58 protein-coding genes (1 of these 58 running past the window's edge) are annotated in these 56,042 nt (G+C 69.9%); 31 read left to right on the forward strand and 27 right to left on the reverse strand.

The features are described 5' to 3' along the window. The 5 genes from FJ091_18030 to FJ091_18050 form a co-directional block, all read left to right on the forward strand. Positions 1–122: IS5/IS1182 family transposase (locus tag FJ091_18030; protein MBM4385254.1), on the forward strand; the 122-nt coding region annotated here is incomplete at its 5' end. A 68-nt stretch (positions 123–190) separates the two neighbouring features. Beyond that, positions 191–2,455 carry a xanthine dehydrogenase family protein molybdopterin-binding subunit gene (locus FJ091_18035; GenBank protein ID MBM4385255.1) on the forward strand — a complete coding sequence of 755 codons (2,265 nt, stop codon included), beginning with the start codon at positions 191–193 and terminating at the stop codon, positions 2,453–2,455. Between the two features lie 10 nt (positions 2,456–2,465). Next, positions 2,466–2,708 (forward strand): MoaD/ThiS family protein, encoded by a 243-nt coding sequence (locus FJ091_18040; GenBank protein ID MBM4385256.1) that lies wholly within the window; start codon positions 2,466–2,468, stop codon positions 2,706–2,708. Between the two features lie 43 nt (positions 2,709–2,751). Next, entirely contained in the window at positions 2,752–3,621 is an 870-nt protein-coding gene (locus FJ091_18045) for an FAD binding domain-containing protein (GenBank protein MBM4385257.1), read from the forward strand. A 28-nt stretch (positions 3,622–3,649) separates the two neighbouring features. Beyond that, positions 3,650–4,123, forward strand: a complete 474-nt coding sequence (locus FJ091_18050) for a (2Fe-2S)-binding protein (GenBank protein MBM4385258.1) — start codon at positions 3,650–3,652, stop codon at positions 4,121–4,123. A 147-nt stretch (positions 4,124–4,270) separates the two neighbouring features. Here the strand turns inward: FJ091_18050 and FJ091_18055 are convergent, their stop codons facing one another. Together FJ091_18055 and FJ091_18060 are read right to left on the reverse strand one after the other, a co-directional pair. Further along, entirely contained in the window at positions 4,271–4,780 is a 510-nt protein-coding gene (locus tag FJ091_18055; protein MBM4385259.1) for a hypothetical protein, read from the reverse strand. A gap of 68 nt (positions 4,781–4,848) precedes the next feature. Further along, on the reverse strand, positions 4,849–5,790 hold the full coding sequence (locus FJ091_18060; protein ID MBM4385260.1) for an LLM class F420-dependent oxidoreductase: 942 nt from the start codon (positions 5,788–5,790) through the stop codon (positions 4,849–4,851). A 113-nt stretch (positions 5,791–5,903) separates the two neighbouring features. On the opposite strand from FJ091_18060, the gene FJ091_18065 reads away from it, so the two are divergent. Continuing rightward, entirely contained in the window at positions 5,904–6,617 is a 714-nt protein-coding gene (locus FJ091_18065) for an SIMPL domain-containing protein (GenBank protein ID MBM4385261.1), read from the forward strand. Between the two features lie 21 nt (positions 6,618–6,638). On the opposite strand, the gene FJ091_18070 is transcribed toward FJ091_18065, so the two are convergent. Continuing rightward, positions 6,639–7,496: an alpha/beta hydrolase gene (locus FJ091_18070; GenBank protein MBM4385262.1), complete on the reverse strand. Its 858-nt coding sequence runs from the start codon at positions 7,494–7,496 to the stop codon at positions 6,639–6,641. A gap of 112 nt (positions 7,497–7,608) precedes the next feature. Here FJ091_18070 and FJ091_18075 point away from each other — a divergent pair, with 112 nt between their 5' ends. Continuing rightward, a complete protein-coding gene (locus tag FJ091_18075) occupies positions 7,609–8,286 on the forward strand; it encodes a hypothetical protein (protein ID MBM4385263.1) in 678 nt (225 codons plus the stop codon). Between the two features lie 29 nt (positions 8,287–8,315). After that, positions 8,316–8,630, forward strand: a complete 315-nt coding sequence (locus tag FJ091_18080; protein MBM4385264.1) for a hypothetical protein — start codon at positions 8,316–8,318, stop codon at positions 8,628–8,630. A 3-nt stretch (positions 8,631–8,633) separates the two neighbouring features. Here the strand turns inward: FJ091_18080 and FJ091_18085 are convergent, their stop codons facing one another. The 4 genes from FJ091_18085 to FJ091_18100 all read right to left on the reverse strand — a co-directional run bounded on the left by FJ091_18085 (position 8,634) and on the right by FJ091_18100 (position 12,042). After that, on the reverse strand, positions 8,634–9,044 hold the full coding sequence (locus FJ091_18085; GenBank protein ID MBM4385265.1) for a hypothetical protein: 411 nt from the start codon (positions 9,042–9,044) through the stop codon (positions 8,634–8,636). Beyond that, entirely contained in the window at positions 9,026–9,319 is a 294-nt protein-coding gene (locus FJ091_18090) for a type II toxin-antitoxin system death-on-curing family toxin (GenBank protein MBM4385266.1), read from the reverse strand. Before FJ091_18090 ends, FJ091_18085 begins: the two co-directional genes overlap by 19 nt. A 408-nt stretch (positions 9,320–9,727) precedes the next feature. Next, positions 9,728–10,930, reverse strand: coding sequence for a threonine ammonia-lyase (locus FJ091_18095; GenBank protein ID MBM4385267.1), 1,203 nt, complete (start codon positions 10,928–10,930; stop codon positions 9,728–9,730). After that, positions 10,927–12,042 carry a DUF1214 domain-containing protein gene (locus FJ091_18100; protein ID MBM4385268.1) on the reverse strand — a complete coding sequence of 372 codons (1,116 nt, stop codon included), beginning with the start codon at positions 12,040–12,042 and terminating at the stop codon, positions 10,927–10,929. Before FJ091_18100 ends, FJ091_18095 begins: the two co-directional genes overlap by 4 nt. Positions 12,043–12,094: 52 nt before the next feature. Between FJ091_18100 and FJ091_18105 the strand changes: the two genes are divergently transcribed. The 5 genes from FJ091_18105 to FJ091_18125 all read left to right on the forward strand — a co-directional run bounded on the left by FJ091_18105 (position 12,095) and on the right by FJ091_18125 (position 16,746). Beyond that, a complete protein-coding gene (locus FJ091_18105) occupies positions 12,095–13,423 on the forward strand; it encodes an acetyl-CoA hydrolase/transferase family protein (protein MBM4385269.1) in 1,329 nt (442 codons plus the stop codon). A 123-nt stretch (positions 13,424–13,546) separates the two neighbouring features. Further along, complete coding sequence (locus FJ091_18110; protein MBM4385270.1) at positions 13,547–14,032, forward strand: Hsp20/alpha crystallin family protein; 486 nt, start codon at positions 13,547–13,549, stop codon at positions 14,030–14,032. Positions 14,033–14,139: 107 nt separating this feature from the next. Beyond that, positions 14,140–15,036, forward strand: a complete 897-nt coding sequence (locus tag FJ091_18115; protein MBM4385271.1) for a sterol desaturase family protein — start codon at positions 14,140–14,142, stop codon at positions 15,034–15,036. A gap of 25 nt (positions 15,037–15,061) precedes the next feature. Then, the gene (locus tag FJ091_18120) at positions 15,062–15,892 is read left to right on the forward strand and encodes a hypothetical protein (GenBank protein MBM4385272.1); all 831 of its coding nucleotides are present in this window, start codon (positions 15,062–15,064) and stop codon (positions 15,890–15,892) included. Then, positions 15,889–16,746: an alpha/beta hydrolase gene (locus tag FJ091_18125; GenBank protein MBM4385273.1), complete on the forward strand. Its 858-nt coding sequence runs from the start codon at positions 15,889–15,891 to the stop codon at positions 16,744–16,746. The genes FJ091_18120 and FJ091_18125 overlap by 4 nt, the downstream gene beginning before the upstream one ends. A gap of 47 nt (positions 16,747–16,793) precedes the next feature. Here the strand turns inward: FJ091_18125 and FJ091_18130 are convergent, their stop codons facing one another. From FJ091_18130 to FJ091_18140, 3 genes are read right to left on the reverse strand one after another with little or no spacing between them, the layout of a single operon-like run. Next, a complete protein-coding gene (locus FJ091_18130; protein MBM4385274.1) occupies positions 16,794–17,639 on the reverse strand; it encodes an SDR family NAD(P)-dependent oxidoreductase in 846 nt (281 codons plus the stop codon). Beyond that, positions 17,636–19,075 carry a hypothetical protein gene (locus tag FJ091_18135; GenBank protein ID MBM4385275.1) on the reverse strand — a complete coding sequence of 480 codons (1,440 nt, stop codon included), beginning with the start codon at positions 19,073–19,075 and terminating at the stop codon, positions 17,636–17,638. The genes FJ091_18130 and FJ091_18135 overlap by 4 nt, the downstream gene beginning before the upstream one ends. Positions 19,076–19,095: 20 nt before the next feature. Beyond that, positions 19,096–19,503: a GFA family protein gene (locus FJ091_18140; GenBank protein MBM4385276.1), complete on the reverse strand. Its 408-nt coding sequence runs from the start codon at positions 19,501–19,503 to the stop codon at positions 19,096–19,098. Between the two features lie 86 nt (positions 19,504–19,589). Here FJ091_18140 and FJ091_18145 point away from each other — a divergent pair, with 86 nt between their 5' ends. Genes FJ091_18145 through FJ091_18155 form a run of 3 tightly spaced genes read left to right on the forward strand, consistent with a single transcriptional unit; the run spans position 19,590 to position 23,323 of the window. Continuing rightward, on the forward strand, positions 19,590–20,735 hold the full coding sequence (locus tag FJ091_18145) for a sulfotransferase (GenBank protein ID MBM4385277.1): 1,146 nt from the start codon (positions 19,590–19,592) through the stop codon (positions 20,733–20,735). Next, positions 20,732–22,084: a hypothetical protein gene (locus FJ091_18150; GenBank protein MBM4385278.1), complete on the forward strand. Its 1,353-nt coding sequence runs from the start codon at positions 20,732–20,734 to the stop codon at positions 22,082–22,084. The genes FJ091_18145 and FJ091_18150 overlap by 4 nt, the downstream gene beginning before the upstream one ends. 33 nt (positions 22,085–22,117) lie before the next feature. Then, a complete protein-coding gene (locus FJ091_18155; GenBank protein MBM4385279.1) occupies positions 22,118–23,323 on the forward strand; it encodes a DEAD/DEAH box helicase family protein in 1,206 nt (401 codons plus the stop codon). Positions 23,324–23,770: 447 nt separating this feature from the next. Here the strand turns inward: FJ091_18155 and FJ091_18160 are convergent, their stop codons facing one another. After that, positions 23,771–24,520 carry an enoyl-CoA hydratase/isomerase family protein gene (locus FJ091_18160; GenBank protein ID MBM4385280.1) on the reverse strand — a complete coding sequence of 250 codons (750 nt, stop codon included), beginning with the start codon at positions 24,518–24,520 and terminating at the stop codon, positions 23,771–23,773. Positions 24,521–24,627: 107 nt separating this feature from the next. Between FJ091_18160 and FJ091_18165 the strand changes: the two genes are divergently transcribed. The 5 genes from FJ091_18165 to FJ091_18185 all read left to right on the forward strand — a co-directional run bounded on the left by FJ091_18165 (position 24,628) and on the right by FJ091_18185 (position 28,013). Beyond that, a complete protein-coding gene (locus tag FJ091_18165) occupies positions 24,628–25,053 on the forward strand; it encodes a VOC family protein (protein MBM4385281.1) in 426 nt (141 codons plus the stop codon). Positions 25,054–25,061: 8 nt separating this feature from the next. Then, a complete protein-coding gene (locus FJ091_18170; GenBank protein ID MBM4385282.1) occupies positions 25,062–25,952 on the forward strand; it encodes an alpha/beta hydrolase in 891 nt (296 codons plus the stop codon). Between the two features lie 24 nt (positions 25,953–25,976). Then, positions 25,977–26,867 (forward strand): alpha/beta hydrolase, encoded by an 891-nt coding sequence (locus FJ091_18175; GenBank protein ID MBM4385283.1) that lies wholly within the window; start codon positions 25,977–25,979, stop codon positions 26,865–26,867. A 332-nt stretch (positions 26,868–27,199) separates the two neighbouring features. Next, on the forward strand, positions 27,200–27,853 hold the full coding sequence (locus FJ091_18180) for a hypothetical protein (protein ID MBM4385284.1): 654 nt from the start codon (positions 27,200–27,202) through the stop codon (positions 27,851–27,853). Next, on the forward strand, positions 27,825–28,013 hold the full coding sequence (locus FJ091_18185) for a hypothetical protein (protein ID MBM4385285.1): 189 nt from the start codon (positions 27,825–27,827) through the stop codon (positions 28,011–28,013). Before FJ091_18180 ends, FJ091_18185 begins: the two co-directional genes overlap by 29 nt. 10 nt (positions 28,014–28,023) lie before the next feature. Here FJ091_18185 and FJ091_18190 read toward each other — a convergent pair whose 3' ends face one another. Beyond that, the gene (locus tag FJ091_18190; GenBank protein MBM4385286.1) at positions 28,024–28,878 is read right to left on the reverse strand and encodes a hypothetical protein; all 855 of its coding nucleotides are present in this window, start codon (positions 28,876–28,878) and stop codon (positions 28,024–28,026) included. Between the two features lie 35 nt (positions 28,879–28,913). On the opposite strand from FJ091_18190, the gene FJ091_18195 reads away from it, so the two are divergent. Continuing rightward, entirely contained in the window at positions 28,914–29,549 is a 636-nt protein-coding gene (locus FJ091_18195; GenBank protein MBM4385287.1) for a hypothetical protein, read from the forward strand. A 379-nt stretch (positions 29,550–29,928) separates the two neighbouring features. Beyond that, positions 29,929–31,119, forward strand: coding sequence for an apolipoprotein N-acyltransferase (gene lnt, locus FJ091_18200; protein MBM4385288.1), 1,191 nt, complete (start codon positions 29,929–29,931; stop codon positions 31,117–31,119). A 3-nt stretch (positions 31,120–31,122) separates the two neighbouring features. Here lnt and FJ091_18205 read toward each other — a convergent pair whose 3' ends face one another. From FJ091_18205 to FJ091_18225, 5 genes are all read right to left on the reverse strand, one after another. Further along, positions 31,123–32,229: an amidohydrolase gene (locus FJ091_18205; protein MBM4385289.1), complete on the reverse strand. Its 1,107-nt coding sequence runs from the start codon at positions 32,227–32,229 to the stop codon at positions 31,123–31,125. A 58-nt stretch (positions 32,230–32,287) separates the two neighbouring features. Further along, entirely contained in the window at positions 32,288–32,629 is a 342-nt protein-coding gene (locus tag FJ091_18210) for a hypothetical protein (GenBank protein MBM4385290.1), read from the reverse strand. Between the two features lie 23 nt (positions 32,630–32,652). After that, complete coding sequence (locus tag FJ091_18215; protein ID MBM4385291.1) at positions 32,653–33,696, reverse strand: LLM class F420-dependent oxidoreductase; 1,044 nt, start codon at positions 33,694–33,696, stop codon at positions 32,653–32,655. Between the two features lie 354 nt (positions 33,697–34,050). Beyond that, on the reverse strand, positions 34,051–34,539 hold the full coding sequence (locus FJ091_18220) for a hypothetical protein (GenBank protein ID MBM4385292.1): 489 nt from the start codon (positions 34,537–34,539) through the stop codon (positions 34,051–34,053). A 23-nt stretch (positions 34,540–34,562) separates the two neighbouring features. Further along, positions 34,563–34,841: a hypothetical protein gene (locus tag FJ091_18225; protein ID MBM4385293.1), complete on the reverse strand. Its 279-nt coding sequence runs from the start codon at positions 34,839–34,841 to the stop codon at positions 34,563–34,565. Positions 34,842–35,062: 221 nt separating this feature from the next. Here FJ091_18225 and FJ091_18230 point away from each other — a divergent pair, with 221 nt between their 5' ends. The 6 genes from FJ091_18230 (at position 35,063) to FJ091_18255 (ending at position 41,077) form a co-directional block, all read left to right on the forward strand. After that, complete coding sequence (locus FJ091_18230) at positions 35,063–35,833, forward strand: class I SAM-dependent methyltransferase (GenBank protein ID MBM4385294.1); 771 nt, start codon at positions 35,063–35,065, stop codon at positions 35,831–35,833. A gap of 158 nt (positions 35,834–35,991) precedes the next feature. Next, on the forward strand, positions 35,992–37,152 hold the full coding sequence (locus FJ091_18235; protein MBM4385295.1) for an amidohydrolase: 1,161 nt from the start codon (positions 35,992–35,994) through the stop codon (positions 37,150–37,152). A gap of 49 nt (positions 37,153–37,201) precedes the next feature. After that, a complete protein-coding gene (locus FJ091_18240; protein ID MBM4385296.1) occupies positions 37,202–38,284 on the forward strand; it encodes a CoA transferase in 1,083 nt (360 codons plus the stop codon). Next, positions 38,281–39,510 carry a CoA transferase gene (locus FJ091_18245; protein ID MBM4385297.1) on the forward strand — a complete coding sequence of 410 codons (1,230 nt, stop codon included), beginning with the start codon at positions 38,281–38,283 and terminating at the stop codon, positions 39,508–39,510. The genes FJ091_18240 and FJ091_18245 overlap by 4 nt, the downstream gene beginning before the upstream one ends. A 74-nt stretch (positions 39,511–39,584) precedes the next feature. Continuing rightward, complete coding sequence (locus tag FJ091_18250) at positions 39,585–40,109, forward strand: DNA adenine methylase (GenBank protein MBM4385298.1); 525 nt, start codon at positions 39,585–39,587, stop codon at positions 40,107–40,109. A 110-nt stretch (positions 40,110–40,219) separates the two neighbouring features. Then, a complete protein-coding gene (locus tag FJ091_18255; GenBank protein MBM4385299.1) occupies positions 40,220–41,077 on the forward strand; it encodes an NYN domain-containing protein in 858 nt (285 codons plus the stop codon). A gap of 51 nt (positions 41,078–41,128) precedes the next feature. On the opposite strand, the gene FJ091_18260 is transcribed toward FJ091_18255, so the two are convergent. The 6 genes from FJ091_18260 to FJ091_18285 form a co-directional block, all read right to left on the reverse strand. Continuing rightward, the gene (locus FJ091_18260; protein MBM4385300.1) at positions 41,129–43,105 is read right to left on the reverse strand and encodes a S9 family peptidase; all 1,977 of its coding nucleotides are present in this window, start codon (positions 43,103–43,105) and stop codon (positions 41,129–41,131) included. A 150-nt stretch (positions 43,106–43,255) separates the two neighbouring features. Beyond that, the gene (locus tag FJ091_18265) at positions 43,256–44,089 is read right to left on the reverse strand and encodes an enoyl-CoA hydratase/isomerase family protein (protein ID MBM4385301.1); all 834 of its coding nucleotides are present in this window, start codon (positions 44,087–44,089) and stop codon (positions 43,256–43,258) included. 24 nt (positions 44,090–44,113) lie between these two features. Beyond that, positions 44,114–45,100 carry a nitronate monooxygenase gene (locus tag FJ091_18270; protein MBM4385302.1) on the reverse strand — a complete coding sequence of 329 codons (987 nt, stop codon included), beginning with the start codon at positions 45,098–45,100 and terminating at the stop codon, positions 44,114–44,116. Positions 45,101–45,329: 229 nt separating this feature from the next. Then, positions 45,330–47,888, reverse strand: a complete 2,559-nt coding sequence (locus FJ091_18275; GenBank protein MBM4385303.1) for a VWA domain-containing protein — start codon at positions 47,886–47,888, stop codon at positions 45,330–45,332. Beyond that, a complete protein-coding gene (locus tag FJ091_18280) occupies positions 47,885–48,976 on the reverse strand; it encodes a VWA domain-containing protein (protein ID MBM4385304.1) in 1,092 nt (363 codons plus the stop codon). The genes FJ091_18275 and FJ091_18280 overlap by 4 nt, the downstream gene beginning before the upstream one ends. Positions 48,977–49,138: 162 nt before the next feature. Then, on the reverse strand, positions 49,139–51,781 hold the full coding sequence (locus FJ091_18285) for a VWA domain-containing protein (GenBank protein ID MBM4385305.1): 2,643 nt from the start codon (positions 51,779–51,781) through the stop codon (positions 49,139–49,141). 102 nt (positions 51,782–51,883) lie between these two features. Here FJ091_18285 and FJ091_18290 point away from each other — a divergent pair, with 102 nt between their 5' ends. Continuing rightward, positions 51,884–53,356 carry an acetyl-CoA acetyltransferase gene (locus FJ091_18290; GenBank protein ID MBM4385306.1) on the forward strand — a complete coding sequence of 491 codons (1,473 nt, stop codon included), beginning with the start codon at positions 51,884–51,886 and terminating at the stop codon, positions 53,354–53,356. A gap of 5 nt (positions 53,357–53,361) precedes the next feature. On the opposite strand, the gene FJ091_18295 is transcribed toward FJ091_18290, so the two are convergent. Genes FJ091_18295 through FJ091_18305 form a run of 3 tightly spaced genes read right to left on the reverse strand, consistent with a single transcriptional unit; the run spans position 53,362 to position 55,306 of the window. Beyond that, positions 53,362–54,375, reverse strand: a complete 1,014-nt coding sequence (locus tag FJ091_18295; GenBank protein ID MBM4385307.1) for an NADP-dependent oxidoreductase — start codon at positions 54,373–54,375, stop codon at positions 53,362–53,364. A gap of 35 nt (positions 54,376–54,410) precedes the next feature. After that, the gene (locus FJ091_18300) at positions 54,411–54,830 is read right to left on the reverse strand and encodes a hypothetical protein (protein MBM4385308.1); all 420 of its coding nucleotides are present in this window, start codon (positions 54,828–54,830) and stop codon (positions 54,411–54,413) included. Beyond that, positions 54,827–55,306: a hypothetical protein gene (locus FJ091_18305; protein ID MBM4385309.1), complete on the reverse strand. Its 480-nt coding sequence runs from the start codon at positions 55,304–55,306 to the stop codon at positions 54,827–54,829. The genes FJ091_18300 and FJ091_18305 overlap by 4 nt, the downstream gene beginning before the upstream one ends. A gap of 151 nt (positions 55,307–55,457) precedes the next feature. Between FJ091_18305 and FJ091_18310 the strand changes: the two genes are divergently transcribed. Further along, positions 55,458–55,913 carry a hypothetical protein gene (locus tag FJ091_18310; protein MBM4385310.1) on the forward strand — a complete coding sequence of 152 codons (456 nt, stop codon included), beginning with the start codon at positions 55,458–55,460 and terminating at the stop codon, positions 55,911–55,913. 26 nt (positions 55,914–55,939) lie between these two features. Here the strand turns inward: FJ091_18310 and FJ091_18315 are convergent, their stop codons facing one another. After that, positions 55,940–56,042, reverse strand: partial view of an MFS transporter gene (locus tag FJ091_18315; GenBank protein ID MBM4385311.1) — the 3' end only. It continues 1,145 nt past the right edge of the window; only the last 103 of its 1,248 coding nucleotides appear in the window; its start codon lies off the right edge, out of view — the gene reads right to left on this strand; the stop codon is at positions 55,940–55,942.

Raw genomic sequence — 56,042 nt, forward strand, 5'->3', positions numbered from 1 at the left:
CGTGGATGAACCGATTCCGCCGGCTCCTCGTCCGCTGGGAGAAGCGCGAGCAGAACTACGAGGCAATGCTCCATCTCGCCTGTGCCTGGATCACGATGAAACTGGCTGGGGTTTTCGGATAGGCTCTTAGGACAGCGGCAGAGGCGCCCCGGGCTTGGGTACGGTTCGCGCTTCCCCAGAGGAGCACGCGATGACGACGAACGGCAAGTACAAGTGGGTGGGCACGCGTCCGATCCGGCACGACGGCGTGGACAAGGTGATCGGCAAGGCCAACTACGGCGCCGATCTCTCGTTCCCCGACATGCTGTGGGGCAAGCTGCTCCGTAGCCCCCACGCGCACGCGAACATCAAGCGCATCGACGTTTCGAAGGCGCTGAAGATCGACGGCGTGAAGGCCGTGCTCACCGCGAAGGATCTGCCCGACCTCGCGTCGCAGGCCGCCGAGGGCGGCGAAGGCCACGGCGGCGACTTCCGCGACATCTCGCTCAACTGCATGGCGCGCGACAAGGTCGTCTACCACGGCCACGCGGTCGCGGCGGTCGCGGCGACTTCCCAGGACATCGCGGACCTCGCGCTCGCAGCGATCGAGGTCGAGTACGAGGTGCTGAAGCCCGTGCTCTCGATCGATGCGGCGCTCGCGAAGGACGCGCCGATTCTTCACCCAGGCCTGCGTACGAAGGGCGTGAAGCCGGACTCGGTACCGACCAACGTGGCTTCGCGTGTCCAGTTCGGGAAGGGCGACATCGCGAAGGGCTTCAGCGAGGCGGAGTACGTCATCGAGCGCACGTACCGCACGCAGACCGTGCATCAGGGCTACATCGAGCCGCACGCGGTCGTCGCTCGCACGAACGCCGACGGCCAATCGATCGTGTGGTGCTGCACGCAGGGCGCGTTCATGGTGCGCAGCTACTGCGCCGCGGTGCTCGGCCTCGACGTCGGCCAGCTCAAGGTGATCCCGAGCGAGATCGGCGGCGGCTTCGGCGGCAAGACCACGGTCTACACCGAGCCGATCGCGATCGCGCTCAGCCGCAAGACGGGGCGCCCCGTGAAGATGGTGATGTCGCGCGAGGACGTGTTCCGCGCGACGGGCCCAGCGGGCGCGGCGACGGTCGAGATCAAGCTCGGCGCGAAGAAGGACGGCACGCTCGTCGCTGCGCAGTCGCGCATGTGGTTCGAGGCGGGCGGCTTCCCGGGCTCGCCGGTGGGCGCGGGCGCGATGACGGTGTTCGCGGCCTACGACATTCCGCACAGCGCGATCGAAGGCTTCGACGTCGTCACGACCAAGCCGAAGACGGCGGCGTACCGCGCGCCCGGCGCGCCGCAGGCGGCGTTCGGCATGGAGCAGGCGCTCGACGAGCTCGCCGCCGAGCTGCGCATCGACCCGATCGACCTGCGCATCAAGAACGCGGCGAAGGAGGGCGTGCAGGCGCCGTACGGCGCGAAGTTCAGCCGCGTCGGCTTCGTCGACACGCTCGAAGCCGCGAAGAAGCATCCGCACTATCGCGCGCCGCTCGGGCCGAATCAGGGCCGCGGCATCGCGTCGGGCTTCTGGTTCAACGTGGGCATGCAGTCGAGCGCGGAAGTGCACCTCGCCGAAGACGGCGCGGCGACCGTAATCACTGGCAACCCCGACATCGGCGGCTCGCGCGCATCGATGGCGATCTGCGCGGCCGAGGAGCTCGGCATCGACGTCGCGAAGGTGCGGCCGATCGTGGGCGACACCGACACCGCGGGCTATTGCGACCTGACAGGCGGCTCGCGCGTCACGTACGCGACGGGCATGGCGGTGATCGAGGCCTCGCGCGACGTGATCCGCCAGCTGCGCGAGCGCGCGGCCAAGATGTGGGGCTGCGACGTCGCGCTGGTCGAGTTCAGCGAGGGGCGCTGCCAGCCCGTGAAGGGCTCGGGCGTCGAGAACGACCCGCTCACCGTGGCGCAGATCGCCGCGGCGGCGGGCAAGACCGGCGGGCCCATCAACGGCCGCGCGCAGGTGAATCCGCCCGCGGCGGGCCCCGGCTTCGCGACGCATCTGTGCGACGTGCAGGTCGATCCCGACACCGGCCGCGTCGACGTCATCCGCTACACGACGATCCAAGACGCGGGCAAGGCCGTTCACCCGAGCTACGTCGAGGGCCAGATGCAGGGCGGCGCGTCGCAGGGCATCGGCTGGGCGCTCAACGAGGAGTACGTGTTCGACAAGCACGGCGTGATGGAGAACGCCGGCTTCCTCGATTACCGCATGCCGGTGGCGAGCGACCTGCCGATGATCGACACGGTCGTGCTCGAGATCGCGAACCCGCTGCATCCGTATGGCGTGCGCGGCGTGGGCGAGGTGCCGATCGTGCCGCCGCTCGCGACGGTCGCGAACGCGGTGAAGAACGCGACGGGCGTGCGCATGACCGACCTGCCGATCTCGCCGCCGAAGCTGCTCGCGGCGCTGCAGGCGCGTTCGTAGCGAAGGCGAGATGGCTGTCGTGATCGTGCCGAACGCATGCCGCGGGCTCACGGGGAGTGAGCGCGTGACGCAAGCTGCCGTGAACGTGGCCGGGTTGTTACGGGCGCTCGACGCCCGTTACCCGGGCTTCGCGGAGGCGCTCGGCCCGCGCTTCGCCGTCTCGATCGACGGCGTCATCCACGGCAATGCCGACTACGAGCGGATCGAAGACGACGCGGAGGTCGCGTTCTTGCCGCCGATCGCGGGCGGCTGAGCCGGAAAACTCGATCCAGCAGTCACGGAATCAGGAGACCCCCATGCAGAAGTCTTATGAAGCGCCGCGCTCGGTGGACGAGGCGGTGGCCGCGCTCGCGAAGCACGGCGCCGCCGCGCGCGTGCTCGCCGGCGGCACCGACCTGCTCGTGCAGCTGCGGAGCGGCGCAAAGAAGCCCGCGGTCCTGGTGGACGTGAAGCGCATCGCCGACCTCACCGCGATCTCGCTCGACGCGAAGGGCGCGACGATCGGCGCCGCGGTGTGCGGCGACGAGCTTTCGCACCGAAAGGACCTGATCGCGCTGTGGCCCGGCTTGTTCGAGTCCGCCGCGCTGATCGGCTCGAAGCAAGTGCAGGGCCGCGCGTCGATCGGCGGCAACCTGTGCAACTCCTCACCCGCGGCGGACACGACGCCGGCGCTGATCGCGAACGACGTGCGCTGCATCATCGCGGGCCCGCGCGGTCGCCGCGAAGTCGCGGCGGCCGAGTTCAACACGGGCCCGGGCAAGAACGTGCTCGCGGCCGACGAGCTGCTGGTCGCGCTGTTCGTGCCGCGCCCTGCAGCGCGCACCTCCGACGCGTACCTGCGCCTCATCCCGCGCACCGAGATGGACATCGCGGTGGTGGGCGCGGGCGTGAGGCTCACCCTCGACGCGAGCGGCGTGTGCACCGCCGCGCGCGTCGCGCTCGGCGCGGTCGGGCCAACGGCCTTCCTCGTGCCGGAGGCCGGGGCTGCGCTGGTCGGCAAGAAGCTCGACGACGCCTCGCTCGCCGCCGCCGCTGCTGCCGCGAGCGCCGCGGCGAAGCCGATCGACGACAAGCGCGGCACGATCGCGTACCGCAAGCACGTCGCGGGCGTGCTCACCAAGCGCGCGGCGCGCATCGCCGCCGACCGCGCCGCCGCCCGCCAATAACAACTCGCTCTCAGCCTCGGAGACTCCCATGCCCAAGCTCCACATCGAAACCACGCTCAACGGCGAGCCCGCCGAGTTCCTGTGCGAGCCGCACCAGACGCTGCTCGACGCGCTCCGCAACAACGTCGGCCTGACGGGCGTGAAGGAAGGCTGCGCAACCGGCGACTGCGGCGCGTGCAGCGTGATGTTCGACGGCCGCCTCACCTGCGCCTGCCTCGTGCTCGCCGCCGAGGCCGAGGGCCGCAAGATCGAGACCGTCGAAGGCGTCGCGGCGCCGGGCCAGCTTCATCCCGTGCAGCAGAAGCTGCTCGAGCACGCGGGCCTGCAGTGCGGCGTGTGCACGCCGGGCATCGTGGTGGCCGCGAAGGCGCTGCTCGAGAAGAATCCCGACCCGTCGGAGCGCGAGATCCGCTTCGGACTCGCGGGCAACCTCTGCCGCTGCACGGGCTACGACAAGATCATCCGCGCGGTGCAGGACGCCGCGGCGACGATGCGGGGCTGAGGCTTCTCAGCGGCCCGGCTTGCTCGCCGTCTTCTCGCTCGAAGGAGCGGGGGGGCGGCTTCACTGGCGGCATCGGGATCACGACGCCTGGTTTGGGGAAGCGTCCACTCCGATCGGATTTCGCGGTCGGTCTGGCCGGCTTTTCACTCATGAGTTCCTCCCGGGGTAGCGGGCGATAAAATAGTCGCGCGTCAGCTGGTCGGCCCGCGTGGACAGGGTCGAGTCGCTCGGAATCGTCAGCTCTCCAAGGCACCGATACTCGGCTTCCGCTTTGCGCTCTCGGAGCGAAATTCGCATCTCGTGAATTCGGCGCTCGTCCACAATTCCCTCGGCGACGTCGAACCAATCTCGTTCGGCGGCCAAGAGCAGCTGTTCGAGTTCCACGCGATAGCGGGGACACTTGTGAAGGCGTTCCCTCAGCGAGAAGACGTGGCGCACGGTCGCGATGACTTGTGATGCGGCGATCACTCCGGCCCAAACAAAGCCGAGCTCGCTCCAGATCGCCCAGCCGCTGATGCTCGCACTCGACGCGACCGCGAGGATCACGTCGATTCGCCTGTGAAGTGTCTCGTCCCGCTGAATGAGCTCGAGGAGGTAGTTCGACTCCCAACCGAACTCGGTCATCTCGGTCCAGTACTGCTGCTGACACGCACTCATGTACGCAACCTATGCCCGAGCCTCGCCGAGGCGCGACGAAAAAAATCGCCAAACGCTGCCAAACCGCGTCAGACCAGCGCCGAGAGCACCCGCGCGCCCGCATCATCGCAAGCTGTTACGGGAACGATCGCGATCTCGTCCGCGCCCGCGTCGAGGTAGTCGCGCAGGCGCGCGCGCAGCTGCTGCGCGTCGCCGAGCGCCGCGACTGTGCCGAGCAGGGCGCGCGGCACTTCGTGCGCGAGCTTCGCCTGCGGCTCGCCGCTGCGTGCGCGGTCGACGAGCGCGCCGAAGCCCGCCGCGCGGAACATCTCGCCGTAACCGGGCGGCGCGAGATAGACGCACACCTGGCGCGCGAGCTGCGCGATCGCCTCCGCGCCCGGATCGAGCGCAGCGGTGAGCCAAACCGCGAGGCGCGGGCGCGCGCGGCCGGCGGAGCGCGCTTCGCGCTCGAGCGTGGCGCGCGTCTCGCGCACCGCCGCGGGTGTGACGAGATTCAGCAGCGCGCGGTCCGCTTCGCGAGCGGCGACACCTAACATCTTCGGGCCGAACCCCGCGAGCGTGAGCTCCGGCGACGGTGCGGCGACGCGCAGCTTGAAGCCTCGCTCGTTGCGGTCGCCGCGGAGCAGCGGGCGCAGCGCGGCGATCGTCTCGCTCGCGCGCTCGGGAAGGCGCGCGTACTCGCGTCCGTGCCAGCCCGTGACGATCGCGGGGCTCGAGGCGCCGAGCGCGAGCCGCGCCGGGCGGCCGCCGAGCTCGCTCACGCTGCCCGCGCCGAGCGCGAGCGCGACGTGGCTGCGCACGCCGAGCGCGAGCGGGCCGAGCGTGAGCGCGAGCTTCGTCTCGCGCGCGATCGCGCCGCCCAGCGCGAACGCGTCGAACGTCGCCATCTCGCCGATCCACAGCTCGGGGTAGCCGAGGCGGTCCGCTTCGCGCGCGATCTCGAGCGCCTCGCTCGCGGGGCGCCCGAGCCAGTACGGCAGCACGACCGCGTGGGCGATTCGTCCGCTCATCGGCGTGACTTCCGGTCGCCGTGCGCGTTGAAGGAATCGGCGGAGTGCGTCGTCACATCGCCGACCCTATCGCGGGCGTGGCTAGTGTGCGCACGCCCATCAAGGAGCTCTCAATGTCCGCGTTCCGTTCGCTCGCTCGAGTTCTCGCCTTCTCACTCGTGTTCGCAGCAGCCGCAGCGATGTCCGCGCAAGTTCTGCCGCAGCCGCGCAATCAGGTGAGCTTCAGCGTGTTCGCCGAGCGCGAGGTCGCGAACGACTGGACCACGGGCACGATCGGTACGACGGCGTCCGGCTCGGATCCCGCGGAGCTCGCGGCGCGCATCAACAAGCAGATGACGGAGGCGCTCGCGCTCGCGAAGCAGGCGAAGGGCGTGAAGGTGACGAGCGGCTCGTACAACACGTACCCGGAGTACGGCGACGGCAATCGCATCGTGCGCTGGCAGGCGAGCCAGGACTTGATCCTCGAGAGCAAGGACACCGACGCGGTGGCGAAGCTGCTCGGCAAGCTGCAAGCGAAGGGCCTCTTGCTGCGCGGCATCTCGTTCTCGGTGTCGCGCGAGACGCAGCGCAAGCTCGAAGACGAGCTGATCGCCGAGGCGATCGAGAAGTTCCGCTCGCGCGCGTCGCTCGTCGCGAAGAGCTTCGGCAAGTCGAGCTACGGCCTGATCACGGTGAACGTGGGCGGCGGCGGCTTCCAGCCCCCGATGCCGTACATGCGCGCCGACATGGCGATGATGGCGAAGGCCGAGTCCGCACCCGCGCCGAGCTTCGAGGGCGGCACCAGCCACGTGCGCATGGACGTGAACGGCACGATCGAGCTCGAGTAAGCGCTCGCGCGCCGGCTGGGGTCAGCGCTTCGCCGCGAACGCTCGAATCGCAGCAAGCGCTTCGGGCTCGTCGAGCGCGGGCGCGTGGCCGCGATTCGGGACGATCGCCGCGAGCGTGTCGGGCTTGCGGCGGCGCATCTCGGCGAGTGTCGCCTCCGACAGGATGTCGGAGGTGGCGCCGCGAATCACGAGCGTCGGCACGCTCGCGAGCGGCGCCCATAACAACCACGGGTCCGCGGCTGCGGGCGCCGCGCCGCTTCCCGCGAACGGCTCGGCGATGCGCGGGTCGTAGTCGAAGCGCACGCCGCCGCCCGCGATCTCGGCGCACGCGCGGCGCGCGAACGCGAGCCAGTCCGCGTCGCCGTAGTCTGGGAACGCCGCGCCGTTCGCGGCACGGCACGCCTCGGCGGCCTCGCGCCAGCTCGCGAACGCGCCGCTCTTGCCCACGTAGCCGCGGATGCGCGCGAGCCCGGCTTCGTCGATCACGGGGCCGATGTCGTTAAGCACCGCGCCGCTGAGCAGACCCGGCTTCGCGCCGGCGAGCAGAATCGTGAGGAGGCCGCCGAGAGAGGTGCCGATCGCGAGCACGCGCGGCACGCCCGCGTGCGCGAGCAGCTCGACCACGTCGCGTAGGTACGTGCCGGGGTGATAGTTCGCGGCGTTCGGGTCGTATGCCGACTGCCCGCGGCCGCGCAGATCGGGTGAGAGCACGCGGCGCGAGCGCGCGAGCTCCGTGGCGAGCGCCTCGAAGTCGCGCGCGTTGCGCGTGAGGCCGGGCAGGCACAGCGCGGGCGGCAATGCGGGGCTCGGCGGCCCGGGGTAGTCGCGATAGGAGAGGGCGAGGCCGTCGCTCGAGACGTAGCTGCGTGTCGTCCACATGCACCCGAGGTTGCCGCGCCGACGCTCTTTTCCGCTCGCTCGCGTTCGCCGATGCGCGGCCACGATTCGCTTGCGCGCGGTACGTTCGCGCGCGACGCGAGGTACGCGAATCATGGCGATGCGGGCGACGACGATCGCGATCTGCGCCGCGGCGCTGCTCGTCACGGGCTGCACCGTGCCGACCGCGCGCATCCCCATCGACCCGCGCGGCCCTCAGCTCGCGACCGCGCAGTTCGGCGACTTGGTGGAACAAGTCGTCGACGCGCCGGGGAACCTCTACCTGCGCCGCCCGCGCCCCGACTTCAGCGCCTATCGCGCGCTGCGCTTCGAGCAGCCCGGGATCTACTACGACCCGCGCGTCACGCCGCCGCTCGTGCAGGACCACTCGATGCTCACGCGCAGCCTCGCCGACGTCGTGAGCACGGGCATCGGCCGCTCGATCCCGCTGCCGGTCGTCGCGCTGCGCGGCCCCGGCGTGCTGCGCGTGCGCGCCGAGGTGAGCAAGCTCGAGTTCGACCGTGCGCGCGCGTCGAACTCGCGCGTCACCTCGATCATCCAGCCCGGCGCCGCGGCGATGTTCGTGCTCGAGATCGCCGACGACGAGACGGGTACGCCACTGCTGCGCATCGCCGGCCGCCGCCAACTGCCAGGCGGCATCTACACGGGCCCGTGGGCGCCCGACATCGACCGCTCGATCCAGCTCTTCCGCGGTTTCGTCGAGGACGCGCGCAAGTGCCTCGCGTTCGTGGTGCGACCTGCGCGAGCGGACGGCGACGAGGCGAGTCGATGATGCAGCTCACGAAGAAAGGCTGACGCGCCGTGCCTAACAACCTCGGCGACCGCGACGACCGCTTCGAGCTCTCGCTCTTCTGGCGCAACTCGACGCTCTGGCCCGTCACGTTCTGCGTGATCGCCGGCCTGTCCGCGCTGGGCGCCTGGGCCGTGACGCTCGCGCTCACGCAACGCAACCCCTTCGCACGCCTCGCGCTCGCGCTCGCCGCGGCGATGACCCTGTTCGCGCTGTGGGACGCGCGCTCGCGCAAAGGCACGCTCGGCGGCGGCGCGGTGGTGGTGGGCGTGATCTGGGTGCTGAGCGCGATCGGCGGGTGGTGGCTGGCGGGGGTGGGGCGGTGAGGTTCACTCGCTGGCGAGGCGTCGCAAGACAGCCATGCATCTCGTGATTAAGGCGTCTGACCCCCTGAAGTCCTGAAACTCGTCGAGCCGCATGCCGACAGCGGGGCCAGCGAGGCCAAGGGTTCCCGCGTAGTTCTTTACAACGCCGCACGCGAACTTCTTCGATGAAGCGCCGAACTTGATGGACCGCCCGTTCGTGCCTTGGACGAGGATTGAGCTTCCCCGTCTAACGACCCGCGCACCTGACGCCTCGCAGGCGGTCAGGAAGTCTTTGACTGTCATCTCACTGACCGACGGGTCGTGGCTCGTCGTCCTCTCGCGCCACCAACTCGAAATTGACTCGACCACCTCATCAATCGGCCTCGCTCGGGTTTCGTCGGGGAACGTTCCGGCGGCTACCTGTGTGACGAACAAAAAATCTCGTCGTCAGAGACGTCTGAACGAAGGTGCCAACCGTTCCGGTCGAGAAAGGCCAGAGTGCCCACGAGTGCAGTGCGCTTGTTCCCGTTGTGAAATGGATGGTTCTTCACGAGCGAGTGAAAGAGGGCAGCTGCTTTTTGTGGAACGGTCCGGTACTTCTCGTGCTCACCAATCGAAGTCCGCGGCCGAAGCAACGCCGAAGCGAGAAGGTTCTTGTCGCGTGGCCCTGAAGGGGTGATCGGATCGCTCTCTCTGGCGAAGAACTCCACGAGTGCGAAATGGATGGCCAAGACTTCGCTCTCTGTGAGGAACTCGACAGACTCAGCAGAAGGCCGTGGAGGCGCGCCGCGGCGCTCAGGTTCTGAGGGGTGCGCGAGGTTGACCGCAACAGCCGTCCGAGTGTGGGGAGCGGCCGATCGTTCAACCAGGTCGACTCGTTGCGGGTTGAGCAGGGCAGTTGCCGGCGACGGAGTCGACTGACTGGGCGGCGCGAGTAGGAGCCGAATCGCAGCGTCTAGTCTGAACCGAGAAATCTGATCATTGATCGAGACAACCGGAACTCCAGCAGCCCGAAGCCGTATCAACGCCTCATCGGGGGTCATCTGAGCGCGGACCGCAAGATGCCGTACTCGTCGTTTGCGCATAGGCATGACTCCGTTGTTCCCCTGGTGAACGTCTTACAAGTCCGGCGTCTCGACCTCGTACCCGCTCTTCCTGAGCTCGCCGCAGATCTTTTGCAGGTGCTTCTCCCCCCGCGTCGACACCACGAACTCGACCTCCGCTTGCTTGATCGCGACGCGCCCGAACGCGCGCTCGTGCTCGATCTCGATCACGTTCGCGCCGCGATCGGCGAGGATTCTCGTCACGGTGGCGAGCGCGCCGGGGCGGTCGTCGATGCGAACGGTCAGGCGCACGAGGCGCTTCGAACGCGCGAGGCCGCGCTCGATCACGGAGCGGAGCACGAGTAGGTCGATGTTGCCGCCGCTGAGCACGACGCCGACGCGCCGGCCGGCGAAGAGCGCGCGGTGGCGCAGCACGGCGGCGAGCGCGGCGGCGCCGGCGCCTTCGGCCACGGTTTTCTCGATGTCGAGCAGCGCGAGCACGGCTTCTTCGAGGTCGACTTCGCTGACGAGCAGGATGTCCTTCGCGCGCTGGCGCAGGATCTCGCGCGTGATTGCGCCCGGACGCTTCACGGCGATGCCTTCGGCGATCGTGTCGCGGCCGCACGTGATCGCTTCGCCCGCGAGCGCCTGCTTCATCGACGGGAAGAGGACCGTCTCGACGCCGTAGACGGGCACGCCTTCCGCGGCGATCGCGCAGCCCGAGGCGAGGCCGCCGCCGCCGACGGGGATCACGAGCGCGTCGAGCCGCGCGTGATCCTCGAGCATCTCGAGCGCGACGGTGCCTTGGCCCGCGATCACGGCGGGGTCGTCGTAGGGGTGCACGAAGGTGAAGCCGTGCTCGCGCGCGAGCGCGCTGGCGCGGTCGTTCGCGGCGTTCAGGTCGTCGCCGAACAGCTCGACTCGCGCGCCGAGCTTCTCGGTGTGCTCCACCTTCGTGTTCGGCGTGTAGCGCGGCATCACGATCGTCGAGCGGATGCCGAGGCGCGTGGCGTGGCGCGCGACGCCCTGCGCGTGATTGCCTGCCGACATCGCGATCACGCCGCGCGCGCGCTCGGCGTCGCTCAGCTGGAGCAGCTTGTTGAGGGCGCCGCGCTCCTTGAAGGAGGCGGTGAACTGCAGGTTCTCGAACTTGATGAAGATCTGCGCGCCGGCGATCTCGGAGAGCGTCTTCGATTCGAGGCACGGCGTGCGCACGACGGCGCCCGCGATGCGGGCCGCGGCGGCGCGCACATCCGCGGCTGTTACGGGATCCGTCACGGCAACTGGTTCAGCTCGGACAGCTTCACCACGCGCGTCTCGACCGGCGGAAAGTCCCTCGCCTCGACCCAGCGGAACAGCATGCCGCCGCTCGTGTGGCCGCAGGTCGTGAGCCAGTTCTTCCAGCGCGGGCCCGGATCGCGGTGCGCCACGACGATGCGCACGCTGCCGTCGGGCTCGTAGTGCGCGATGACCTTGTTGGTGTGGATGCGCGCGTAGCGGTAGTCGAGCGACTCCATCCAGAAGTTGCTGAGCTGGAAGTTCCAGAACGCGCACTCGGGAATGCGCGTCGGGCGGATCCACAGCGCCTCGTCCTCCGCGAGCTGCCAGCGGCTCTGCAGGTAGTGGATCTGCGCGTCGCCGCCGACGGCCTGACACGTCTTCTGGTCGTCGCTCGGCAGCTGGTTCACGTGCGTCGCGTAGCGGCCCGTCATCCAGTCGACGAACAGGTTCGACGTGCCGCGCACGAAACCGACCGTGCGCTGCAGCGTCTCTTCGAGCGTCGCCGGATCGAGCTGCGGCACGCCGCTGCCGCCCACGCGCTCGATCTTGAACGTCGCCGGCACTTCCTTCGCGCGGTCGCCGTACGTGATGCGAATCATCAGCTGATTCGTCTCTCGCGTCATCGCGAGCCAGTTGCCCGGTCGCGGCTCGCACGAGACGGCGATCTCGAACGAGCCGTCGGGGTTGATCTTCATGTCGCGGCCGTCGAGCTGGCCGTGGGGCGTCATCGTGCCGTCCTTCTCGTAGCCGCCGCCCTTCGTGCAGAGCGAGACGTACGGCACCGTGCCGCGCTGGCCGGTGAGCTTGTACTCGTACTGCCCCGAGATCTTGCAGTTCCAGTAGATGTTGTCGGGGTTGTCGTTGCCGATCTTCACCGTCTCGTTCGAGAGCTGGTGAAAGTGCGGAAAGCGCGGGTCGCCGTGCTCGAGGTTCGCGTCGAGGCCGGCCCGTAACAACCGCGTCAGGTACCGGATGCCCTCGGCGCGATCGAGCGCGGTGGCGGGCGTGCCCTCGCGCAGGATCGTCTGGCCCGCCGCTTCGAGCGCGCGGCAGAAATCGCTCCACGCGCGGCCGTCGATCACGCGCTGGGTCTTCTCGTCCTGCGACATCGCATCACCTCGCGAGTTCTTTGCAGGGTACGATGGCCCGACTGGAGGTGCGATGCGCTGGCAGGATCGCGTGGGGAGCAAGCTGGTTTCGGTGCAGAGCGCGGTGGCGAAGGTCGCGTCTGGGCAGACCGTGGGCGTGGGCACGTACACGTGCACGCCACACACGCTGTGCCGCGCGCTCGCCGAACGCGGGCGGCGCGGCGAGCTGGAGAACGTGCGCATCGACCACGCGGCGTCGCTCTTCTGCTGGACCTCGCCTGACTTGCGGCGCGCCTTCGCACTGCACGACAACTTCGCGACCCCGTTCAACCGCCCCGCGATCCACGAGGGCGCGGTCGACTATCTCCCGATCAGCGTGTGGCAGGGCGGCGTGACGCCGCCGCACTACGACGCGAACCCGGACTTCTACCTCGTGCCCGTGTCGCCTCCCGACGCGCACGGCTTCTGCAGCTTCGGCCCCGGCGTGTGGTTCTCGAACTTGCTGGTGAAGGGCGCGAAGACGGTGATCGCGGAGGTCCACCCCGAGTTCATCAGGACCGGCGGCGACAACTTCGTGCACGTCGACGAAATCGACTTCTTCGTCGAGGCGGAGGAGGCGGCGAGCTCCGTGCTGCCGCCCGGCGCCCCGCCGAGCGAAGAGGAGCTCGCGCAAGTAGACACGATCTGCAATCTCGTCGCGGCCGATCTCATCAACGACGGCGACACGATCCAGATCGGCATCGGCACCGTGTCGGCGTCGCTCGCGAAGTTCCTCGGCTTCCGCAACGACCTCGGCATTCAGACGGAGCTGATCACGGGCGGCACCGCGGAGCTCGTGAAGCGCGGCGTCGTCACGGGCAAGTACAAGTCGATGTATCCCGGCAAGGTCGTGGGCAGCGCGCTGGTCGCGCTGGGGCGTGAGGAGCTCGACGCGATCGACGGCAACCCCGTGTTCGAGCTGTACGACTTCGGCACCACGGACGACCTGCGCCGGCTGATCCAACAGAAGAACTTCGTGGCGGTGAACAACGCGATGGTCGTGGACCTAACAGGTCAGGTGAGCGCCGAGGCGTGGGACCACAAGCCCTTCACCGGCGTTGGCGGCCAGACCGTGTTCATGATCGCCGGCGCGTACTCCGAGGGCGGGCGCTCGGTGAGCGTGGTGCCCTCGAGCTCGCGCCCCGCCGGAGGCGCGCGCGTCTCGCGCATCGTGCCGGCGCTCCCCGCCGGCACGCCCGTGACGGTGCCGCGCACGTTCGTCGACTACGTGGTGAGCGAGTACGGCGTCGCGCAGCTTCGCGGCAAGAGCGTGCGCGAGCGCGTGGGCGCAATGATCGAGATCGCGCATCCGGACTTCCGCGAACACCTGCGGGCCCAAGCGCGCGCGCTGTATCGGGTGTGACTCTTCGCCGCGGCTCCGCGAGTCGAAACTTTTTCGTGCTGCCCGCTTGACGCCCCCGCCGCCGGCGCACAGCAATCGTTTCGTCCGCGCTGAGGGATTGCGGACGCAACGAAGGAGACACCGATGAGCTTCCCCACTCTGTTCCGCCTGCACCGCCGGGAGCCTGCGCTGCGCGTCGCGGCGCATCCGGCGGTTCCGCTCGTCGACGAGATGAATCGCTTGTTCGACGACTTTTTCCGCGACTTCCCCGCCAACGCTGCCGAAGCGCGCTTCGTGCCGAGCCTCGAGCTCGAGGAGAGCGCGGACGTGGTGAAGATCTCCGCGGAGTTGCCCGGTCTCGAGGACAATGACTTCCAGCTGACGCTCGAAGACGGCGTGTTCGCTCTGAAGGGCGAGAAGCGCAGCGAGCGCGAAGAGAAGGACGAGCAGCGCGGCTGGACCCGCAGCGAGCGCAGCTACGGCAGCTTCGAGCGGCGCATCGCGCTGCCGTGCGAGGTCGTGGCTGAGAAGGCGAGCGCCGAGTTCAAGAACGGCGTGCTGAAGGTCACGCTGCCGAAGCAGGCCGAGGCCAAGCCGAAGGCGCACACGATCCAGGTGAAGGGTGCCTGACGCGCGGCGATGCCCCACAAGCGCGGCCCGCGTCTCGCGAGAGGCGCGGGCCGCTGCCTTCAGACGGTCGGGTTGACTCCGGGGAGCCTGCGGCGTTCACTCGCTGCATGCAGAGCTTCGTGCAGCCCACTCGCGAGGGCGCACCGCCCCTCGGCAAGGCCGCTTCGATCGCGCTCTATCTCGGCGTGCTCGCTGCTTCCGCGACGCTCGGTGCCGCAGCGCTGCGGGCGGGCACGAACCCCGGGGTCGTCGCGGGCGTGGGCTTCTTCTCACTGTGCGCACTCTTTCTCGCGCTCGAACGCTGGCGCCCGTGGCAGCGCGCGTGGAATCGCGGCTGGAGCGATCTGCGCGTCGACGCGCCGCTGATCCTGTGCGCCGCGCCGGCGGGCTTGCTCGTGAACCTCGCGGGCGACTTCGCGGGCGCGCACAGCCTCGGCATCTGGCCCGCGCACTGGCCGCTGCTCGCGCAGGCCGCCCTCGCACTCTTGCTGGGCGACTTCGTGCGGTACTGGTTCCACCGCGCCGAGCACTCCTGGCTCCCGCTCTGGCGCATCCACGCCACGCACCACAGCGCGGAGCGCCTCTACTGCATCAACGGCCCGCGCCTGCATCCGCTCGAAGTCGCGCTCTCGGGCGCGCTGCAGACCGCTCCGCTCGCGCTGCTGGGTGCGCCCGCCGGCGCGCTCGCGCTGCAAGTGATGCTCACCCTAGCGATCGGGCGCTTCCAGCACTGCAACCTCGCGCTCACGCTCGGCCCGCTCGACTGGCTGTTCAGCGCGCCCGACCCGCACCGTTGGCACCACGCGCGCGATCCGGAGACCGCGCGGTGCAACTACGGCGGCGACGTGTTGTTATGGGATCACCTGTTCGGGACGTTCCGGCTTCCGCGCGACCGTGCGCCCGGCAGCGACATCGGGATCCCGCACGGCGGCGAGTTCCCGCGCACGTTCCTCGGCGTGCTGGCTTCGCCGTTTACGTGGCCGCGCTTCACGCTGCGTGAGTAGGCTGGCCCCGGCGACCGGAGGCGCGATGCAGACGAACTATCCGTTCACGCCCGGCGGCGTAGCCGACTACCCGGTGAAGGTCGGCTCGATGCTGCTCACGCTCGTCGACCCCGAGCGCGGCTACGAGCGCGCGTACAACCGCTGGTACGAGCGCGATCACTTCTACGCGGGCTGCCTGATCGGGCCTTACCTGTTCGCTGGCGCGCGCTGGGTGGCGACGCGCGCGCTGAAGGATCTGCGCTGGCCGCGCGAGAGCGCGATCGCGCAGCCGTTCGACGCGGGCTCGTACATGGCGACTTATTGGGTGCTCGAGGGCCATCACGAGGAGCACTTCGACGCGTGGGCGCGGCCGCAGGTGCGCGAGCTCTACGCCGAAGGCCGCGGCTTCGCGAAGCGCACGCACGTGCACACGGCGCTGTTCGATCACCTGGGCGCGACGTATCGCGACGCGGACCCGGTGCCGATCGAGCTCGCGCTCGATCGCGGCTACGACGGGCTCGTCGCGGTGTGGCTCGACGGAATCGAGCGATCCGCCGCGCAGCTCGCGCGCGAGCTCGGGAAGGAGCTCGTGCCGCAGCTGCTCGCGGAGTCGAACGTGGAGATCGCATCAGCGTGGATGCCGAGCGCGGGCGAGAACGAGCCCAAGAACGTGCCGATGCATCTCGGCTCCCGCGCCGGCGGCCCCGAGCGCCTGTGCCAGCTGTTCTTCGTGACGGGCGACGTGCGCGCGCCGCTCGCGCGCTTCCGCAGCTACACGCAGGCGATCGAGAGCGCGGGCCTCGCGAAGACGCAGCTCGTCGCGCCGCTCGTGAAGACGGTCCCGGGGACGGAGAGGTACGTGGGGGAGCTGTGGTGAGGACGCAGGAGATCTCAGCCAACGGCCTTCGCTTCACCGTCGACCTCGCGGGCGATGCGGGCGCGCCGCTCGTGCTCCTGTTGCACGGCTTTCCGCAGACGCGGCACACCTGGCGCCACGACCTGCCGGCGCTCGCGGCGGCGGGCTGGCGCGCGGCGGCGCCGGATCAGCGCGGCTACTCGCCCGGCGCGCGGCCCAGTGGAGTCGAGCACTACGGCGTCGACGCGCTGCTCGCCGATGCGCTCGGGATCGCGGACGCGCTGGGCGCGCCGCGCTTCCATCTCGTCGGCCACGACTGGGGCGGGCAGCTCGCGTGGCTGCTCGCCGTGCGCCACCCCGCGCGCGTGCGCTCGCTCGCGGTGCTCTCGCGCCCGCATCCCGCCGCGTTCGCGCGCGCGATGGCGAGCGACTCCGCGCAGAGCGAGCGCTCGAAGCATCACCGCGCGTTCCAGGATCCGAAGACCGCCGACTTGTTACTGGAAGCCGGTGCGCGCCGGCTGCGCGGCATGCTGCGCGCGCAAGGCGTGCCGGACGCGGACATCGACGCGTACGTCACGCCGCTCGCGAGTCGCGCTGCGCTCGACGCGGCGCTGAACTGGTACCGCGCCGCGTTCGCGGGAAGCTCGGCGCTCGCGCTGAAGGATCTGCCGCCCGCGCGCGTGCCGACGCTGTTCGTATGGGGCGACGCCGACGCGACGGTGGGCCGCATCGCCGCCGAAGCCACGCGCGAGCACGTCGACGCGCCGTCCCGCTTCGTGGTGGTGCCGGGCGCGGGGCACTTTCTCACGGACCAGCAGCCCGAGCCGGTGACGAAGGCGCTGCTCGCGCATCTCGCGGAGCACGCGGGGGCGTAGCGGCACAGGCTGCTGGGTCTGACCCCGCGCTCCGCGAGCTTGGTCCCTCAGAACAGCATCTGCGGATTGCTCGCCGTGCGCACCAGCTCGAGCCGCGCGTTGCACATGCGCCGCCACGCGTCGCCCTCGGGCGCGAGCGCGTAGAAGCGGTCCTCCTTCATCGCGTTGACGGCGCGCTCCGCGATCGCGTCGGGCGAGATGCCCGTTGCGATCGCGGTCTTGATCGCGTTCTCGACCGCGTCGCGCTCCGGCGACGCCGGCTCGTCGCCGCGCTTCAGGTGGAGTGGGCGATTGCGCTCGGCGTGGCCGATGCGCGTCGCCACGAGCTCGGGGCACACCGCGGTCACGCCCACCGGCGCGCCGCGATTCTTCAGCTCGAGGTAGAGGCTCTCCGAGAGCGCGAGCGCGGCGTGCTTGCTCATGAAGTACGCGCTGCTGGTCGGCCCATACGTGAAGCCGGCCATCGACACGGTGTTGATCACGTGCGCGGGCTCGCCCTGCCTCAAGAAGATCGGAACGAACGCGCGAATGCCGTGCAGCACGCCGTAGACGTTGACGCCCATCACCCACTCGTAGTCGCTGAGCGGCGCCTCCCAGGTGAGGCCGCCCGCGAAGACGCCCGCGTTGTTGCAGATCACGTGCGCCTTGCCGAACGCCTCGAGCGTCTTCTCCGCGAGCGCCGTCACCGAGTCCTGCGAGCTCACGTCGCAGCGCACGGCGCGCGCGTCGACGCCTGCGCTTGTGAGCTCGCGCAGCGCGCCGCGCAGCGCTTCTTGCTCGACGTCCGCGATGACGACGCGCATGCCCTCCGCGCCGAGCCGCTGCGCGAGCGCGCGCCCGATGCCGCTCGCCGCTCCCGTAACGACCGCCACCTTGCCGCGCAGGTCCTTCATCGCGTCTCCCTCCCTGTGCTCCGATAGACGACGTACGCGTCGTATTCGAGCACGCGATTCTTCCAGAACAGCGCGCCGCGAAACACGCGCGGCACGTAGCCGGGAAAGAGGCGCTCCGGCTCGACCAGCAGTGGCTGCTCGTCGACACCTTTGACGCCCACGATCACGACATCCGGGCGCGCGCGCAGAACCGCCTCGTACTCGTTGAGCCAGGGCGCCGAGGCCGACGAGTCGAGGAAGGCGCCGCCCGTGCGCGCGCGATAGTTGTCGAAGCGATTGCTCTCGAAGTAAGGCTGCACGGCGAACGCGCCGAAGCCGAGCGCGAAGATCGTGTCGGGCTCGGTCGTCGTCTCTGCGAGATGGCGCGCGACGGCAGGCGCGCCGGAGTACGACTCACTCCAGTCGTAGCGCGCGCTGCGGAGCGCCCAGGAGGCGTGCACGAGCAGCACTGCCGCGAGCGCGGCCAGCGCAGCTCCCGCAGTCCACGCGCGTTCATGCTCATCGCGTTCGCGCGCGAACGCGACCCACAGAGCGAACACCCACAACAGGAAGAGCATGCCCTCGTGCCACTCGGAGTACGCTTTGGTGGCCGCGAACGCGATCAGCAACGCGGCGGGCAGAACGAAGGTCGCGAGCACGCGCCGCGCCGCGAGGATCGGGAGCGACGCGGCGATCACCGCCAGCGAGAGCGGCGCGATCTCAGTGAGGGACGAGCTCGAGAAACGCCACGCGACGGCGAAACCGCGGTCTGGATGAAGCGCGAAGCCTGGGACGACCATCGTGTGGTCGTTCGGCGGCCACAGCACGAGTGCGACGAAGGCGCCGACCGCGAGCAGTGCGCTCATCGCGAGTGCGTGCTGCTGCAGAGCGTGCGCGCCGAGCTCGCGTCGGTGAGAGAGCAGCTCGTACACGTGCAGCGCGCCGAGACCCGCCGCGATCAGCCAGCAGTGCACGCTCGCGAGCGCCAGCGCCGCGAGCAGCGCAGCAAGTGCGAAGGGACGCTCGAAGCGGCGCGGCCAAATCGCGGCGAGGGCAAACAAGACGAGTGGCGCGAGCGCGTACGGGCGCGCGACGACGGCGTACTGGTAGAGCGGGAAGTACGTGAAGGGGAACAGCGCTCGTACCCACGCAGGGAAGGGCGCGCGCAGAACGAACACCACCGCGCCGGCGAACGCGAAGAGAGCCGCGAGCACGTGCATCGATGCGAACGGCGCACCGCCGCGCGCGAGTGGCACGAGCAGCGCGTGCCAGAGGCCGGGATTGCCCTCGTAGCGGAGCCAGTGCGCGTAGAGCTCGAACAGGTCCGCATCGCGCGCGAGCAGCCACGCCTGCGCCTCGTCGAACCAAGGCTCGTGCCGCGGGATCAGCAGCGCGAGTGCGGCGCCATAACAAGCGAGCGCGGCGAGCTGCCAGAGCGCGGGCCGCGCCGTGCTCACCGGAGGCTCCGCGCGAGCGTTCAGCCGGGGGTCTTCTCGAATGCCGGCGCGCCCGCGAACACGGTCTGCCAGGGCTGCTTGTCGCAGGTGAAGATCGAAACGCCCGGCTTGTCGAACGCGCTCGGGTCGTCCAGCGATCCCACCTTGATGATCACCGCGCCCTTCATCCCCGGCGCGCGGCTCACCACGTGCGTGCCGCAGTTCGGGCAGAACTCGCGCGTGACCGGCGCCGCCAGATCCTTGCGCGCGAACTTCTTCACCTCGCCCGCGGTGTACTTGAACTCGGCCTCGGGCGTCACGATCAGCGGGAGCGCGTTGCCGCCGCTGAAGTACGAGCACTCGCGGCAGTGGCACATCAGCTTCATCAGCGGCGTGCCGCCCGCTTCGTATTTGAGCGATCCGCAATAACAATGACCTGTGAGAGCCATCTCGGCCTCCGAGCTCGGGTGAAGCGCGCACGCTAACGCGCAGCGCACGTGCGACGAAAGTGCGCGGCGCGATAGGGTCGACCGCGATGCTCTTCCACTTCGATTTCGCGATCTGGGCGCGCATGGTGTCGCTCGCCCTGCGCGAGCGCGGCGCGAGGCGCGCTTGGTACCTCTATCGCCTGCTCATCTGGGTGCCCGTCGTCGCGAGCACCCACGCCGTCTGCTTCTTCCTCGACGCCCTCCTGTTCCCGCGCTTGCGCCGCATCGAGGTGCGCTCGCCCGTCTTTCTCGTGGGCCACGCGCGCAGCGGCACGACGCTGCTGCACCGGCTGATGAGCCAAGACGGCGAGCGCTTCTGCTCGAATCGGATGATCGAGCTCTATCTGCCTTCGCTGCTCCAGAAGAAGTTGTTACGGGCGCTCGGCGCCTTCGACCGTCGCGTTCTCGGAAGGCGCCTCGCGAAGCGCGTGCGCGCGTGGGAGCAGCGCCGCTACCGCGCCACCAAAGACATCCACGCGATGGGCCTCTTCAAGCCCGAGGAAGACGACCTCTTCTTCTACTACTCGTGCGCGTCGGGCTTCTGGAGCACGAAGGTTCCGTACCTCGGCAAGATCGACTTCTTCGCGATCGACCGCTGGCCCGAGAAGCGCCGGCGCCGCCTGATGCGCTTTTACCGGGAGTGCATCAAGCGCCAGCTCTACGTCGACGGCGCGGACAAGATCTACACCTCGAAGAGTCCGGTGTTCGCGGGCCGCGTCGCCGCGCTGATCGAGGAATTCCCCGACGCACGCTTCGGCATCACGCTGCGCGATCCCGGCGAGACGATCCCGAGCCTGCTCAAGTTGTTACAGACCGCGTACCGCCTGCAGGGCGCGTCGCCCGAGGACGCGAAGCGCGCGCTCGAGGCACAGGTCGAGATCTCCCTCGAGTCCTACCTGCATCCGCACGAGGTGCTGGCAAAGCATCCCGGGACGAAGCGCGCGCTCGTCGACTACGCGCAGCTCACCGCCGCTCCGCGGGGCGCGCTGGAGAAGATGTACGCCGAGCTCGGCTTCGACGTGACGCCCGAGCTCGCGCGCGTTCTCGCCGCCGAGGAAGCGCGCGCGAAGAAGCACGAGACGAGTCATCGCTACAGCCTCGAAGAGTTCGGGCTCGCGAAGAACACGCTGCGTGAGCGGATGGCAAAGCTCTATGCGCAGTTCCACTGGCCGCGCGACGAGGAGACGAAGTGACGGAGCAAGCGAAACGAGAGCTGCGCGAAGCGTGGGACGCGCTGATCGCGGACTTGCAGCGCGCGCGCGACGCGATCGAGGACCCGAAGCTGTTCGCGCCGCCAGCGACCGAACGCGGCCTCGCCGAGGGCTACCGCTACCTGATGACGCTGCTCTACTGCGGCATCGAGCGCGGCTTCTTCGAAGATCCGCGCTTTCCGTACGTGCGCCGCGCGATCCAGGCGATCTCGAAGGCGACGATCGACAACGCCGACGCGATCTACTTCACGATGCCGATCGACGGCAACGAGACCTACTCGTTACGGGGCCGCGCGCGCGACACGCGCCACTGGCGCGGCGAGCCGCGCGCGAAGTCGGGGCTGCTCGCACCGCAGTACCTGATCTTCGAGTGCACGCGCGGCTTCACGGGCGACACCGGCTCGCTCGCCGAGCTGCGCTCCGGCGAGAAGGCGCTCGCGGGAGTGCTCGACATCTCGCAACTGCAAGTCGCAGCCGACGACACGTTCGAGATTCTGCTCGCGCCCGAGCGCCCCGCTGGCTTCACGGGCAACTTCCTCCCCACCAAGACGAGGCGCGGCCAGCGCGAGTTCGTCTGCGACTACGTGTCGGGCCGCCAGCTCTTCTACGACTGGTCGCGCGAAGAGCCCGTCGACCTCGTGATCACGCGCGTCGGCGCCGAGCGCGAGCATCCCGCCGCGTACACGCCCGCGCGCGCCGCCGAGCAGCTGCGCCGCGCCGGAGCGCTCGCGCGGGGCCAGATGCACTTCTGGAACGAGTTCTACGACGTGCTGCTCGAAACCCACGCCGACCGCAACGGCGACGGCAAGCGCTTCATGCCCCGAAACAGCTTCAACGACCCGAACGCCGCGAGCGGCGCCACCGGCGGCGGCATGAACAGCAACATCTACGCGGGGGGCGTCTACGAGCTGGAGCGCGACGAAGCGCTCGTGATCGAGAACGAGATCCTGATCGAGCCGATGTACATCGGGATGCACCTCTCGAACTTCTGGGGCGAGTCGTTCGACTACGCGAACCGCCTAACAAGCCTCAACGGCTTCCAGAGCGAGCGCTCGAGCGACGGCTGGCTGCGCTACGTCGTCGCGCACGAAGACCCCGGCGTTCCGAACTGGCTCGACACGACGGGCCAGCGCGAGGGCTTCATGTCGCCGCGCTGGGCCTACTTCACGAAGCCGCCCACCGAGCAGTGGCCGTGCATCCGCGCGAAGAAGGTGCCGCTGGCGGACGTGCGGAAGCACCTGCCCGCGGACACGCGCCTCGTGTCGCGCGAGGAGCGCATCGCGCAGATCAAGCTGAGGCAGGAGCACGTGCAGCGGAGGTTTCAGCAGTAACAAGCCTGCCGCCCTGGGTGTTACGGTTCCGCGATGCCCGGCCCCGAAGCCATCGCCCGCGAAGCGATCGATGCCGCGCTCGCGGGCGCGGGCTGGGCGGTGCAGGACTTCGCGGCGACGAACATTCACGCCGCTCGCGGCGTCGCGGTGCGCGAGTTCCCGCTCGCCGCCGGCTTCGGTTTCGCGGACTACCTGCTCTACGTCGACGCAAAGGCCGTTGGCGTGATCGAGGCCAAGAAGGCCGGCACGACGCTCTCGGGCGTCGAGCCGCAGGCGGCGCGCTACGCGCAGGGGCTCCCCGCGAGCTTGCCGGCGCCGCTTCGCCCGCTCGCGTTTCTCTACCAGTCGACCGGCGACGAGACGTGCTTCACGAACGGGCTCGATCCGGAGCCGCGCAGCCGCCGCGTGTTCTCCTTCCACAAGCCGGAGACGATCGCGGCGTGGCTCGCGGACGACGCGGTGTTTCTGCCCGAGATCCATGGTGTGCCCGATCCACTCTCCGAGCGGCCTGCGAGCTTGCGGCTGCGCCTTCAGACTATGCCGCCGCTCGACGCGCGCGGGCTGCGCGGCGCGCAGGCCACCGCCGTCGCGAACCTCGAGCGCTCGCTGCGCGAGAACCGGCCGCGCGCACTGATCCAGATGGCGACGGGCAGCGGCAAGACGATCGCGACGATCAGCGCGATCTATCGCCTCATCAAGTTCGGTGATGCGAAGCGCGTGCTCTTCCTGGTCGACCGCGACAACCTCGGCAAGCAGGCCTATCGCGAGTTCCAGGCGTTCACGACGCCGGACGACGGCCGCAAGTTCACCGAGCTCTACAACGTGCAGCGGCTCGCCAGTAACAAGCTCGACCCGGTGGCGCGCGTCGTGATCACGACGATTCAGCGCCTCTACTCGATGCTGAAGGACGAGGAGCTGCCCGCGGAGGCGGAGGGCGGCTCGCTGTTCGACACCTACGCCGCGCTGCGCCGCGAGCCGGCGCCGGTGGTCTACAACGCCGCGCTGCCGATCGAAACGTTCGACTTCATCTTCGTCGACGAGTGCCACCGCTCGATCTACACGGTGTGGCGCCAGGTGCTCGAGTACTTCGACGCGTTCCTCGTCGGCCTCACCGCCACGCCGTCGAAGCAGACGTTCGGCTTCTTCCAGCAGAACCTCGTGATGGAGTACGGGCACGCGCAGGCCGTCGCCGACCGCGTGAACGTCGATTACGACGTGTACAAGCTGCGCACGCAGTGAGCTGAGTGGCCCCATTCGTGTAGTCCGTGTCGTCATCCGCCCAGAGGCGGACCGTCTCGATGTCCTGCCGAAAGAAGCCAGTGTGTTGCCACACGGCCATCCCGGTGATTCGCGTTGGCGCACCGAGGTCCAGGACGATCACGCCCGTGAGCGCGCAGTTGCTCCCCCACGCGCCGTAGTTCCCGTGCTGCGTGACCGTGGTGTAGGCGTCGAAGTCAGTGACTCCATGGACGTAGGGAGCTTGTAGGCCCGATTGGTCGATCAGGTTGGTAGACGGTGAACCCGGGAACGCGCACAGGCCGTTGTGTACGACGACCGACGGCTGGATCATCTCACCCGCGGTCGACGCGGCGGCTCCGCTGAGTAGCGCGAGTGCGAGCACAGCGAGGCGCACGAGTTCACCTCCGACTCGGGGCAGCATGGAGCATCGGGAAGCCTCCTCGCCACTCACCGCCCCTTCCAGCGCGGCTCCCGCTTCTCGAAGAACGCGGCAACTCCTTCCCGCGTGTCCTCGCTCGCGCGCACGATGCGCGACGCATCCGCGCTGATTTCCCACGCTCGCGCGTCGCCGGCTTCGAGCGCCTCGTTGATCGCGCGCAAGCTCTGCCGCACGGAGACGGGGCTGTTCGCACAGATGCGCGCGGCGAGCGTGCAGGCTTCGTCGACGGCGCGGCCTGGCTCGCACAACACGTTCACGAGGCCCAGGCGTTCGGCGCGCTCTGCGCCGAGCGCGTCGCCGGTGAGGGAGAGCTCGCGCGCGACGTTGAGCGGCAGCGCGTGCGCCGCGCGGTGCGGGCCGCCGTAGAGCGCGAACACGCCGCGCTTCACTTCGGGCAGCGCGAAGCTGGCGCTGCGCGAGGCGACGACGAGGTCGCAGGCAAGCACCATCTCGAAGCCGCCGCCGAACGCGAGGCCCTCGCACGCCGCGATCAGTGGCTTGGTGCGCGCGCGTCGCACGACGCCATACGGGCCTCCGCGCCCGGTCGAGTTGTTGTTGGCGTCGCGCAGGTCGCTGCCTGCAGAAAAGACGCCGCCCATGCCGGTGAGCACTCCGACCCACAGCTCGGCGTCGTCCTCGAGCGCGTTCATCGCGGCGTCGAGCCCGCGCGTCATCTCGCCGTTCATCGCGTTGCGCTTCTCGGGCCGGTCGAGGCGCGCGATCAGCACGCGGCCGCGGCGCTCGGTGGTGACGGGCATGCGGGGCTCCTCTCGCGAGATCGCGAGGGGTAGCCCGCGTTGCCTACGCGCCGCACGCGGCTACGGCTCGCGACGGAGCGGTCAGCTCCCCTACCGTCCCTCCCTTCATGCGCTTCACCCCCTCGCACTTCGGCCTGTGCGTGCACGATCTCGCGCGCTCGCTGCGCTTTTGGTGCGACGGTCTCGGATTCGCTGTCGCCGAGCGCTTCGAGATCGGCGACGAGTTCGGCGCCGCGCTCGAAGTGGAGGGGCGCGTCGACTGCATCTCGCAGTTCATTCGCAAGGACGCGCTCGCGATCGAGCTGCTCGCGTACCGCTCGCCGGGCGCGATCGGCGCGCCGCCCACGCGCCGCAATCAGCTCGGGCTCACGCACGTCTCCCTCTACGTGGACGACGTTGCGTCCGCCGCTTCGCACCTCGTCGCGTGCGGCGGGAAGCTGCTGCCCGCGACGCACGCGGAGAACGACGCGGTCGAGCTGCTGTTCGTGGAAGACCCGGACGGAGCTCGCGTCGAGCTGATTCGTAACAAGTAGGAGCTGCCGTGCCGCGCGCGAAGTCGAACGGAATCGAGCTCGAGTACGACACGTTCGGAAGCGAGGGCGACCGGCCGCTGCTGCTGATCATGGGCCTCGGCGCGCAGATGCTGCAGTGGGACGAGCGCTTCTGTGAAGCGCTCGCGGCGCGCGGGCAGTTCGTGATTCGCTTCGACAACCGCGACGTCGGGCTCTCGACCAAGTTCGACCACGAGGGCGTGCCCGATCTCGCGAAGCTGATGCAGCCCGGGGCCGACCGCAGCGGCGTGCCGTACACGCTCGACGACATGGCGGACGATGCGGCGGGCTTGTTGGGAGCGCTCGGGCTCGCGAGCGCTCACGTCTTCGGCGCGTCGATGGGCGGCATGATCGCGCAGACCGTCGCCTACCGGCACGCGGCGAAGACGCGCAGCCTGATCTCGCTCTACTCGAGCACGGGCAACCCGAAGCTGCCGCCCGCGAAGCCCGAGGCCATGGCGGTGCTGATGGCGCCGCGCCCGAGCGACCGCGCGGGTGCGATCGAGGCGGCGGTGCGCGCGTCGCAGGTGACGAGCGGGCCAGGCTATCCGCTCGACCCCGAGTACCTGCGCGAGCGGCACACGCGCATGTTCGACCGCTCGTTCACGCCCGTCGCCGGCGCGCGCCATCTCGCCGCAGTCACCGCGCACGGCAACCGCGCGCCGCGACTCGCTGCGATCACCGCGCCGACGCTCGTGATCCACGGCACCGCGGATCCGCTCGTGCCGGTCGAGGGCGGGCGCGACACGGCGCGGTCGATCCCCGGCGCCGAGCTGTGGGAGATCGAGGGCCTCGGCCACGGCATCCCGCCCGCGCTCTGGACCGCCCTCGCGGACCGCGTCGCCGCGCACACGGCCAAGGCCGAAGCGCGCCGCCAGTAACAACTTCCACGAACGGAGATCGTCATGCCCCAAGCTCGCGCCAACGGAATCCAGCTCGAGTACGACACCTTCGGCCGCGCGAGCGACGCGCCGCTGCTGCTGATCATGGGCCTCGGCGCGCAGATGGTGCTGTGGGACGAGGAGTTCTGCGGGATGCTCGCGGAGCGCGGCCACTACGTCGTGCGCTTCGACAACCGCGACGTCGGGCTCTCCACGAAGTTCGACGACAAAGGCATGCCCGACATGCTGAAGATCATGACGCCGGGCGCGGACCGCAGCGGAGTGGCCTACACGCTCGACGACATGGCCGACGACGCGGCCGGCTTGCTAGGCGCGCTGCGCATCGACAGCGCGCACGTCGTGGGCGCCTCGATGGGCGGCATGATCGCGCAGACGGTCGCGTACCGGCACGTCGCGAAGACGCGCAGTCTCGTCTCGATCATGTCGAGCACGGGCAACCCCGCGCTTCCGCCCGCGAAGCCCGAGGCGATGGCGGTGCTGATGACGCCGCGACCGCTCGATCGCGCGAGCAACATCGAAGCGAGCGTCGCGGCGAGCAAGGTGATCGGCAGCCCCGCGTTTCCGCCGAACGAGGCGCGCCTGCGCGAGCGCGCGGGCATGATGTTCGACCGCGCCTTCACGCCGATCGGCACGATGCGGCAGATGGCGGCGATCATGGCGCACGGCAATCGCGCGCCGCGGCTCGCGGCGGTGACGGCGCCGACGCTCGTGATTCACGGCGTCGCCGATGCGCTCGTGCCCGTGGAAGGCGGGCGCGACACCGCGAAGTCGATCCCGGGCGCGCAGCTGCTCGAGATCGAGGGCATGGGCCACGACATTCCGCAGCAGCTGTTCGTGCGCATCAGTGACGCGATCGCGGCGCACACGAAGAAGGCGGAGGCGGCGCGACGCTGACGCGACGCGCTCTGCGCTGCGCTCGCGAGCGCCGTCGTCGCGTGCGACGCGCCCGTCGAGGACCCCGGGCTGCATTGGCCGTTCGCAGGCGGCAGTGCTTACCAGGATCGCGACTGCGATCGCGTGCGACGCCGAGGGCGTGCCGCACTCCGTCGTCAGTTCGGGCCTCGCGCAGTTCGCCGCCGGCGGCCGGCGACCTCGAGCAGCTCTGGGTCGTCGCCATCGAGTTCCGCGTCCCAGATCGAGCCGACTTCGCGTCACGCGGTCTGCCTAACATTTTCCTTGCTGCGCAGACCGACCACGGCTCACACTGCGCCGCAGGAGGACTCCGCATGCTGCGCTCGCTGTTCGCGTTCTCGCTCGCCGCGCTCCTCGCGAGCTCCACGCTCGCCAACACGCTCACGCAGAACGTGTCGTGGACGATCGACCGCTCGGGCACGACTGCGAAGTACCGCGTCACCGCCTACGGCGACTCGATCTACGCCGGTTACTACGGATCGCTCTCGCGCGCCGCGAAGCGGGCCGGCCCGCACGTCGACGGCGAGTACCTCTCGCAGCTCTGGAACTCCGACATCCAGGTCGTGCGCCGCGCGAAGTCGGGCGCCGTCGCGAGCGACATCTACAACAACAAGATCGTCGCCGAGCGCTCCTACATGCAGACGACGGACACGCGCGTCGTCACGTTCGAGATGTGCGGCAACGACGGCCTGCAGGCGCGCAGCTCGTTCGCCGGCCAGAGCGGCACCTGCAACTACGCCCCGCTGAACACCGCGCTCGCGAACTGCACGACTTATCAGGACCTCGCGATGGCGGCGATCAACACTTACGCCCACGCGAACACACGCCTCAAGGTCCGCGCGCACTGCACTCGACGAAGCACTCGCGGCGTGGACCGTGGAGGACGCAGTCGCGGAGTACGCCGCAGTGTTCGAGCGCGCTTACTCCGACGAGGCGCAGATGACGGCGCTGCTCGAACTGTTGCGTAGTGAGGACGGGCGCAAGCTCGAGCGAACGCTTCGAGACGCGATGTTTCGGATGGCCGAAGCGCAGGCGCGCCGGCGCGACATGAGTATTCAGCGAAAGCTCGATCGACTGGCGCGTCAGCTCGCGCAGCGCGTGCTCGAGTACCAGAAGACGGGGAGATGAGCCGCGCCGGCTACGCGAGAAAGCGCAGCGCAATCATCGAGGGCACGCTGGCGTAGTAGATCGCGCCCGTGACGTGCTCGCCGAGTCCGCGCGTACGCACGGCGCTCGCCGCGGAGCGCTGCGCGCCGATCAGCGCGACGCCCTCGCACACGGCGCGCCAGAGCGCGCTCCAAAGCACGAGGTACAGCGCAGCCGTTGCGTAGTGCACGCTCGCGCTGAGCAGCCAAGCGCGCAGGCCCGAGACGTAGTACTCGCCGAGCAACGCGCCGAAGGCGATGTGCTGGTGCGCGTTGAAGCCGACGAAGCCGGGCAGCAGCGCGAAGGCGGCGATGCGCGCGGGCCAGCGCGTCCACCACGGGCGGCCAAACGCGGCGCGCGCCGCGGCGAAGCGCACGGGCAGGCTCGCGAGCGCATCGCGCGCGGCTTCGCAGCCGGCGCCGGCGAGGGCGTCCAGCAGCGCGTGCGGATTCGGCAGCGCGAGTCGCACGGGGGCGCGCGCGCCGGAGCGCAGCGTGAGCGTGAGGTTCGGCAGCGGAAGCGGCACGAGTGCCGCGTGCGCCGACGCGATGCTCGAGAGCGGAATGCGCAGTGCGAGATCGCTGCGCTCGATCATGAGCTGCGCGCCCGTAACGACTGCGCGCGCGGCGTACGCCCGCAACAACGCGCGCGCCGCGAGCTCGGGCGCCAGCGCGAACAGCGCGAGGCCCTCGGCGAGCGCGAGCGGCGTGAGCGGCGGATCGCTCGCGCGCACGAGCGCCACGAGCAGCAGCAAGAGCGCGCCGCGCGAGAAGCCCCGCAGCACCGCCGCGGCGCTGCGCGCCGCGGGCGGCAGCGCGAAGAGCTCGAACGAAGGCGGCGGTGACATCTCTCGTATGCTCGCGCGCGGCGCGGTGAGGTCCGATGGCGGAGCGTGCGTCAGAGCGAGATGCGGACGGTGTCGTGGTCACGCCGAGCGGGCGCGCGTGGCCGAAGCGGGCGTGGCTCGCGTGTGCCGGCGCGATCTGCGCGGGTGTGATCGCGGTCGTCGCGATTCCGCGCGGCGACGAAACGCAAAGTGCGGCGCCCGAGCGAGCGCCTGCGAACGGCGATCGCGCCGGCGCCGTGTCGCTGAGAAGCTCAGCGAGGAGCGACAGCGGCGCCGCGCCTGCCGCGGTGAACGCGGGCTCCGCCGGACCCGCAGCCACAGCGCCGTCTCCCCAACAACTCGCGGCGGAGTCCGCTGTGCAGCAAGGCCTCGCGCCGAGCGGCATCGGCCTCTTTCCGCCGCCGGGCACCGATCCGGTGAAGATCGGGATCGTCGTGCCGGACGACTTCCCGCTGCCCGAGGGCTACCTGCGCCACTACCAAGTCACCGACGACGGCCAGCCGATGCCCGCGATCCTGATGTTTCACCCCGACTACGAGCTGCTCGATGCGCGCGGTCAGCCCGTGCCGCTTCCCGAGAATCGCGTCGTGCCCGCCGAGCTTGCGCCGCCCGGCCTCGCGATCGAGATGCTCGTGCCGCCGCCTCCTCGCGTCGAAGAGGGCGCGCCCTGACGCGCGCACTGCTCGCGCTCGCTGCCACGCTCGCGAGCTGCGCCGCGCTCGCGCTGTGCGCAGAGCTGCCCGCGTTCGGGCCTGCGCTGCTGTTCGTCGCGCTCGTGCCGTGGCTCGCGATGCTGGAGCGCGCGCACAGCTCGTCAGGCGCGCTCGGCCTCGCGCTCGCCTTCAGCGTGGCGTTCACAGGGCTCGTGCTCGGCTGGTTCGCAGCGGCGATAGCCGAGTACACGAGCGCACCGGCATGGCTCGGCTGGTGCGCGCTGCTCGTGCTCGCGCCGCTGCTGCAGCCGCAGACGTTCGTGTTCGTCGTGGTGCGCTCGTGGCTGCGCACGCGCGGCGCGGGCTCCGCGTTCGTGGCGCTCGCCAGCGCGAGCGCGTGGATCTTCACGGAGCACGCGCTGCCGAAGCTGTTGGGCGACTCGCTCGGGCTCGGCTGCACCCGTCTGCGGCGCTGCGCCAAGGCGCGGACCTCGCGGGTGTGCCCGGGCTCACGCTCGTCGTGCTGCTCGTGAACGAGTGCGCGCTCGCGGCACTCGCGTCATTCCGCGCGCGCCGGCGGCATGCGTGGCGCGCGCTCGCGCTCGGCACCGCGCTCGTCGCGACGCTCGCAGCCCACGGAGCGTGGCGCGGTCTCTCGCTGAAGGGCGCCGAGGCGAGCGCACCGCGCGTTCACGCGCTGCTCGTGCAGGCGAACTTCGCGCGCTACGGCGAGCTCGCGCGCGAGCTCGGCGAATTCGAGACGGTGGCGCTCGTGCTGGAGACGCACTTCGCGCTCAGCGCGGAGGCGCTCGCGCGCACACCGGCCGATCTCGTCGTGTGGCCGGAGACGGTGTACCCGACCACGTTCGGCTCGCCGAAGTCCGCGGACGGCGCCGCCTTCGATCGCGCGATCGCAGCGTTCGCGGCGCAGAGCGGGGTGCCGCTCGTGTTCGGCAGCCACGACGCGGACGCCGGCGGCGAGTACAACGCCGCGATCTTCCTCGAAGCGAGCGGCGCGGGGCGCGTGAGCTTCGACGCGTACCGCAAGGCCGCGCCGTTTCCGCTCACCGAGCGCGTTCCGGATTGGCTCGACTCGCCGTGGCTGCGCGAGGCGCTGCCTTGGCTCGGTGCCTGGCGCGCAGGCGAGGGTGCGCGCGTGATCGACCTCTCGCTGTCGGATGGCCGCACGCTCCGCGCTGGCCCGCTGATCTGTTACGACGCGCTCGATCCGAGCCTCGCGCGGACGCTCGCGCGCGACGGCGCGGATCTCTTCGTCACGCTCAGCAACGACTCGTGGTTCTCGCACGCGGGCGGCCCGCGCCTGCACCTGCTCGTCGCCGCTTTCCGCTCGATCGAGACGGGACGCGCGCAGCTGCGCGCCACGAACACAGGTTTCAGCGCGCTGATCTCCCCGCGCGGCGCGATCGAGCAGCGCCTCGCCGTGAACGAGCGCGGCGTGCTCGCGGTGGAAGCACCGTTGTTAGGCGGGTACGCCACTCCGTACTCGCGCATCGGCGACGCACTTCCGCGCGCGGCGGGCGTGCTCGCGATCGCGGCGTGCGCGTGGGCGGCGCGGAGGAAGCGCTGAGGTTCAGCCGATCCCGTACATGCGCGCGCAGTTGTCGCGCGTGATGCGTGCGACCTCGGCGGCGGGCACGCCCTCGAAGTCCCGTGCGATCACCTCGCGCGAGTTCGGCCAGGTCGAGTCGCTGTGCGGGAAATCGCTCGCCCACATCAGGTTGTCGGCGCCCACGAACTCGCGCGTCACCACGCCCACGCGATCGTCTTGGAACGTCGCCGCGACTTGGCGCTTGAAGTAGAAGCTCGGCTTCTCCGGGATGACGAAGCCGGTCTCGAGCGAGCGGTAATTGTGGTAGGAGTGGTCGAGGCGCTGGAGGAAGTGCGGGATCCAGCCGATGTCGTTCTCGGCGCTCACGATGCGCAGCCCCGGGAAGCGGTGCATCGCGCCGCCGAAGATGATGTCCGAGATCGAGCGCTCCATGCGGTGCGGCAGCGAGGGGTACGTCTTCATCAGGCTCGCGCCTTCCATGCCCGTGCCGTCGGCGCCCGTGAGGATGTGCAGCGAGAGCGGCAGGCGCGTGTCCTGCGCTGCGGCCCAAAGCGGGTCCCACTCGTTCGACTCGTACGGCCGCGAGGCAGGCGGCGCGCCCCAGATGAGACCGCCGCGCAGGCCGAGCTTCGCGGCTCGCTGAATCTCGGCGGCGGCCTCGGCCACGTCGTCCATCGGCACCAGAGCCACGCCCGCGAGCCGCCTCGGCGCGACGCCGCAGAACTCCGCGAGCCAGTTGTTATAGGCGCGGAAGCTCGCAGCGCGCAGACCCGCGTCCTTGATCCCGTAGAGCATCATCGCGAGGCTCGGGTAGATCACTTCGCCCGAGACGCCGTCGACGTCTTGGTCCTCGAGGCGCTGCACGGGATCCCATGCGCCGGGCCTGACACCTGGGTAACCCGCCATCATGCGCTCGCCGAACTTCGTGGGATCGACGCCTGCGACCGCGAAGCCCGACACGGGGAACGGGCGCAGGTTCTCGCAGATGAACCAGTCGCCCTCGGGAAGATTCGCGGCCCGCTTCACGACGCGCGGTGCGCGGTCGCGATACGTCGCGTCGATGCGCGCGGTCCACAGATCGGCCGGCTCGACCACGTGCGAGTCGGCGGAGAGAACGGTGCTCGTCATCGCGGTTCTCCTCAGAGTTCGATCGAGTCGAGTCTCCGCGGCGCGACGTCTGGCCCCGCTACTTCGCGCGCCGCAGCTTGCCCTTCGCCTTGTGCACCTCGGCGCGAATGCGCGCGAGCGCGGCGGAGTCGCCCTTGGCCTCCGCCGCCTCGCGCTCGCTCTGCAGGTCGCGCAGGCGCTGCTTCGTCTCGGAGCGCATCACGTCGACGTCTCCGCTCAGATCCAGCACCGCGATCTGTCGGCGCTTGCAGATCTCCGCGAGCAAGCGCTCGCGGTCCATCGACTCGGCGCCGTGCATGCCCGGCGTCGTCTTCGCGGCGTGGCGAAGCTGCGCCACGTTCATCAGCCGCAGCGCCTTGTAGTCGAGCGGCGCCGCCTCTTCCTTCTTCTCTTCCGCCACGTTCGTTCGCGCGCCTCGCGTTGCTAGAGCATTTCCTCGGCGAGCAGCTTCAGCGCTTCGGGCTGGCCCGTGCCGATCTGCATCGTGTGCACATGGCCCTTCTTGCCCGCTTCCTTCCACGCCTGCAGGCGATCCTTGATGCGCGCCTTCGAGCCCACGAGCGCGACGGCGTCGATCATCTCGTCGGGCACGGCGGCGATCGCCTCCGCGCGCTTCCCCGCGAGGTAGAGATCTTGGATCTTCACCGCGGCCTCTTCGAAGCCGAGCCGCTTCGCGTGGTCGTTGTAGAAGTTCTTGCCGCGCGCACCCATGCCGCCCACGTAGAGCGCGGTGCCAGGCTTTACGGAGTCGCGCGCCTTCTGCAGGTCGTCGTTGATCACGACGCTCACGCCCGGCACGACATCGAAGTTCGCGAGCGACTTGCCGCCGCCCGCCGCCTTGAAGCCTTCCTCGAGCGCGGGCAGCTGCACCGACGCGAACTTCTCCGGGATCACCATCATCGGGAACACGCCGTCCGCGCACTCGGCCGCCATCTTGAGACCCGCCGGCCCGATCGACGCGGTGTAGATCTTCAGATTCGGGTTGCCGTGCAGAATGCTCTTCAGCGGCTTGCCGAGGCCCGAAGTGTTAGGGCCGGTCGCCGGGATGTTGTACTCGCTGCCGTGGAACTCGAGCGGCTTCTCGCGCGCGAGGATCTGGCGCACGATCGCGATCGTCTCGCGCGAACGCGTGAGCGGCTTGCCGTAGGGCACGCCGTGCCAGCCCTCGACCACCTGCGGGCCCGATGGGCCGAGGCCGAGGATGAAGCGCCCGCCCGAGAGATTGTCGAGCGTCATCGCGGTCATCGCCGTCATCGCCGGCGTGCGCGCGGGAATCTGCATGATCGCGGTGCCGACCTTCAGCTTGGTCGTGTTCGCGAGGATCCAGGTGGCAGTTGTTACGGCGTCGTTGCCGTAGGCCTCGGCGGTCCAGGCCGAGTCGAAGCCGAGCGATTCGGCGAGCTTGATGAAGTCGAGGTTGAGCTTCGCCTCGGGGCCGAACGCGGCGGCGGTGAGTCCGAGCTTCACGGGGATCTCCTTCGTTTGCGGGAAGCGCGGAGTATGGCACGGGAAAGAACGCGAGAACGACGGTCACCGCGGCTTGTGCTGCGCGGGAGCAAACGCAGGAGCTTCGCTGAACTGGGACGCGATCGGTGCGATCGGGGAGTGGGTCGGAGCGCTCGCGGTCGTCGTGACGCTCGCGTAGTCGAGCAGTACTTCTTGGAGGAGCTCATCTCGTTCTACGACTCCTGGGATCGCATCCAGAGCGGCGACATCAACGCGAAGCTCCGGCCGATCAACCGATTGGGCGCCTCCGTACCGGAGTTCAAGGAAGCGATGGACCGCCCTGTCGCCAAGCCGGCGAGATCGCCCGGCGCGGGATCACCGCGACTCGCGCGTCACCGCCTCGACGGCGCGCCTGAACGAAGCGGGATCGATCGCGGGGAAGCGAAAGAGGAGCGGCTCGATCTCCTCGAAGCGGCGCAACAACTCACTCGGCACGATCAGCTCGCGCGCGATCATCTCCGCGACGTCCGCCCGGTCTTGTGTATGTCCGCGCTCGAGCTTCGCGAGCGCCTGGGCGTACGGGTCGTAGTGGTGGAAGTCGAGCTTGCCCTCGCGCGCGACCCAGGGGCTGCGATCGCGCCAGCCCGGCAGCTCGGGAATGAACTGGTCGGGCGCCGCCAGCTCGAGGTTCACGTCGAGCCGCTCCTTCAGCTCGGCGATCGCCCGCAACAACCGATCCGACTCGGGCTCGAGCTTGAGGTCGATGTCGACGGTGCTCTGCCGCCAGCCGACGAGCACGGCCGTCGAGCCGCCGACCAAGTAGGCGCGCCCTTCGCGGTCCGCCTCGCGGCCGAGCGCGCGCATGAACTCGCGCACGCGCGCGGCGTCTACTGGGCGGCGCACGCGAGCGCTCGCTCGAAGCTCACGAGGCGGCGGATCAGCGCGTTGTACTGCGAGTGCGCGCCGTCTCCCGCGGTCTCGGCGATCAGATCGTAGAGCGCGTGCTCGGGCGCCGCGTGGGAGTGCGCAGGCACCTCGACTCCCAGCTCGCGAAGCCGCGGCTCGCCGATCGCGACGAGCAGCGCTTGCGCAGAGCGGACGCCGCACGCAAGGTCGGCGATCCCGCGCTCGATCAGGTCGCCGCCGGGGAAGGACGCGTACTCCATCGCGGGCAGCGTAACGCGGCCCCGTTGCGACGACGCAGCACCCGCGACTTGCGCGAGTCGACGGCGATTCGGGCGGAGTAGAGTGCGCATCGAGCGGCGGCACACGACGGACCTCGCTGCGCGCGGAGCTGCGATGAACTGCCCCCGCTGCCAGCACGCGAACCCCAACTCGGGAGAGGGCGAAAGCGCGGTAGTGAACCGAGCGAAGTGAGCCGCACACGATGCCCCACCTCCGCATGTACTCCGAGCTCGCGCACTGGTGGCCGCTGCTCTCGCCGCCCGCGCACTACGTCGAGGAAGCCGCGTACTTCCGCGCGCTGCTCCGGCGCCACCGCCCGCGGCCGCGCACGCTGCTCGAGCTCGGCTGCGGCGGCGGCAGCCTCGCGTCGAATCTGAAGCGCGACTTCGCGCTCACGCTCACGGACGTGTCGCCGCAGATGCTCGCGGTGTGTCGCGCGGAGAATCCCGAGTGCGAGGTGCTGGAGGGCGACATGCGCACGCTGCGCCTCGCGCGCGAGTTCGACGCGGTGCTCGTGCACGACGCGATCATGTACGCGACCACGGAGGCCGACCTGCGCGCCACGATCGCGACCGCCGCGCTGCACTGCCGCGCAGGCGGGCTCGTGCTGCTCGCGCCGGACTGCACGCGCGAGAGCTTCGGGCAGCACACCGCGGACGAGGACGCGGGCGCTTCGCACGCGGATGGCGGCACGGATCACGGCGGAGAGGACGCGCCTGACGGCCGCGGGCTTCGATACCTCGAGTGGTGCTGGGATTCGGATCCGAGCGACACGACTTATCAGGTCGCGTACGCGTTCACGCTGCGCGAGCGCGACGGCAGCGTGCGCACGGAGCTCGACGTGCAGACGCAGGGCCTCTTCTCCGAGGCGACCTGGCTCGCGCTGATGCGCGAGTGCGGGCTCGAGGCGCGCACCGTCTCGGACCCGTGGCGCGGCAAGATCTTCGCGGGGGTTCGTCGCGCCGCGACGTGAACTCGGGCCCCGGCTGGCCATCCGTGCCAGGCACGGATGGCCAACCCCCGCACGCTCGGCGCGTGGCCATCGGTGCCTGGCACCGATGGCCACCTCGGTGGTCAGGAGCGCGGGCGCGCTACCAACTGCGCACGTCATCACGGACGAAGGAGCACGCCATGGCCCTCTCGATCATCGACGTCGACGCTCACATCAGCGAGCCGCACGACCTCTGGACGCGCCGCGCGCCCGCATCGCTGAAGGATCGCGTGCCGCGCGTGGTGAAGAATGGCGACAAGCGCGCGTGGATCGTCGACGGCGACATCGAGCTGTCGCACGCGTCGCCGTCGAGCGTGATCCGCAAGGACGGCGCGAAGTCGCGCGGGCCGGAGTTCTTCGCCTGGCAGATCGAGGACGTGCACCAAGCGTCCTGGGACATGAAGGCGCGCGTCGGCGTCCTCGATCAGCTCGGGCTGTACGCGCAGATCCTCTACCCCAACGTCGCAGGCTTCGGCAGCCAGAACTTCATGAAGGTGAAGGACGACGCGCTGCGGCTCGCGTGTGCGCGCATCTACAACGAGGCGATGGCGGAGATTCAGGCGAGCTGCAGCGGCCGCATCTTCCCCATGGCGCTGATGCCGTGGTGGAACATCGCGCAGTGCGTCGAGGAGGTCGGGCGCGCGAAGTCACTCGGGATGAAAGGCATCGTGATGTGCAGCGATCCCGACTCGATCGGCCTGCCCGACCTCGGATCGCCGGAGTGGCTCCCGTTCTGGGAAGCGTGCGACGACGCCGAGCTGCCCGTGAACTTCCACATCGGCGCGAGCGAGACCTCGTTCAACATGTTCGGCCGCGCGTCGTGGCCGTCGATGGGGCAGCGGCGCCGCCTCGCGCTCGGCTCGTCGGCGCTGTTCATCGAGAACTCGCGGGTGATCTCGAATCTGCTCTACAGCGGCCTGTTTGATCGCTGCAAGAAGCTGAAGATCGTGTCCGTCGAGAGCGGGATCGGCTGGATCCCGTTCGTGCTCGAATCGCTCGACTACGAGTGGTCCGAAACGGGCTCGAACGGCGAGCAGGCGCTCGAGATGAAGCCGTCGGACTACTTCAAGCGCCACATCTACGGATGCTTCTGGTTCGAGAAGACCGCACCGACGAAGCTGATCGATCAAGTCGGCGAAGACAACGTGCTGTTCGAGACCGACTTCCCGCACCCGACGTGCCTGTATCCCGACGTGCAGCAGCACATCGCGGAGATCAGCGCGGGCTGGAGCGAGACGCGCAAGCGCAAGATCCTGCAGGACAACGCCGCGGCGCTGTACAAGATCGCGCTGCCGAGCTGACAAACTCCGCTAGCCCGCCGCGCGTCGTTCGTGCCAACTTCGCGCTCCCATGAGCAACGAACTCCCCCTCTCCGGCATGCGCGTGCTCGAGGTCGGCGGCGGCGTCGCGGCCGCGTTCGCAACCCGCTTCCTCGCGGGCTACGGCGCGGACGTGATTCGCAGCGAAGGCGCTGCGGGAGCCCTGACAGGTGACGAGGAAGCCGCGCTGCTCGCCGGCAAGCGGCGCATCGCGGTCAGCGACGCGCAGCTGCGCGCGCTCGCGCTCGAGGCGGACGCGGTCGTTGAAGACGGGCGGCCTGGCGCGCTCGCGGCGCGCGGCCTCGATCCGCACGCCCTGCGCGCCGCGAAGCCCGCGCTCGTGATCACCTCGCTCACCGCGTTCGGGCAGCACGGGCCGTATGCCGAGTACGAGGCGACGAATCTCGTCGCGCACGCGGCGGGCGGCATCCACTCGCTCACGGGGATCAAGACGCGCCCGCCGCTGCAGAGCGGCGCCAACCAGGCGTGGAAGCTGCTCGGCCTGAACGGCTTCGGCGCCACGCTCACGGCTCATTACGGTGCGCTGCTGCAAGGCGAGGGCGACTGGCTCGACCTCAGCGCGCAGGAGTGCGCCGCCGGCATGCTCGAGCTGTACGGCCCGCGCAGCGGCGTCGACGGCGTGCCCTCGCCGCGACTCGGCAATCGCACCAACGCGATCTGGGGCCTCTATCCCGCGAAGGACGGCTACGCGGGCGTGTGCGCGCTCCACCGCCAAGTGCCGGCGCTCTATGCGCTGATCGGCGACCCCGAGCTGCAGCAGCCGAAGTACATGGACCCGATGGAGCGCATCAAGGACGACAAGGACCTCGGCGACAAGGTGCGCGACTGGTTCGCGCCGCACACGAAGGCGGAGCTCGTCGAGCTCGGCGCGAAGCACAAAGTGCCGATCGGCGCCGTGATGACGCCGCTCGACTTGTTGGGGAACGCCTCGCTGAACGAGCGCGCGTTCTTCGACGAAGTCGACACGCCTGCGGGACGCGCGCGCGTGCCGGGCCGCATGTTCCTCGGCATCGACTGGCGCGCGGGCAAGCTCTCCGCGCCCGCCGCCGACACCGATGCGGTGCTCCGAGATTGGCTGGGAGGCGCGCGATGAAGCGGCTTCCGCTCGAGGGCGTACGCATCGCCGATCTCACGATGATGTGGGCGGGCCCGTACGCAACCCGCGTGCTCGCGGAGATGGGCGCGGAGGTGGTGAAGATCGAGTCGCCGCGCGCGTGGGACAACGTGCGCACGCTGCTGCCGATCGATCACCCGACGCCGTGGAACGCGAGCTGGTACTTCAACGACTACGCGCGCGACAAGAAGTCGCTGACGCTCGACCTCGCGCAGCCGCGGGGCCGCGAGCTGTTCCTGCGCTTCATCGCGAAGTGCGACGTCGTGATCGAGAACTACCGCGCCGAGGTGATGGACAAGCTCGGCGTCGGCTACGAGGTGCTGCGCGCCGCGAAGCCCGACATCGTGCTCGTGTCGATGGCGGGCTTCGGGAAGACAGGCCCCGAGCGCGACCTCGTCGGCTTCGGCCCGATCGTCGAGATGATGGCGGGCATGAGCTCGACGAGCGGCTACGGCGACGACGGCGTCCCGTACAAGACGGGCATCTCTTACGGCGATCCCGTCGGCGGCCTCGCGGCCGTGAGCGCCGTGGTGCTCGCGCTGATTCAGCGCAGGCGCACGAAGCGCGGCGCGTGGATCGACCTCGCGCAGCGCGAGACGATGTCGCAGATGCTGGGCGAGAAGTTCGCGGAGGCTTCGCTGCGCGGCGAGCAGCCGACTCATCATGGGAACCGCCACCCCGTGTGGGCGCCGCAGGGCGTCTATCCCGTCGCGGGCGACGACCAGTGGCTCGCGATCTCCGTGCGCGACGACGGCGAGTGGCGCGCGCTTGCGGGCGCGATCGGCGCGAGCGAGCTCGCGGGCCTCACGCTCGCGGAGCGCCGCGCGCGTCACGACGAGCTCGACGCGCGCATCAGCGCGTGGTCGCGCGGGGTGGACCCGCAGAGCGCGATGGAATCTCTGCAAGCGCAGCGAATCCCCGCCGCGCGCGTGCTCAACTCGCACGACATCCACTGGGATCCGCACCTGCTCGCGCGCGAGTCGTGGAGCTTCCTCCCGCATCCGCTGATGCAGCCGTGGCCGCAGCCGAAGTCCGCATGGCGGCTCGAAGAAGCGAAGCCCGAGCCGCGCCGCCACGCGCCGCTGTTCGGCGAGCACAACCGCGAGATCCTGTGCGGATTGTTAGGGGTGAGCGAAGCGGAGTTCGCGGAGCTGGAGGCAGCGCAGGTGATCGGGGATGCGCCGATTGGGGCGAAGGTGGGGTGAGAGGAGGTTCGCGGCGGGAGTCGCTAAGAACTGCAAATCGCCACGAGGGCGACAACACGCAGAGTGGTCGCCAAATGAAAAATCACCGACCGAAAGATCAGCGACTGATCTATGGGGATGTTGTTCCAATCTTCCGTTGGGCCGGGAGCAAGCGGAAAAACCTCGACACGCTCGCATCGTTCTGGAGCAACCGTTTCGATCGGTACCTCGAGCCCTTCGTCGGCTCCGCGTGCCTCTTCCTCCGAATCAAGCCCGGAGCTGCGATACTAGGAGACCTCAACCCGTGGCTAATTGAGACCTATCGAACGATTCGCCACCAGCCCTTGGAAGTCGCCGAGGCTCTCTACGAAATCCCGCGCGACTCCGCGACCTACTACCGCGTGCGCAAGACCCCGACGCGACAGGGTACGGCAGTCCACCGAGCCGCGCGGCTCGTATATCTGAATAGGAACTGTTTCAACGGAATTTTCCGCACGAATCTGAAGGGCGAGTTCAACGTCCCGTTCGGAACAAAGCAAGGTCAGTATCCGCGGCGTTGTGACTTTGAGAACGCGGCGAATCTGTTGAAGAGCGCGAAGTTCCCACGACGATTCTCGTAGACGCGGGAGGCAGCGTGCGCTGGATCGACCAGAGCACGGATTATCAGGTGCGCTCGGATCCCGAGCGCGTTCGCGCTGCGCTGAACGCGGCGCTCGCATGAGGAGCTGACTTGGCCAACGACGAGCCGCGCATCGCGGTGTTCGTGGATTTCGAGAACCTCGCGATCGGCGCGCGCGACATGCGCGGCCAGGAGACGTTTCGCATCGACGTCGTGCTGCGGCGCCTGCTGGAGCGCGGCCGCATCGTGTTCAAGCGCGCCTACTGCGACTGGACGCGCTACCGCGACGCGACGAAGGAGCTGCATCAGCAGGGCGTGGAGCTGATCGACGTGCCGCACACCGGCATGTCGGGCAAGAACAGCGCCGACATCCACATGGTGGTCGACGCGCTCGAGCTGTGTCACGCGAAGCAGCACATCGACGTGTTCGCGCTGCTCACGGGCGACAGCGACTTCTCGCCGCTCGTGGCGAAGCTGAAGGAGAACGACAAGCGCGTGCTCGGCGTCGGCGTGAAGGCGTCGTCGTCGAAGCTGCTGATTCAGAGCTGCGACGAGTTCATCTACTACGACGACCTGGTGCGCGCAAAGCCGCCGGTCGTCGCGAAGCCCGCGGCGAAGCCGCATGCACCCGCAGCCGCGGCGCCCGCACGCGACGCCAAGGAGGCGAAGGGCGACAAGAGCGACAAGAGTGACAAGGGCGAGGACAAGCGAGGCGAGGCGATGGAGTGGCTGGTCGAGACCGTGACCGCGCTCGCCGAGAACTACGAAGCGCCCTGGGGCTCGATGGTGAAGCAGACGCTGAAGCGCGTGCACCCCGGCTTCAACGAGAGTTATTACGGGTACCGCGACTTCGCCGAGCTGCTGGAGGACGCCGAGGACAAGGCCGTGGTCGAGCTCGACTGGGACGACAAGCGGGGCAACTACCAGGTGCGCCTCGCGAAAGCGAAGCGAGCGAGGGGCGCGAAGTAGGCGAGCGGAGACGACGCGGTAGCGAAGCGAGCGAGGGGGGCGAAGTAGCGTTCAGTTCGCGGCGGCGGGCTTCGCTCGCGGCGCGAGATTCTTCTCGAAGAACGCGATCAGCGCCTCGTACCAGCGGACGCGGTTCGCCTCGAGCACGAAGCCGTGAATCTCGTCGGGAAACTCGAGGTACTCGTACTGCTTGCCATCGCGTTTCAGCGCGTCCGCCATGCGCTGCGACTGACGTACGTGCACGCGCTGGTCGTCGACACCGTGCCCCAGCAATACGGGCGCACGAATGCGTGCGACGTTGCGTAGCGGCGATGCGGCTCGGAGCCGCTCTTTGTCTCCCCTCTCGCCGCCGACCATCGTCTCGTGCCAGTCGTAGCCCCACGAGTACCACTGATCGTCTTGAAGCAGGAACTCGATGTCAGTCACCGAGGCGTAAGCGGCTCCCGCTCGGTAGAGCTCGTGTGTCTTTGCGAGGCCAGCGAGCGTCGCGTAGCCGCCGAAGCTGCCGCCGTAGATGCCCACGCGATCCGCGTCGGCGAAGCCCTGCGCGACGGCCCACTTCACGCCGTCCGTGATGTCGTCTTGGATCTTCTGCCCCCACTCGCGGTAGCCCGCTTCGAGGTGAGGGGTGCCAAGGCCCGAGGACCCGCGGAAGTTCGGCTGCAGCACGGCGAAGCCGCGGCTGGCGAACAGCTGGACTTCAGCGTCCCACTGAATCAGATCGCGCGCCCACGGGCCGCCGTGAATCAGCATGACGAGCGGCAAGTCCTTCGCCTCGTGCCCGCGCGGAAGGGTGAGGTACGCGGGAATCGCGAGTCCGTCCCGCGCCTGATAAGTCACGCGCTTCGTCTCCGAGAGCTGCTCGCGGCGGATGTCCGGGCGCTCGTCGATGAGCGGAAACAGCTGCTTCAGCTTGCGGTCGTACGCGAAGTACGTCGGAGGCTGGGTGTCTGCGCTGACGTGGAGGATCTGGCGGTTGCCGTCCTTCGAATAGCTCCGCGGATAAATCTGAACTGCCTGCCCGAACTCCTGCTCAAACGCCCGATGGAGTGCGGCGCGCTCTCGCTCTGCAGCCTCGTCCAGGAAGTGAATCTGCGGCGAGTCCGTCGTGTAGCGAATTCCGAGCACCCGCCAGTCGCCTGCTGGCGAGCGGAAGAGACCGTCAACATCGACCTCGGGGTGCGCGTAGACGAGCTCACCGAGCTTCTTGGCGCGCAGGTCGTACTCGTAGATCGCCGTGCGACCGTCGAGGTCGCGATTGACGTAGATCTTGCCCGGGTCCTCGGCGCTGAAGCCGAGAAACTCCTCTTCGTGCGAGAAGGCTTCCTTCCGAATCGTCAGCTCGAAGTCCGCCTCCGGATCCACGCGCGTCCACAGCTCGTAGTACTTGTCCTCGCGGTACGCGATGCCCGCGCGGATGTCCCCAGCCTTGTCCGCCAACCACTCGCGCACCATCGACTTCGCACCTTGGTGCGGTCGCAACGCGCCGGTCTGAACGTTCATCTTCTGCACGCGCGGCCACTCGTCGCGATAGGGCGAGTCGAATTGAATCAGGAGATAGTCCGGATCGTCCGGCGTCCAGTGGACGATCTGGTCCTGATAGAACGGCTGCAGCTTCATCTGCCCGAGATACGGCCAACGCTTGCCGAGCCACCCGAAGTTCTTGCCGTCTGCGTCGACGCCATAGAGGCGAGTCACCCGGCTGCGCATCCCGACTCCATTCGGATTGCGCGCATGCACGCTCATCAGCAGCCGCTTCGAGTTCGCCCACTCGAGCCAGTTCAGACGGATGTCCGGGTCGTCGAGCTTTGCGACCGCTTTCATGGCGCCGCCCGCAAGCGGTCTCGTGAAGATGAACTGGAGGTCGCCCTTGGACACGATCACCGCGACCGTCTGCCCGTCGTCGGAGAGCGCCGGGCTCGTCACGCTCGGGTTCGAGAAGAGCTGCCGCACCGTGAGTGCGGACGACGCCTCCTGCGCCTCGCCGGAGACCGCGAGCGCGATCAACGCGCCGAGTGCTGGGGCCAACCGCGCGCCATACCGGGAACGACCTGCGAGCAACACCTGGAGCCTCCTTCGGCCCCAATAACTTCTCACACCCGCACTCGCGGAGGCGCGCATTCCTTCGCGAGCGCGCTCAGTTTGCGCGACTTCGCTCGGCTTCGCCTCGTTGCGCGCTCAGCTCTTCCCGATTCGCGGGAATGCCGGCTTGCGGCCCTCCAGGAAGCTGTTCACGCCCTCGCCGAAGTCCTTGCGCTTGAAGCTGTCGGCCATGCGCGCGTTCGCCTCGTTCATCGCGACATCGAGGGGCTGCTGCAGCGCGCGGTAGACCTGCTGCTTCATGTTCATGATCGAGGCGGGCGAGGACCACGTCGCGAGATCCTCGACGTACGCCTTCGCCTCGCGCAGCAGCTCGGCGCCCGGCACGACGCGGTTCACGAGGCCCATCGCGAGCGCCTCCTTCGCGTCGATCTTGCGCGGGCTCCACATCATGTCGAGCGCGCGGGACGGGCCGAGCAAGCGCGGCAGGATCCACGACGCGCCGTGCTCGGCGATCAGGCCGCGCTGCGCGAAGGCGGTGCGGAACACCGCGGTCTCCGAAGCGAAGCGCAAGTCGCAGAGCGCCGCGATCGAGAGGCCGAGGCCTGCGACGGGGCCGTTCACGGCGGCGATGATCGGCTTGCGCACCTTCAGCAGGTACGCGTACGTCACCGAGAACTCGGCGCCCATCGCGGGATCGCCCGGCTCGATGTCGAGCTCGTTGTCGTTCGCGCCGAGCGTGCGCTCGCCGCGCGCGCCGGCCGCGAGCGCCTGCGCGTCCATGCCCGCGCTGAAGCCGCGGCCCGCGCCCGTCAGCACGATGCCGACCACGCGCGCGTCGTCCTCTGCGGCGCCGATCGCGTGGCGCAGCTCGCTCAGCATCTTGTGCGTGAGCGCATTGAGGCGGTCGGGGCGGCTCAGCTGGATGACTGCGGCGCTGCCATCGATGTCGTACTGGATCTGCTCGTACACGCTTCTCTCCTTGCGGCTCGATTGTTAAGGGCGGCCGCCGTAGTTCTTGCCGAGCGACTCCACGACCGCGTGGAACTCGTTCACCGTGTCGCGCAGGATGTCGGCGACGGGGCGCACCGACTCGATGCGGCCGGCGACTTGGCCCGAGAGCGCGACGCCGGCGTCGACCTTTCCGCCGAAGTAGACGTCGCGAACGCCCGCGCCCATCTCTTCCATCGCGGTGCTCGGATCCTTCTCGAGCCGCTCGGTGCGCGTGGTGCGCAGCGCGCGCAGGGCGGGGCGGCCCGGCGGCTTGATCATCACCGTGCCGGTTTCGGCCGCAGCGACGATCGATTGCTTCCAGCCGTCGTGAATCGGTGATTCGAGCGCCGACACCATGCGCGTGCCCATCTGCACGCCCTCGGCGCCGAGCGCGAACGCCGCGGCCATCGTCGCGCCGTCGCAGATGCCGCCCGCCGCGATGATCGGCACGTCAAGCTTCGAGCGAATCAGCGGCAGCAGCACCATCGTCGCCACTTCCTGGTGGCTCTTGAAGCCGCCGCCTTCGCCGCCTTCCACCACGAGCCCGTCGACGCCCGCGTCGACCGCCTTCTGCGCGGCCCTGAGGCTCGGCACGACGTGGAAGACGGTCAGGCCCGCGGCCTTCAGCGCCTTCGTGTACTTGGTCGGGTCGCCCGCAGAAGTTGTTACGAACTTCACGCCCTGCGCGACGACGAAGTCGACGATGCCGGGGTCGCGCACGAAGGCCTGCGCGATGTTCACGCCGAACGGCTTCGTCGTGAGCTCGCGCATCTTCACGATCTCGCCGCGAATCTCGTCGAGCGCGCCGGAAGACGTCTCGATGATGCCGAGGCCGCCCGCGTTCGAGACGGCGGACGCGAGCTGCGCCCGCGCGATCCAGCCCATGGGGGCTTGGATGATCGGGAGCGACACTCCGAGTAGTCGGGTGATGCGGTTATCAAGCACGGTGTCGCTCCCTCGGATTGCGCGCGCGGCGCGCGCAATCCGCATCCAAGCTTTCCTTGTTGACTTCGCTCGCCTTCGGCTCGCTGCGCGCTTCGCTTGCCGCCTCGGCCGACCTACTTGGCAGGCGAGCTCGACATCGAGCACGTGCGGTCGAGTTCTCGAACGCGTGGCCGGGAAGAGTGCTTCAGCCGCGCGGAGATTGTCAGGGCTACCGCCGTGACGAAGAGGTGCAGGCAGGTTGCTAGCGCGGGTCGGGGTCGCGCGTCTCGCGCTGCTATTCGGTTTCGATTTCGAGCGTGCGCCGCTCGCGCAGCTCGCGCTCGCGGGCGTCGCGCGGCGACTCGGGCACGGCGGGCGCGAGCGGTTCGGTGCTGGGTGCGCCCTCGTACACGGTGATCTGGCGCCGCACGCGCAGCGGCTCGCGGCCGTCGACGTGCGCGACGACCTCGATCGCATTGGTGCCTGGGGCGACGGGCACGTCTGCGCGGAACGAGCCGTCGGGGCGCATGCGGAAGCCGCTCGCCTTCGCGCCGGTCGTCGCGTTGCGGATCTCGACGCGATCGAGGCCCGTGAGCCGCACGCTCCGTAACAACGAGACGACGTCGGCAGGGTGCTCGACCGGCACGAAGCGCCCGCCCGTCCGCGCCGCGATCTCGCGATACATCTCGAGCTTCGCGAGCGCCTGCGGTCCGAGCGCGAAGGTGTGCACCGGTACGCCGTAGCGCGCCAAGTCGTCGGCCGCCTCGAGCGCCTCCTTCTCGCCCTTCTCTCGCGACGGAACGGTCGGTTGCCCGTCCGACAACAGCAGCACCGCGCGATGTCGCGCGCGCTCCGGGTCGCGCGCGTCGTTCAGCGCGCGGAACGCGACGCGCAGCGCGTCGGCGATGCTCGTGCCGTTGTCGTGAAAGCCGGCGGCGTAAACGTCGAGCTGGCGGGCCACGCTGCGCGGGTGACCCAGCGCGGAGTCGACCCACGCGAAGCCGGCGAACGACACGAGGCCGACGCGCATCGTGTCGGGATCGAGCTGCGCCATCAGGCGACGTGCCGCCGCGACCTCGGCGGACACGACGGAGTCGCCGATCTCGGCAGCCGCGACGAAAGACAGCGAGCCCACCTCCTGGTTGACGTAGCGGTCGCGCGTGCGATTGCGCGCGGCGCGGCCGTTGCCGTCGATGTCGCGCCCGGTCGCGACGAGCGTGCTCTCGGATTCGTCGAGCGCGATCACGACATCGTGGAACGCGGCCTCCCAGCGCCCGCCGCGCCCGCTGATCTCCACGCTCGCCAGGCCGCGCACCGCCGGCGGCGCGCTCACTTCGAGATGCGCCGTGAGATGCCGCGTCGCGATCGGGCCGCCGGAATCGCCGCGCGCGCGGCGCAGCAGCGTCTCCAGCTCCTCGGCGCTCGTGCCGCGCAGGTCTTCGTGCGCGCGTGAGAGCACGCGGGCGAGCTGCGCGCGCGCGGAGCTCCCGTCGTTCGCTTCGAGCGCGAGCTTCGCGAGCGCAACGTCGAGGCCGCCGAGCGCGGGCATGCGCGCCTGCGCATCGCCGAGCAGCGTCTCGGCTTCGACCCGCTCGCCGCGCAGGCGCGCGAGCTCGGCACGCCCGAGCTGCGTCGTGACCGCGTGGCGCTCGATCGCGGCGCTGTCCCCTAACAAGCGCTCCGCTTCGGCGAGTTGCCCCTCGCTCGCGGGGTCGTCGCGCGTCGCGAGAGCGAGCCGCGCGAGAGCGAGCGCGCGCAGCGCCGCAGCATCGCTCTGGGCGAGCGCCTCCGTCTCGGCGATCCCCGCCTCGACGCGCTCGCGGTCGTCGCCGCGCAGCGCTCGCAGCTGGACGAGCTGCGCCGCCGCGCTCGGATGACGCAGCGCCGCGCTGCGCAGCCAACGCTCCGCGGGCGTCCACGCGAACTTGCCGAGCGACAGCGCGAGCTCGCCGAGCAGCGCGTCGCGATCGGCGGGTGCGAGCGCAGCCGGCGCGCCGATCTCGCCGACGCCGAGCTGCGCGAGCGGAATCTTGCGCCGCGGCAGCTCGCCGAAGCTGAGAAAGCGCAGCAGCTCCGCTTCGAGCGCGTCGGGCGCTGCGCCGAACGCGTCGGCGCACGCGGCCTCGGGCGCCGCACCGCTGCGCACGAGATCGAGGTAGCGAGCGAGCTGCGCGTCGCGATCCGCAAAGCCCAGCTGTTCGCCCTCCAACAAGTAGTGGAGCAGCGCCCAGCTCTCGGCGGCGAGGCCTTCGCGCGCGTGCTGCGACCAGCGCAGCGTCTCCTTCGCGGTGAGCACGCGCTTCAGCGGGTGCAGCGTCGCGAGCGAGAACCACTCGAGCCGCGCGCGCGGTGGGCGCCCGAGCTCGAGCGCTCCCGCTTCGGCGCGCGCCGTCGAGACGAGCTCGGCGGCGCCTTCTTCGAGCCAGAGCGGGCGTCCGTCATCGGGATCGCTCGCGGCCAGCAGATGCACGAGCGCATGCTGTGCTGCGGTGAGCGCCTGCTCGGGCAGCGAAGCATCGAGCACGAGGTAGGCGCGCTCGGGGGTCACCTGCAGGAACGCGCTCGCGCCGGAGAGCGGCCGCAGGAACGCATAGCCCTCCGTGGGCGCGAGCTCGATCGCCGTAACAGCTGGGAGTCTTTCGCCGCGCGCGCCGGTCAGGCCGCTCGCCGCGGCGAGCGCGCGCTCGAGCTGAAGCGCGAGAGCCTGGGCACGTGCGCCGCCGCCGCTGCTCACCGCCTCGATGTGCGCGCCGCGTGCGGCGGAGAACGCGGCGGGCGGCGCGGAGGGCGCAGTCTCGGCCCGCGCAAGCCCCGCGAGCGCGACCACGGCGAGAGCGAGGCGTGCGGACTTCACGGCGGCGGCGGGTCGTAGCGCACGGCGATTTCGCGCGTGAAGCCGAGCGAGCCGCGCATCTCGAAGTCGAGCGCGAGTCGGTTCTCACCGGGCGCGACTTCGACTTCGCTCGCGAACACGCCCGCCGCTGCGGGAATGATGCGCTCCTCGCCCGTCGTCAGATTTCGCACGACTACGTGGCGCAGCGGCGAGCTCACGAGCGAGGCGAGCTTTACGCGCGCATCGGGACCATTCGCGTCGAAGGCCTCGCCGCCGGTGACCTCCGCCGCGATTCGCGCCGCATCCACTCGCTTGAACACAGTGGGCGATGCGAAGTCGACTGCGTGCACTACCACGCCGTACTGCTTGAGGAACTCGGCGGCGGAGCGAGCATGCCTTCTCGCCGTGACCTCGTCGGGCGTTTCTGCTTCGCCGTCCGAGAGCACGATGATGGTCGCCAACCGCCTTACCTCGTCCCCTCTGCGCGTCGCGAAGAGCGTCGCAGCGGCGCCCAGGGCCCCGCCGATCGATGTCCCCCTTTCGCACAGAACTCTCAGGGGCCGTGAATCGAACCCATTCACCGAGCGAACACGCTTTCCGTTGCGCGGATTGACGAGGAAGCAGTCACGCCGATTGGGGCGCGTCGGCGTCCAGCCAGCGAGCGCCGCCGCGGCATCGGCTGGCGCAGCGAAAGGCGAGAGCATCTCGGAGCGCAGCGCGAACGCGATGACCGCCACGCGCGACGCCTCGGCATCCATCAGACCGAGGAGCTCGCGCGCCGTACTCACTTCCGCGGCGAGCACATCGTCCCCAGGGTCGGATACGGACTTTGCGAAGGTCGAGCGGCCGACCTCGCCATCGCCGTCCACGTCGAGGCCACTCGGCCGGTTGGAGCTGCCAGAGCGGTCGATCAGCACGACGAAGTCGCGCTGAATCTGAAGGCTGCCGGCAAGCTGGGTAGGGGACTCACGCACGACGCGAGGCGAATCGAGGTTCACCTCCGCGGACACGCGCAGCGGCTCGCCGAGCGGCTCTGCGGGAGGCGGCGTTGGCGCAGCGCACGCGAGCGACGAGGTCACGACCGCTGCGCAGGTGAACACTCGCAGCATGCACGCCTCCAATTCGGCCCCGGCCGTCTTGTACCACCCGCGCCGCGACCGTGGCAGCTGCCGCGTGCGTGATCCTGCTCGCGTTGGCGCCTCCGGTGCGCGGGACCGACAAGTCCCCGGAACGCGTCGTTCTCGTCACGCGGCCCGCCCCAACCGTCTTGATCACTCGGGCGCGGGCGGCGGCGCGCTCACGTCCTTCGTCTCGATCGAGAGCGCGCGCCGCTGCTGCTCCCGCTCGGTGCGCTCCGCCTCGAGGCGCGCGCGCAATGCGATCGCCTCGGTACGCTCGCGCAGCTTTCGCAGCAACTCGGCGGCGCGAGCTTCGCGGGCGGCGTCGTCGCTCGACGCGGGCTCGTAGACGATCGTGCGCGTCGCGAGCAGCGGCGCGCGGCCGGCGACGCGCGCCTCGATCTCGATCTCGTTCGTGCCGGGCGCGAGCGGCACCAGCGCGTCGAAGCTGCCGTCCGGGAAGCTGCGCACCGCGCGGGCGGGCTCGCCGCTGCCCTTGTTACGGACGGAGACCGCGTCGAGGCCGGTGAGCCGCGCGCGCTCGAGGAACGAGATGTCGGCGAGGTCGGCGACCGCGAAGTACTCGCCGCCGGTGATGTCCGCGATCTCTCGCAGCGTGTCGCCCTCGTCCGAGGCGCGCTCGCCGACGGCGAAGGCGTGCACGCGAACGCCGAACTCGCCGAGGCGCGTCGCGATCTCGAGCGCCGCCTTCCGCGCTTCGAACGGATTCGGCGCCGTGGGATCCTGGCCGTCGGTCAGGAACAGGACGCTGCGCTGCGCGCGGTCGCCGGGCGGGCGGTTCTCGATCAGCTCCTCGAACGCGCGGCGCAGCGGCGCCTCGAAGCTCGTGCCGGTGGGGTCGAAGCGCACGCGGTGCCTCTGCAGCGCGCGAATCACCTCGTCGCGATCGCCGAGCGGCGCCGCGAGCTTCGCCTTCGCGGTGAAGAACACGAGGCCGATGCGGGTCGTGCGCCCATCGAGCTCGGCCGCGAGCCGTTCGGCGGCGGCGAGCTCGGCGCGCACGACCGCGTCGCCGCGATCGCTCGACGCGCGGCGCGGGTCGTCGCGCATCCATAACAACTGCTCCATCTTGCGCGCGCGACCGACGCGACCATCGCCGTCGACGTCGGCGCCCGAGGCTTCGAGCGTGGTGTTCGAGACGTCGAGCGCGAGCACGATGTCGTGCAGCGGCGCTTCCCAGAGGCCCGCCTTGCCGCGCAGCTCGAACCACGCCAGATCGCTGCGCGCCTCGGCGCCGGCGGCCGGCGTCGTCACGTCGAGACGCGCAGCGAGGTGGCGCATCTCGGCGGAGACGTCCGGCGAAAAGCCCGCGTCGCGCGCGAGCCGTGCGAGCTCGTCGAAGTCGGCCGCGCGCAAGTCGTGAGAGCTCGCGAGCACACGCGCGAGCGAAGCGCGCGCCTGCGCAGAATCGCCGAGTGACTGGTGCGCCCGCGCGAGCTCGCTGTCGACCGCGTTCGCGAGCGGCGCCGCGGCACGCGCGCCCTCGAGATCCCGCAGCGCGGCGGCGAGCTCGCCGCGCGCGAGCGCGACCTGCGCGCGGCCGAAGCGCGCGCCGGGATGCTCGGGATCGAGCTCGGCCGCGCGCGCGAAGCTCGCTTCGGCGTTCGCGATCCGCTCGCGTTGCACTTCTTCGCTCGCGTTCTGCGCGGTCAGCGCGAGCCACGCATGGCCAATTCGCCACGCCGCATCGGCGTCGCGGCTCGCGTGAGACGCCGCCGCGAGCAGCGCCGTCTCCGCGCTGGCATCGCCGCGCAGCGCCGCGAGCGAAGCGAGGCCCGCGTGGGCGAGAGGATGCTCGGGCTCGCGCGCGAGCACCGCTGCGAGCCAGCGCTGCGCGCGCTTCCAGCGCTGCGCGCCGATCGAGAGCGCGAGATCGCCGAGCAGCGCGTCGCGCTCGCTGTCGCGGAGCGGCGCGAACGCGAGCGCGGGCGACTCGCGGGCTGCGAACGGCACGCGCACGCGCGGCAGCTCCGGCAGCGCGAGGTATGCGAGCAGCTCGCGCTCGAGCGCGTCGATGTCGCGGCCGAACGCCGCGAGGCACGCGGCATCGACGGCCTCGCCCGCTGCGACGCGCCGCGCGTAGTCCGCGAGTGCACCGTCTGGCGCGCCGCCGCCGACGCGCAGGAAGTGTGCGAGCGCCCACGACTGCGCGTAGAAGCCCGCCAGCGGCCCGCGCTTCCAGTGCATCACGTCGTTCGCGGCGAGCACTCGCGCGAGCGGCAGCGGCGCCGCGCTGGCAATCTCGAGGCGAAGCTGGAGAGGCGTCCCGATCTCGACTTCGTCGCCGAGCACGCGCGCCGTCGAGAGCAAGTCCGCCATGCCTTCGCGAATCCACGGCGGCAGCGGCGTGTCCACGTTCGCGGACTGCAGCCAGTGCACGAGCTCGTGGCGCGCGACCTCGAGGCCCACGTCTCGCTCGCTCGCATCGATCGCGAGGAAGCTGCGGTGCGGGCTCGACACGAACAGCCCGGAGAGCTCGCGGCGCGGGCGCGCCGCCGCGAAGTTGCGCGTGTGCGGGAACAGCACGACGAGCGTTCGCCCGCTCGGCCGGTCCTCGAGCTGCGTGAACGCGAGCGCGACCTCGCGGAAGCGCTCGAGCTCTGCAGCGATCTCGCGCGTGCGCTCCTCGCCGAGGCCGCTCGCGAGCTCGAAGTGCGGTGAGCGCGCCAGACGCCACTCGCCGCGCGGACGCATCGGCACCGTGCCGCACGCGAGCGAGAGCAGCGCCGCCGTGAGCGCCGTGGCGATGACACGCCGCGTGCATCGTGTTCGCAAGCGTCGCCTCCGCGCTCGCCCCGATCCGTTCTACCACGGCTCGCGGCCCTCGAAGTGAGCGGACTACCGTCATCCCCTCACCTGAGCACGAAGCGAGCCCGCATGTCGATTCCGCCCCGTACGCCCGTTCTCGTCGGCATCGCGCAAGTCGAGCAGCGCGAGCGCGATCCGCTGAGCGCGAAGGAACCTCTCGCGCTGATGGTGGAGGCGACGAAGCTCGCCGCGGAGGACGCGGGCTCGCGCGAGCTGCTGACGCGCGCGGACGCCGTTCGCGTCGTGCGCGGCATGTGGCCGTACGCGGACCCCGCCCGCGTCGTCGCACAGCGCATCGGCGCCGCGAGCGCGAAGTCCGGGATCACTCCCTACGGCGGCAACTTCGTGCAGACCGCGCTCAACCAGACGGCGCTCGACATTCAGTCGGGTGCCGTCGACATCGCGATCCTCACCGGCGCCGAGTGCGGGCAGACGCAGGCGCGCGCGCGCAAGCAGAACGTGAAGCTCGCGTGGAGCGAAGCGCCCGGGAAGCCCGACGTGCAGATCGGCCACGACGCGCCGATGTCGCACGAGGCCGAGCGCAAGGCCGGCGTGAAGCAGCCCGTGCAGATGTATCCCGTGTTCGAGAACGCGCTGCGCTACGCGCGCGGCGAGGCGCTGCCGCGCCACATCGAGCGCGTGTCGAAGCTGTGGGCGGGCTTCAGCGCGGTGGCCGCGAAGAATCCGCACGCGTGGATCCGCGACGCGAAGAGCGCGGAAGAGATCCGCACGCCGAGCCCTGACAACCGCATGATCAGCTTCCCGTACCCGAAGCTGATGAACAGCAACAACAACGTGGACCAGGGCGCCGCGCTGATTCTCACGAGCGTGGAGACCGCGCAGCGCCTCGGCATCGCGCGCGCGAAGTGGGTGTTCCCGTGGGCCGGGGCCGACGCGCACGACTACTACATGGTCAGCGAGCGCGAGAACCTGTTCACCTCGCCGGCGATCCGTTTCGCCGCGCGCAAGGCGCTCGAGCTCGCGGGCGTGGGCGTCAGCGACCTCGCGCACGTCGACATCTACTCGTGCTTCCCCGTCGCGGTGCAGGTCGCCGCGCGCGAGATCGGCCTCGACGAAGGACGACCCCTAACAGTCACCGGCGGCCTCACGTTCGGCGGCGGCCCGCTCAACAACTACGTGATGCACGGCGTCGCGCGCATGGCCGAAGTGCTGCGCGCCGACGCGGGCAAGCTGGGGATGTGCACCGCGAACGGCGGCTTCCTCACCAAGCACTCGATGGTCGTGTACTCGACCGAGCCGCCGGCGCGCGAGTTCCGCCACGCCGACGTGCAGGCGCAAGTCGACGCGACGCCGCGCCGCGACGTGCTGCTCGACTACGCCGGCGACGCCACGCTCGAGAGCTACACGGTCGACTTCGCGGGCGACTCACCCGCGATCGGCCACGCCGCGGTCCTAACACCTGACGGGAAGCGCGCGTGGGCGAACACGCAGGACAAAGACGTCGCGCTCGCCATGACGCGCGAAGAGTTCTGCGGGAAGCGCGTGCGGGTGAAGGACGGGGCGTTCGAGGTGGCGGGGTAGGAGCCTTACTTCGCGACTTGGATCAGCTGCTTCCCGAGATTCTTCCCCGTGAACAGCCGCATCAGCGCCTCCGGCGCGCGTTCGATGCCCACCACGATGTCCTCCTGGTGCACGAGCTCCCCGGCGTCGACCCAGCGCTTCAGCTCCTCCCGCGCGGCCCCGAACTTCGCCGCGTAGTCGATCACGATGAAGCCCTCCATGCGCCCGCGCTGAATCACGAGATTCATGAGGTTGCGCGGACCCGGCGGCGGCTCCACCTCGTTGTACGCCGAGATGCCGCCGCACAGCACCACGCGCGCCTTCATCCGAATCTGCGCGAGCACCGCGTCGAGGATGTCGCCGCCGACGTTGTCGAAGTACACGTCGACACCCTGCGGCGCGAGCTGCGCGAGCCGCACGCCCACGTTCTCGCGCTTGTAGTCGATGGCGGCGTCGAAGCGCGCCTCCTTCGTGAGCCACGCGCACTTATCAGGGCCGCCGGCGATGCCGATCACCTTGCAGCCCTTGAGGCGCGCGATCTGTCCCGCGATCGATCCGGTCGCGCCCGCGGCGCCGGAGACGACGACCGTCTCGCCCGCCTTCGGCTGACCGAGATCGAGCAGGCCGAAGTACGCGGTGAGTCCAGTTACGCCGAGCACGCCCATCAGCAGCTTCGGATCGAGGCCAGCGGGCACCTTGCCCGAACCGAACAAGCCGCCGGGCTTCGTGACCGAGTACTGCTGCCAGCCCGCCATGCCCTCGACGACGTCGCCCGGCGCAAGCAGCGGCGAGCGCGACTCGAGCACGCGCCCCACCGAGCCCGCGCGCATCACCTCGCCGATCTGCACCGGCGGCATGTAGCTCGGGCGATCCTCCATCCAGCCGCGCTGCGTCGGATCGCACGAGAGGTAGAGCGTCTCGACCAGCACCTCGCCCTCGCCGAGCGCGGGCACCGGCGCTTCCTGAAACTTCCAGTTCGCCTCGCTGATCATCCCGTGCGGGCGCTTGGCGAGAACCCACTGCTTGTTCGTGCGTGACATGGCTCTGCTCCTCGGTGGTTGCGGCGGCCTGCCGCTCAGTCGATCTCGGGCGGCGGGCTGAGCGCCGCCGCGTAGGCGGAGAAGAATGCTTCAGCGGGGCGCGGGTCGGCGACGGGCGTGCCCGCATGGTCCGTCACGACAGCGGCGCTGATCGTCGCTTCGTCCCTTGCGCCGACCGTGACGGTGAGGCGCAGCGGATGCGCGTCGAGGCGCGAGGCGGAGATGGTGCCGGCCTCGCTGTTCGCGGCTTCGAGCGCGAAGCCGAGGTCTTGCAGCGCGGAGATCGCGAGGCGGCGCGCCACTTCGAGGCTCGGCGCGGCGAAATCGCGAGTGACCGGGAGCGGCGCATTGGCGGCTCGTCCGCGCGAGAGCGTCGCGAACGGCGACTCGGCGTGCGCGTGGGTCGCGAGCAAAGCTGTTAGGGCGAGCGCGCCCGCGGTTCGTCGACCGGTCATTTCGGCCCGGCCTGAATGTTCGCCAGGGCGAGCTCGCGCTCGACTTCGGCGAAGAAGCCGGCGTACTCGCCGGGCTCGCGCACGGCTTCGCGGCGCAGCTCGCGGCCGCGCGCGTTGTAGGCGAGGCGCTGGAAGGTGACGCGCAGCTGCGTCTGCAGGCCGAACTCGCCGGCGGGGCGCGTCGCGAGCGAGGCGCGCAAGCGCGAGCGCGCGCGGCCGGCGTGGGTGTCCTTCGCGCCCACGATCACGCCGAGCGCGTAGTCCTGCGCCTCGGCCGAGAAGCCGTGCGCGGTGAGTACGGCGACGCACGCGGCGAGCACGGCGGACTCGTCGTCGGTCTCGTAGAGGCGCGTGTGCCGCGCGCGCTCCTCGGGCGAGATCGGCGCGAGCGCGAGCGCTTCGGGCGGAGGCGGGGCGGCGGCGCAGCCGAGGCCGAGCGCAGTGATGAGGGCGGGCAGGAGCGAACGCAGGAGCAATGCGGCCTCGGGGAAGGGGCGACCACGATAACGGGCGCGAGGGCGACGACCTCGTCCGGCTCGAGCGGCAGATTGCAGGGCGGCTGGGCCGTCGTCAGCTTGCGTGCGGCGGCTCGAGTCGCCTCTGGTGTCTCGTCTCGGGGGTGCGGAAGTGCGGCGAGTCTTCTTCAGTGCAGCAGTGCTCCTGTTCGCGTCCGCTTTGCTCGCCTCGCCGGGCGGCGTGACCCGCGAGCAGTTCCTCGAGCAGAACGGGATCGATCCCGCAGAGCCCGCGTTCGTGCGGATCGTTCGATCCGAGCTTCCGGGGAACTGCGACGGCAAGGCAGTCGCCGATTTCGTCGCGGAGAGCACGCCGCTGTGGTTGTCGGTGCAGCAAGGTGATCTGGAGCGAGGATCGACGGATGGTCACACGGTCGTGAGGTTGGCGATCGCGAACGGCCAACCGACCGAGAGCACGGTCGCCTGGGACTCGATCGGATCCCCCTCGCTGATGGAGCGGCTCGAAGCCGACTTCTCGCGCATTCGATTCGCGCGGACCTGCGTTGGCGCTGCGGAAATCGAGCTTCGATTTCATCTCCCGAGCGAACCCGCGCGAGCGTCGCTCTAGGGGCGGCGCAGCGCAGCGCGTTCGGTTCAGCGCGCGCCCTCGCGCGGCGGCCTCACGAGCAGCATGGCGATGGCGCCGACGAGCATCACGCCTGCGAGCCCCGTGAACACGGGCACGAAGCTGCCCGCG

The organism is Deltaproteobacteria bacterium, from assembly GCA_016875395.1.
Classification (GTDB): Bacteria; Myxococcota_A; UBA9160; order UBA9160; family UBA6930; genus VGRF01.

Coding starts and splice junctions, on each gene's coding strand:
- FJ091_18160 (MBM4385280.1), bottom strand. CDS start 24,520: ATGCCCGTCACCACCGAGCGCCGCGGCCGCGTGCTGATCGCGCGCCTC.
- FJ091_18075 (MBM4385263.1), top strand. CDS start 7,609: ATGGCGATGCGGGCGACGACGATCGCGATCTGCGCCGCGGCGCTGCTC.
- FJ091_18110 (MBM4385270.1), top strand. CDS start 13,547: ATGAGCTTCCCCACTCTGTTCCGCCTGCACCGCCGGGAGCCTGCGCTG.
- FJ091_18190 (MBM4385286.1), bottom strand. CDS start 28,878: ATGTCACCGCCGCCTTCGTTCGAGCTCTTCGCGCTGCCGCCCGCGGCG.
- FJ091_18165 (MBM4385281.1), top strand. CDS start 24,628: ATGCGCTTCACCCCCTCGCACTTCGGCCTGTGCGTGCACGATCTCGCG.
- FJ091_18130 (MBM4385274.1), bottom strand. CDS start 17,639: ATGAAGGACCTGCGCGGCAAGGTGGCGGTCGTTACGGGAGCGGCGAGC.
- FJ091_18065 (MBM4385261.1), top strand. CDS start 5,904: ATGTCCGCGTTCCGTTCGCTCGCTCGAGTTCTCGCCTTCTCACTCGTG.
- FJ091_18295 (MBM4385307.1), bottom strand. CDS start 54,375: ATGTCACGCACGAACAAGCAGTGGGTTCTCGCCAAGCGCCCGCACGGG.
- FJ091_18035 (MBM4385255.1), top strand. CDS start 191: ATGACGACGAACGGCAAGTACAAGTGGGTGGGCACGCGTCCGATCCGG.
- FJ091_18235 (MBM4385295.1), top strand. CDS start 35,992: ATGGCCCTCTCGATCATCGACGTCGACGCTCACATCAGCGAGCCGCAC.
- FJ091_18175 (MBM4385283.1), top strand. CDS start 25,977: ATGCCCCAAGCTCGCGCCAACGGAATCCAGCTCGAGTACGACACCTTC.
- FJ091_18195 (MBM4385287.1), top strand. CDS start 28,914: ATGGCGGAGCGTGCGTCAGAGCGAGATGCGGACGGTGTCGTGGTCACG.
- FJ091_18055 (MBM4385259.1), bottom strand. CDS start 4,780: ATGAGTGCGTGTCAGCAGCAGTACTGGACCGAGATGACCGAGTTCGGT.
- FJ091_18050 (MBM4385258.1), top strand. CDS start 3,650: ATGCCCAAGCTCCACATCGAAACCACGCTCAACGGCGAGCCCGCCGAG.
- FJ091_18155 (MBM4385279.1), top strand. CDS start 22,118: ATGCCCGGCCCCGAAGCCATCGCCCGCGAAGCGATCGATGCCGCGCTC.
- FJ091_18250 (MBM4385298.1), top strand. CDS start 39,585: ATGAAAAATCACCGACCGAAAGATCAGCGACTGATCTATGGGGATGTT.
- FJ091_18245 (MBM4385297.1), top strand. CDS start 38,281: ATGAAGCGGCTTCCGCTCGAGGGCGTACGCATCGCCGATCTCACGATG.
- FJ091_18120 (MBM4385272.1), top strand. CDS start 15,062: ATGCAGACGAACTATCCGTTCACGCCCGGCGGCGTAGCCGACTACCCG.
- FJ091_18220 (MBM4385292.1), bottom strand. CDS start 34,539: ATGCGCGCGCTCGGCCGCGAGGCGGACCGCGAAGGGCGCGCCTACTTG.
- FJ091_18070 (MBM4385262.1), bottom strand. CDS start 7,496: ATGTGGACGACACGCAGCTACGTCTCGAGCGACGGCCTCGCCCTCTCC.
- FJ091_18145 (MBM4385277.1), top strand. CDS start 19,590: ATGCTCTTCCACTTCGATTTCGCGATCTGGGCGCGCATGGTGTCGCTC.
- FJ091_18205 (MBM4385289.1), bottom strand. CDS start 32,229: ATGACGAGCACCGTTCTCTCCGCCGACTCGCACGTGGTCGAGCCGGCC.
- FJ091_18060 (MBM4385260.1), bottom strand. CDS start 5,790: ATGAGCGGACGAATCGCCCACGCGGTCGTGCTGCCGTACTGGCTCGGG.
- FJ091_18270 (MBM4385302.1), bottom strand. CDS start 45,100: ATGCGGATTGCGCGCGCCGCGCGCGCAATCCGAGGGAGCGACACCGTG.
- FJ091_18280 (MBM4385304.1), bottom strand. CDS start 48,976: ATGCTGCGAGTGTTCACCTGCGCAGCGGTCGTGACCTCGTCGCTCGCG.
- FJ091_18140 (MBM4385276.1), bottom strand. CDS start 19,503: ATGGCTCTCACAGGTCATTGTTATTGCGGATCGCTCAAATACGAAGCG.
- FJ091_18045 (MBM4385257.1), top strand. CDS start 2,752: ATGCAGAAGTCTTATGAAGCGCCGCGCTCGGTGGACGAGGCGGTGGCC.
- FJ091_18180 (MBM4385284.1), top strand. CDS start 27,200: ATGCTGCGCTCGCTGTTCGCGTTCTCGCTCGCCGCGCTCCTCGCGAGC.
- FJ091_18290 (MBM4385306.1), top strand. CDS start 51,884: ATGTCGATTCCGCCCCGTACGCCCGTTCTCGTCGGCATCGCGCAAGTC.
- FJ091_18230 (MBM4385294.1), top strand. CDS start 35,063: ATGCCCCACCTCCGCATGTACTCCGAGCTCGCGCACTGGTGGCCGCTG.
- FJ091_18185 (MBM4385285.1), top strand. CDS start 27,825: ATGACGGCGCTGCTCGAACTGTTGCGTAGTGAGGACGGGCGCAAGCTC.
- FJ091_18115 (MBM4385271.1), top strand. CDS start 14,140: ATGCAGAGCTTCGTGCAGCCCACTCGCGAGGGCGCACCGCCCCTCGGC.
- FJ091_18225 (MBM4385293.1), bottom strand. CDS start 34,841: ATGGAGTACGCGTCCTTCCCCGGCGGCGACCTGATCGAGCGCGGGATC.
- FJ091_18105 (MBM4385269.1), top strand. CDS start 12,095: ATGCGCTGGCAGGATCGCGTGGGGAGCAAGCTGGTTTCGGTGCAGAGC.
- FJ091_18300 (MBM4385308.1), bottom strand. CDS start 54,830: ATGACCGGTCGACGAACCGCGGGCGCGCTCGCCCTAACAGCTTTGCTC.
- FJ091_18240 (MBM4385296.1), top strand. CDS start 37,202: ATGAGCAACGAACTCCCCCTCTCCGGCATGCGCGTGCTCGAGGTCGGC.
- FJ091_18040 (MBM4385256.1), top strand. CDS start 2,466: ATGGCTGTCGTGATCGTGCCGAACGCATGCCGCGGGCTCACGGGGAGT.
- FJ091_18100 (MBM4385268.1), bottom strand. CDS start 12,042: ATGTCGCAGGACGAGAAGACCCAGCGCGTGATCGACGGCCGCGCGTGG.